At 30.5% G+C, this 57,671-nt stretch carries 54 protein-coding genes and 1 pseudogene (2 of these 55 cut by a window edge); 29 read left to right on the top strand and 26 right to left on the bottom strand.

What is annotated here, in order from left to right; all coding sequences use genetic code 11:
• From CW731_RS15865 to CW731_RS02795, 5 genes are all read right to left on the bottom strand, one after another.
• Window positions 1–451, bottom strand: the 5' portion of a protein-coding gene (locus CW731_RS15865) for a M23 family metallopeptidase (protein WP_100945302.1). The gene continues 362 nt to the left of window position 1, outside the view; only the first 451 of its 813 coding nucleotides appear in the window; it begins with the start codon at window positions 449–451; its stop codon lies beyond the left edge, outside the window.
• A 349-nt stretch (window positions 452–800) separates the two neighbouring features.
• Window positions 801–3,161 carry a DUF1566 domain-containing protein gene (locus CW731_RS02810; protein ID WP_157812175.1) on the bottom strand — a complete coding sequence of 787 codons (2,361 nt, stop codon included), beginning with the start codon at window positions 3,159–3,161 and terminating at the stop codon, window positions 801–803.
• Between the two features lie 4 nt (window positions 3,162–3,165).
• On the bottom strand, window positions 3,166–3,465 hold the full coding sequence (locus CW731_RS15940) for a T9SS type A sorting domain-containing protein (RefSeq protein WP_100945300.1): 300 nt from the start codon (window positions 3,463–3,465) through the stop codon (window positions 3,166–3,168).
• A gap of 53 nt (window positions 3,466–3,518) precedes the next feature.
• A complete protein-coding gene (locus tag CW731_RS15540; protein WP_157812174.1) occupies window positions 3,519–5,897 on the bottom strand; it encodes a DUF1566 domain-containing protein in 2,379 nt (792 codons plus the stop codon).
• Between the two features lie 4 nt (window positions 5,898–5,901).
• Entirely contained in the window at window positions 5,902–6,384 is a 483-nt protein-coding gene (locus tag CW731_RS02795) for a T9SS type A sorting domain-containing protein (RefSeq protein WP_100945299.1), read from the bottom strand.
• A gap of 438 nt (window positions 6,385–6,822) precedes the next feature.
• On the opposite strand from CW731_RS02795, the pseudogene CW731_RS02790 reads away from it, so the two are divergent.
• Window positions 6,823–7,793 (top strand): annotated as a pseudogene (locus tag CW731_RS02790) (IS110 family transposase).
• Between the two features lie 84 nt (window positions 7,794–7,877).
• On the opposite strand, the gene CW731_RS02785 reads toward CW731_RS02790, so the two are convergent.
• The 8 genes from CW731_RS02785 to CW731_RS02750 all read right to left on the bottom strand — a co-directional run bounded on the left by CW731_RS02785 (window position 7,878) and on the right by CW731_RS02750 (window position 16,012).
• The gene (locus tag CW731_RS02785; RefSeq protein WP_100945298.1) at window positions 7,878–8,816 is read right to left on the bottom strand and encodes a DMT family transporter; all 939 of its coding nucleotides are present in this window, start codon (window positions 8,814–8,816) and stop codon (window positions 7,878–7,880) included.
• Between the two features lie 607 nt (window positions 8,817–9,423).
• Window positions 9,424–10,029 (bottom strand): hypothetical protein, encoded by a 606-nt coding sequence (locus tag CW731_RS02780; RefSeq protein WP_100945297.1) that lies wholly within the window; start codon window positions 10,027–10,029, stop codon window positions 9,424–9,426.
• Window positions 10,030–10,828: 799 nt separating this feature from the next.
• Window positions 10,829–11,476 carry a hypothetical protein gene (locus tag CW731_RS02775; RefSeq protein ID WP_157812173.1) on the bottom strand — a complete coding sequence of 216 codons (648 nt, stop codon included), beginning with the start codon at window positions 11,474–11,476 and terminating at the stop codon, window positions 10,829–10,831.
• Window positions 11,477–11,541: 65 nt separating this feature from the next.
• Window positions 11,542–12,417, bottom strand: a complete 876-nt coding sequence (locus tag CW731_RS02770; RefSeq protein ID WP_157812244.1) for an IS3 family transposase — start codon at window positions 12,415–12,417, stop codon at window positions 11,542–11,544.
• Window positions 12,417–12,788 carry a transposase gene (locus tag CW731_RS02765; protein ID WP_100945294.1) on the bottom strand — a complete coding sequence of 124 codons (372 nt, stop codon included), beginning with the start codon at window positions 12,786–12,788 and terminating at the stop codon, window positions 12,417–12,419. Before CW731_RS02765 ends, CW731_RS02770 begins: the two co-directional genes overlap by 1 nt.
• 193 nt (window positions 12,789–12,981) lie before the next feature.
• Window positions 12,982–14,049 (bottom strand): TlpA disulfide reductase family protein, encoded by a 1,068-nt coding sequence (locus CW731_RS02760; RefSeq protein ID WP_100945293.1) that lies wholly within the window; start codon window positions 14,047–14,049, stop codon window positions 12,982–12,984.
• A gap of 251 nt (window positions 14,050–14,300) precedes the next feature.
• Window positions 14,301–15,005, bottom strand: coding sequence for a LytTR family DNA-binding domain-containing protein (locus CW731_RS02755; protein WP_100945292.1), 705 nt, complete (start codon window positions 15,003–15,005; stop codon window positions 14,301–14,303).
• On the bottom strand, window positions 15,005–16,012 hold the full coding sequence (locus CW731_RS02750; protein WP_100945291.1) for a sensor histidine kinase: 1,008 nt from the start codon (window positions 16,010–16,012) through the stop codon (window positions 15,005–15,007). Before CW731_RS02750 ends, CW731_RS02755 begins: the two co-directional genes overlap by 1 nt.
• Window positions 16,013–16,175: 163 nt before the next feature.
• Between CW731_RS02750 and CW731_RS02745 the strand changes: the two genes are divergently transcribed.
• Window positions 16,176–18,011, top strand: a complete 1,836-nt coding sequence (locus tag CW731_RS02745) for a S41 family peptidase (protein WP_100945290.1) — start codon at window positions 16,176–16,178, stop codon at window positions 18,009–18,011.
• 532 nt (window positions 18,012–18,543) lie between these two features.
• Here the strand turns inward: CW731_RS02745 and CW731_RS02740 are convergent.
• Window positions 18,544–18,918, bottom strand: coding sequence for a Fur family transcriptional regulator (locus CW731_RS02740; RefSeq protein WP_100945289.1), 375 nt, complete (start codon window positions 18,916–18,918; stop codon window positions 18,544–18,546).
• Window positions 18,919–19,127: 209 nt separating this feature from the next.
• On the opposite strand from CW731_RS02740, the gene CW731_RS02735 reads away from it, so the two are divergent.
• The 12 genes from CW731_RS02735 to CW731_RS02680 all read left to right on the top strand — a co-directional run bounded on the left by CW731_RS02735 (window position 19,128) and on the right by CW731_RS02680 (window position 30,362).
• A complete protein-coding gene (locus CW731_RS02735; RefSeq protein WP_157812172.1) occupies window positions 19,128–19,370 on the top strand; it encodes a hypothetical protein in 243 nt (80 codons plus the stop codon).
• A gap of 257 nt (window positions 19,371–19,627) precedes the next feature.
• A complete protein-coding gene (locus CW731_RS02730) occupies window positions 19,628–21,997 on the top strand; it encodes a TonB-dependent receptor (RefSeq protein ID WP_100945287.1) in 2,370 nt (789 codons plus the stop codon).
• 41 nt (window positions 21,998–22,038) lie between these two features.
• Window positions 22,039–22,824: a DUF4625 domain-containing protein gene (locus CW731_RS02725; RefSeq protein ID WP_100945286.1), complete on the top strand. Its 786-nt coding sequence runs from the start codon at window positions 22,039–22,041 to the stop codon at window positions 22,822–22,824.
• 58 nt (window positions 22,825–22,882) lie between these two features.
• The gene (locus CW731_RS02720; RefSeq protein ID WP_100945285.1) at window positions 22,883–23,362 is read left to right on the top strand and encodes a DUF4625 domain-containing protein; all 480 of its coding nucleotides are present in this window, start codon (window positions 22,883–22,885) and stop codon (window positions 23,360–23,362) included.
• Window positions 23,363–23,373: 11 nt separating this feature from the next.
• Entirely contained in the window at window positions 23,374–23,778 is a 405-nt protein-coding gene (locus CW731_RS02715; protein WP_100945284.1) for a MerC domain-containing protein, read from the top strand.
• Window positions 23,768–24,430: a GTP cyclohydrolase I FolE gene (gene folE / locus CW731_RS02710; RefSeq protein WP_100945283.1), complete on the top strand. Its 663-nt coding sequence runs from the start codon at window positions 23,768–23,770 to the stop codon at window positions 24,428–24,430. Before CW731_RS02715 ends, folE begins: the two co-directional genes overlap by 11 nt.
• 97 nt (window positions 24,431–24,527) lie before the next feature.
• Window positions 24,528–26,213 (top strand): PhoX family phosphatase, encoded by a 1,686-nt coding sequence (locus tag CW731_RS02705; protein WP_100945282.1) that lies wholly within the window; start codon window positions 24,528–24,530, stop codon window positions 26,211–26,213.
• A gap of 178 nt (window positions 26,214–26,391) precedes the next feature.
• Window positions 26,392–27,021: an ABC transporter ATP-binding protein gene (locus CW731_RS02700; protein ID WP_100945281.1), complete on the top strand. Its 630-nt coding sequence runs from the start codon at window positions 26,392–26,394 to the stop codon at window positions 27,019–27,021.
• On the top strand, window positions 26,994–28,229 hold the full coding sequence (locus tag CW731_RS02695) for an ABC transporter permease (protein WP_232734707.1): 1,236 nt from the start codon (window positions 26,994–26,996) through the stop codon (window positions 28,227–28,229). Before CW731_RS02700 ends, CW731_RS02695 begins: the two co-directional genes overlap by 28 nt.
• A complete protein-coding gene (locus CW731_RS02690) occupies window positions 28,219–28,656 on the top strand; it encodes a hypothetical protein (protein ID WP_100945280.1) in 438 nt (145 codons plus the stop codon). Before CW731_RS02695 ends, CW731_RS02690 begins: the two co-directional genes overlap by 11 nt.
• 45 nt (window positions 28,657–28,701) lie before the next feature.
• A complete protein-coding gene (locus tag CW731_RS02685; protein WP_100945279.1) occupies window positions 28,702–29,448 on the top strand; it encodes a 5'-nucleotidase C-terminal domain-containing protein in 747 nt (248 codons plus the stop codon).
• Window positions 29,448–30,362, top strand: coding sequence for a bifunctional UDP-sugar hydrolase/5'-nucleotidase (locus tag CW731_RS02680; protein WP_100945278.1), 915 nt, complete (start codon window positions 29,448–29,450; stop codon window positions 30,360–30,362). Before CW731_RS02685 ends, CW731_RS02680 begins: the two co-directional genes overlap by 1 nt.
• 328 nt (window positions 30,363–30,690) lie before the next feature.
• On the opposite strand, the gene CW731_RS02675 is transcribed toward CW731_RS02680, so the two are convergent.
• Entirely contained in the window at window positions 30,691–31,503 is an 813-nt protein-coding gene (locus CW731_RS02675) for an RDD family protein (RefSeq protein ID WP_100945277.1), read from the bottom strand.
• 22 nt (window positions 31,504–31,525) lie between these two features.
• Between CW731_RS02675 and CW731_RS02670 the strand changes: the two genes are divergently transcribed.
• The 7 genes from CW731_RS02670 to CW731_RS02640 all read left to right on the top strand — a co-directional run bounded on the left by CW731_RS02670 (window position 31,526) and on the right by CW731_RS02640 (window position 38,641).
• On the top strand, window positions 31,526–32,494 hold the full coding sequence (locus CW731_RS02670) for a stage II sporulation protein M (protein WP_100947603.1): 969 nt from the start codon (window positions 31,526–31,528) through the stop codon (window positions 32,492–32,494).
• A complete protein-coding gene (locus CW731_RS02665; protein ID WP_100945276.1) occupies window positions 32,491–33,210 on the top strand; it encodes a hypothetical protein in 720 nt (239 codons plus the stop codon). The genes CW731_RS02670 and CW731_RS02665 overlap by 4 nt, the downstream gene beginning before the upstream one ends.
• Entirely contained in the window at window positions 33,207–34,412 is a 1,206-nt protein-coding gene (locus CW731_RS02660) for a hypothetical protein (protein ID WP_100945275.1), read from the top strand. The genes CW731_RS02665 and CW731_RS02660 overlap by 4 nt, the downstream gene beginning before the upstream one ends.
• Window positions 34,413–34,414: 2 nt before the next feature.
• The gene (locus CW731_RS02655) at window positions 34,415–35,434 is read left to right on the top strand and encodes a MoxR family ATPase (RefSeq protein ID WP_100945274.1); all 1,020 of its coding nucleotides are present in this window, start codon (window positions 34,415–34,417) and stop codon (window positions 35,432–35,434) included.
• Between the two features lie 104 nt (window positions 35,435–35,538).
• Window positions 35,539–36,873 (top strand): DUF58 domain-containing protein, encoded by a 1,335-nt coding sequence (locus tag CW731_RS02650; RefSeq protein ID WP_232734706.1) that lies wholly within the window; start codon window positions 35,539–35,541, stop codon window positions 36,871–36,873.
• Window positions 36,874–36,926: 53 nt separating this feature from the next.
• Window positions 36,927–37,328 carry a DUF805 domain-containing protein gene (locus tag CW731_RS02645; RefSeq protein WP_100945273.1) on the top strand — a complete coding sequence of 134 codons (402 nt, stop codon included), beginning with the start codon at window positions 36,927–36,929 and terminating at the stop codon, window positions 37,326–37,328.
• 110 nt (window positions 37,329–37,438) lie between these two features.
• The gene (locus CW731_RS02640; RefSeq protein ID WP_100945272.1) at window positions 37,439–38,641 is read left to right on the top strand and encodes a multidrug effflux MFS transporter; all 1,203 of its coding nucleotides are present in this window, start codon (window positions 37,439–37,441) and stop codon (window positions 38,639–38,641) included.
• A gap of 18 nt (window positions 38,642–38,659) precedes the next feature.
• On the opposite strand, the gene CW731_RS02635 is transcribed toward CW731_RS02640, so the two are convergent.
• Window positions 38,660–39,154: a DUF4251 domain-containing protein gene (locus tag CW731_RS02635; RefSeq protein ID WP_157812171.1), complete on the bottom strand. Its 495-nt coding sequence runs from the start codon at window positions 39,152–39,154 to the stop codon at window positions 38,660–38,662.
• A gap of 158 nt (window positions 39,155–39,312) precedes the next feature.
• On the opposite strand from CW731_RS02635, the gene CW731_RS02630 reads away from it, so the two are divergent.
• Window positions 39,313–40,023 carry a pseudouridine synthase gene (locus tag CW731_RS02630; RefSeq protein ID WP_100945270.1) on the top strand — a complete coding sequence of 237 codons (711 nt, stop codon included), beginning with the start codon at window positions 39,313–39,315 and terminating at the stop codon, window positions 40,021–40,023.
• A gap of 157 nt (window positions 40,024–40,180) precedes the next feature.
• Here CW731_RS02630 and CW731_RS02625 read toward each other — a convergent pair whose 3' ends face one another.
• The 5 genes from CW731_RS02625 to CW731_RS02605 all read right to left on the bottom strand — a co-directional run bounded on the left by CW731_RS02625 (window position 40,181) and on the right by CW731_RS02605 (window position 45,302).
• A complete protein-coding gene (locus CW731_RS02625) occupies window positions 40,181–40,366 on the bottom strand; it encodes a CPXCG motif-containing cysteine-rich protein (RefSeq protein WP_232734705.1) in 186 nt (61 codons plus the stop codon).
• A complete protein-coding gene (locus CW731_RS02620; RefSeq protein WP_100945268.1) occupies window positions 40,366–41,370 on the bottom strand; it encodes an NADP-dependent oxidoreductase in 1,005 nt (334 codons plus the stop codon). Before CW731_RS02620 ends, CW731_RS02625 begins: the two co-directional genes overlap by 1 nt.
• 214 nt (window positions 41,371–41,584) lie before the next feature.
• Window positions 41,585–43,573 carry a thiamine pyrophosphate-dependent enzyme gene (locus CW731_RS02615; RefSeq protein WP_100945267.1) on the bottom strand — a complete coding sequence of 663 codons (1,989 nt, stop codon included), beginning with the start codon at window positions 43,571–43,573 and terminating at the stop codon, window positions 41,585–41,587.
• 114 nt (window positions 43,574–43,687) lie between these two features.
• A complete protein-coding gene (locus CW731_RS02610; protein ID WP_100945266.1) occupies window positions 43,688–44,167 on the bottom strand; it encodes an Lrp/AsnC family transcriptional regulator in 480 nt (159 codons plus the stop codon).
• Window positions 44,168–44,252: 85 nt separating this feature from the next.
• Window positions 44,253–45,302 (bottom strand): M14 family zinc carboxypeptidase, encoded by a 1,050-nt coding sequence (locus CW731_RS02605; protein WP_100945265.1) that lies wholly within the window; start codon window positions 45,300–45,302, stop codon window positions 44,253–44,255.
• 348 nt (window positions 45,303–45,650) lie between these two features.
• On the opposite strand from CW731_RS02605, the gene CW731_RS02600 reads away from it, so the two are divergent.
• The 4 genes from CW731_RS02600 (at window position 45,651) to CW731_RS02585 (ending at window position 48,223) form a co-directional block, all read left to right on the top strand.
• The gene (locus CW731_RS02600; protein ID WP_100945264.1) at window positions 45,651–46,010 is read left to right on the top strand and encodes a helix-turn-helix domain-containing protein; all 360 of its coding nucleotides are present in this window, start codon (window positions 45,651–45,653) and stop codon (window positions 46,008–46,010) included.
• 71 nt (window positions 46,011–46,081) lie between these two features.
• Window positions 46,082–46,861 carry a HipA family kinase gene (locus CW731_RS02595; RefSeq protein WP_100945263.1) on the top strand — a complete coding sequence of 260 codons (780 nt, stop codon included), beginning with the start codon at window positions 46,082–46,084 and terminating at the stop codon, window positions 46,859–46,861.
• Window positions 46,851–47,234, top strand: coding sequence for a DUF3037 domain-containing protein (locus tag CW731_RS02590; protein ID WP_100945262.1), 384 nt, complete (start codon window positions 46,851–46,853; stop codon window positions 47,232–47,234). Before CW731_RS02595 ends, CW731_RS02590 begins: the two co-directional genes overlap by 11 nt.
• Before the next feature lie 191 nt (window positions 47,235–47,425).
• Window positions 47,426–48,223 carry a hypothetical protein gene (locus CW731_RS02585; RefSeq protein ID WP_100945261.1) on the top strand — a complete coding sequence of 266 codons (798 nt, stop codon included), beginning with the start codon at window positions 47,426–47,428 and terminating at the stop codon, window positions 48,221–48,223.
• An 82-nt stretch (window positions 48,224–48,305) separates the two neighbouring features.
• On the opposite strand, the gene CW731_RS02580 is transcribed toward CW731_RS02585, so the two are convergent.
• On the bottom strand, window positions 48,306–50,165 hold the full coding sequence (locus CW731_RS02580) for a radical SAM protein (RefSeq protein ID WP_100945260.1): 1,860 nt from the start codon (window positions 50,163–50,165) through the stop codon (window positions 48,306–48,308).
• 214 nt (window positions 50,166–50,379) lie between these two features.
• Here CW731_RS02580 and CW731_RS02575 point away from each other — a divergent pair, with 214 nt between their 5' ends.
• From CW731_RS02575 to CW731_RS02565, 3 genes are read left to right on the top strand one after another with little or no spacing between them, the layout of a single operon-like run.
• Window positions 50,380–51,102, top strand: coding sequence for a YafY family protein (locus CW731_RS02575; RefSeq protein WP_100945259.1), 723 nt, complete (start codon window positions 50,380–50,382; stop codon window positions 51,100–51,102).
• Between the two features lie 46 nt (window positions 51,103–51,148).
• The gene (locus CW731_RS02570) at window positions 51,149–51,607 is read left to right on the top strand and encodes a GyrI-like domain-containing protein (protein ID WP_100945258.1); all 459 of its coding nucleotides are present in this window, start codon (window positions 51,149–51,151) and stop codon (window positions 51,605–51,607) included.
• Between the two features lie 12 nt (window positions 51,608–51,619).
• Window positions 51,620–51,988, top strand: coding sequence for a DUF1801 domain-containing protein (locus CW731_RS02565; RefSeq protein ID WP_232734704.1), 369 nt, complete (start codon window positions 51,620–51,622; stop codon window positions 51,986–51,988).
• A gap of 572 nt (window positions 51,989–52,560) precedes the next feature.
• Here CW731_RS02565 and CW731_RS02560 read toward each other — a convergent pair.
• From CW731_RS02560 to CW731_RS02545, 4 genes are all read right to left on the bottom strand, one after another.
• Window positions 52,561–53,418, bottom strand: coding sequence for a universal stress protein (locus CW731_RS02560; protein WP_100945257.1), 858 nt, complete (start codon window positions 53,416–53,418; stop codon window positions 52,561–52,563).
• 8 nt (window positions 53,419–53,426) lie between these two features.
• A complete protein-coding gene (locus CW731_RS02555; protein ID WP_100945256.1) occupies window positions 53,427–55,052 on the bottom strand; it encodes a BCCT family transporter in 1,626 nt (541 codons plus the stop codon).
• A gap of 71 nt (window positions 55,053–55,123) precedes the next feature.
• On the bottom strand, window positions 55,124–56,275 hold the full coding sequence (locus tag CW731_RS02550) for a hypothetical protein (protein WP_100945255.1): 1,152 nt from the start codon (window positions 56,273–56,275) through the stop codon (window positions 55,124–55,126).
• A 476-nt stretch (window positions 56,276–56,751) separates the two neighbouring features.
• A protein-coding gene (locus tag CW731_RS02545; protein WP_100945254.1) for an NAD(P)/FAD-dependent oxidoreductase crosses the window boundary here: on the bottom strand, window positions 56,752–57,671 show its 3' portion. The gene runs 334 nt beyond the window's last position; the window shows 920 of its 1,254 coding nt (coding positions 335–1,254); its start codon lies off the right edge, out of view; the stop codon is at window positions 56,752–56,754.

The following is a 57,671-nucleotide window of genomic DNA, read 5'->3' as shown; positions in this document are numbered from 1 at the left end:
TTTCTGTACCAATAGGCATTGTGAAATCTAAAGCGTTTTGATTTTTATGAGAAAAAGTTCCATTGTAGCCTTGATAAAGTTTAAACTTACTTGATATTTTAAATGGTAGATTGTACTCATAATTTTCATCATATTCATTGTCATTATGATTGCCATAATTTGTCCAATATTTAAATGAAAACTTATAAGCTCTACCTTTTTTGGAAACTTTAAGCGAAGTAAGTAGCTGTTTTTTTTGTTGAGAATTAACTATGTAAATATTATTATTGCCTCCATTTATATTTAGGTTTGTAACTGAAAAACTAATTTTTATACTTGAAGGACAAAAATCGTTATTATCAGCGTAAATATTAAATCCATTATCTGTCTTTTCGTAGTAAATCTTTATATTATTTTCAGCCTTAACAATTGTAGTTATTAGGAAAAATGTTAATAGTAAATAGTTTTTCATTTATATTCAATTTTTAATTGCTAGCAACGTTTTATATAAGATTAGTTGCGTGTTTAGGCAACTAATTTAGCAAATAAAAACCGAATAGAAAATCTGAAAAGATTTTCGTAAGTAGGCGAGTACAAGCAATTAATTTTATACGGCTTAACTAACTCAGAAAACTGTATAAGTCTATAGACAAAGTATGTGATAACGCCATAAGTGTAAAGATTTTTTTGAGTTGAGCTTTTAGCTCAACTCAAAAAAATTAAAATAGACTGTTAGGCAATATTATAAAATAATTGAATGGGTAAATTACTCATTGTTTTTTATATTTTATAAGGTATTCGTGAATCGCTACGCTTATTTGTTAAAAAGCTCTGACGGCTCGCACACCATGCTTTTCAAACTTATCTTCGGATACACTACCGGCACGGAAATGGTACAACAAAGCCCAATAATTATAGTCCTCAGTAGAACTCCAATAGTAACTTCCGAGACTAGTACCTAAATTACTTATTGCTGTAGCATTAATAGCTGCTCTATTATCAAATATAGCTTGCAGTTCGTCTATACTAGGTAAAAACCAATCGTTATAACCATTTAATGTAAGGTTGGCACAAAGATCTGCCGCTGTTGCGTATCTAGTACAACCAGCTTCTATATCTGCTGTATTTTGTGCCCCTGTACCAATAGCTTTACCTTCTGCTCCAGCAAGGTGTGTTCCGTGACATCCCCATTGTGCACGTGTGCTCTGGTCTACAATAGATACTACTAGTCCCCCGCCATTACCGTCTAACCAAAAAATAACACCACCTGCATAAAATTCACCTATTTGTATTTGTGGTTGATAGTTAAATAAACTAATACCAGGAATTAATACAGAGTTTCCTCCGTTTATAGTTAATGTATCGCCTGTTTGTGATGCTTTGAGGGTTTGTGCATCGGTATTTACGGTATGTACTCCTGGAATATAACCTAAGTTGGCAATTCCTGTAGAATCAATATGGGTATCGGTATCGGTATCTGTAGTTTGGTTTACCCAAGCATAGTTGCCACTACCATCAGTTTTTAGTACTTGTCCGTTAGTACCGCCCGTTGGTAATTCTATTTCGTTGGTAACAGAACCATCAACTTCTGTGGTTAAATAACCATTGTTGGCTACAAAGGCATCTACTTGTGTTTCGTTTAGTTGTGTGTCGGTATCAGTATCTGTAGTTTGGTTTACCCAAGCATAGTTGCCACTACCATCAGTTTTTAGTACTTGTCCGTTAGTACCGCCCGTTGGTAATTCTATTTCGTTGGTAACAGAACCATCAACTTCTGTGGTTAAATAACCATTGTTGGCTACAAAGGCATCTACTTGTGTTTCGTTTAGCTGCGTGTTTGTATCAGTATCTGTAGTTTGGTTTACCCAAGCATAGTTGCCACCACCATCAGTTTTTAGTACTTGTCCGTTAGTACCACCTGTTGGTAATTCTATTTCGTTGGTAACAGAACCATCAACTTCTGTGGTTAAATAACCATTGTTGGCTACAAAGGCATCTACTTGTGTTTCGTTTAGCTGCGTGTTTGTATCAGTATCTGTAGTTTGGTTTACCCAAGCATAGTTGCCACCACCATCAGTTTTTAGTACTTGTCCGTTAGTACCACCTGTTGGTAATTCTATTTCGTTGGTAACAGAACCATCAACTTCTGTGGTTAAATAACCATTGTTGGCTACAAAGGCATCTACTTGTGTTTCGTTTAGTTGTGTATTATCATCACCATCAGCAATGTAAGCAGGTATGTTTGTTAAATCGGCATAATTACCACTAAAAACTACAGCAGCTGCAGGTAGTTTTACAAGCCCTCCTTTGCTTAAAAAAAGTGTATCGTTGCTAATGGTTAAAACTTGTATTTCGTTTGTAACAGAGCCATCTATTTCGGTAGATAGTTTGTTATTCCAATTTACGGTATCAATTGCAGTAATACCATTAGTAATAGATGCTCTAAAAACAGGGTCGGTTTCGGTAATTATTCCTCCTGCATTAAAACCTAAGTTTGCTACTCCTGTAGAGTCAATATGGGTATCGGTATCAACGGTATGGTTATTCCAATTAGCTGTATCAATTGCAGTAATACCATTGGCAATAGATGCTCTAAAAATAGGGTCGGTTTCGGTAATTATTGCTCCTGTATTAAAGCCTAAGTTGGCTACTCCTGTAGAGTCAATGTGTGTATCTGTATCAACGGTATGGTTATTCCAATTAGTTGTATCAATTGCAGTAATAGTATTAGCAATAGAAGCTCTAAAAACAGAGTCGGTTTCGGTGTAGTTTATTGTTCCTGTTATGCTTTCTGCTGTTTTAGCGTGCAAGGCATAAGGTACACTCATTAGTTGTGTTGTAACGGTAATGGTATAGTTTGTTCCGCCTGTAGGGTCGGTTTCGGTTTTAATAAAATAAGCGTCGTTTGCCCAGTTAATGGTGGTAAAATCGCCACTTAGTAAAGTTCCTGTTCCTATTTCTAAACTTACTAAACCGTTAGCGTTGGTTGTAGGTGTTTGTGCCTCTACATAAACAGGGGTACTGCCTTGTAAAATGCTAATTTGCATTCCTACGGCTTGTGTGCTTACTAAGGTATTACTTGCATCTCTTACTACGGCTTGGTAGCTCATTTTTTTGGGCACTTGTGCAAATATGCTTGCTGTAAGCATAATCCCTGCTATTAAAGTATATATTTTTTTCATTGCCTTAATTTTTAATTATTTTAAATGATTGAACCTGTTTTTTTTCTTGGTTTAGAACATTTATAAAGTAAGTTAAAGAAAACGAAGATGATGTGTTTATTTGCGTTTTCTTTGTGTTTACTTGTCCGTTGCTTAATAATTTACCTTGCATGTCAAAAAGCTGATACGATAAATTTTCGTTGTTGTACTCGCTTATTTGCAGGGTTAAATTATGGGCAGTTGGGTTAGGAAAAACCGAAAGCGTAACATTCAGATCGGTATCTTTAAATTCCTCCTGTAAAAATTTCGTAGGCTTGTAGCACACCTTGACTTACTGTGCCGTTTGTCCCTGTATTGGTAACGTAAACGACTTGTTAGTTAAAAAGCTCTGACGGCTCTCACTCTACAAGTATAGTTATCGGGCTTAAGGTAAATTTTTGAGACGCCGTTATTGAAACTATGGGTCCAAGCATTATTACTATTGAACTCCGTAGAACTCCAATATCTATCTAGTGATAAACTAGTCCCTGAATTATTTGCTGCTGTAGCATCAATCGTTACTCTATTATCATATATAATTTGCAGGGCATCTTTGCTCGGTAAAAACCAATCGTTATAACTATTTAATGTAAGGTTGGCACAAATATCTGCAGCTGTTCCGGCTGTAGCACAACTAGCTTCTATATCTACTGTGTTTTGTGCCCCCGTACCAATAGCTGTACTATCAGATCCAGTAATTATTCCGTTACATCCCCATGTAGCACTTGTGCTTTGGTCTGCAACAGATACTACTAAACCTCCGCCATTACCGTCTAACCAAAAAACAACTCCACCTGCATAAAAGTCACCTATTTGTATTACTTGAGCGTGAGGATGATTTAATAAACTAATACCAGGAACTAATACATAGTTTCCTCCACTTATTGTTAAGGTATCGCCTGTTTGTGATACGGTAAGGGTTTGAGCATCTGTATTTACAGTATGCATTCCTGCCATATAACCTAAGTTGGCAATTCCTGTAGAATCAATATGGGTATCAGTATCTGTAGTTTGGTTTACCCAAGCATAGTTGCCACTACCATCAGTTTTTAGTACTTGTTCGTTAGTACCGCCCGTTGGTAATTCTATTTCGTTGGTAACAGAACCATCAACTTCTGTGGTTAAATAACCATTGTTGGCTACAAAGGCATCTACTTGTGTTTCGTTTAGTTGTGTGTCGGTATCAGTATCTGTAGTTTGGTTTACCCAAGCATAGTTGCCACTACCATTAGTTTTTAGTACTTGTCCGTTAGTACCACCTGTTGGTAATTCTATTTCGTTGGTAACAGAACCATCAACTTCTGTGGTTAAATAACCATTGTTGGCTACAAAGGCATCTACTTGTGTTTCGTTTAGTTGTGTGTCGGTATCAGTATCTGTAGTTTGGTTTACCCAAGCATAGTTGCCACTACCATTAGTTTTTAGTACTTGTCCGTTAGTACCACCTGTTGGTAATTCTATTTCGTTGGTAACAGAACCATCAACTTCTGTGGTTAAATAACCATTGTTGGCTACAAAGGCATCTACTTGTGTTTCGTTTAGCTGCGTGTTTGTATCAGTATCTGTAGTTTGGTTTACCCAAGCATAGTTGCCACCACCATCAGTTTTTAGTACTTGTCCGTTAGTACCACCTGTTGGTAATTCTATTTCGTTGGTAACAGAACCATCAACTTCTGTGGTTAAATAACCATTGTTGGCTACAAAGGCATCTACTTGTGTTTCGTTTAGTTGTGTATTATCATCACCATCAGCAATGTAAGCAGGTATGTTTGTTAAATCGGCATAATTACCACTAAAAACTACAGCAGCTGCAGGTAGTTTTACAAGCCCTCCTTTGCTTAAAAAAAGTGTGTCGTTGCTAATGGTTAAAACTTGTATTTCGTTGGTAACAGAGCCATCTATTTCGGTAGATAGTTTGTTGTTCCAATTTACGGTATCAATTGCAGTAATACCATTAGCAATAGATGCTCTAAAAACAGGGTCGATTTCGGTAATTATTGCTCCTGCATTAAAACCTAAGTTGGCTACTCCTGTAGAGTCAATATGGGTATCGGTATCAACGGTATGGTTATTCCAATTAGCTGTATCAATTACAGTAATACCATTAGCAATAGATGCTCTAAAAACAGGGTCGGTTTCGGTAATTATTCCTCCTGCATTAAAACCTAAGTTGGCTACTCCTGTAGAGTCAATGTGTGTATCGGTATCAACGGTATGGTTTCTCCAGTTAGCTGTATCAATTGCAGTAATAGTATTAGCAATAGATGCTCTAAAAATAGGGTCGGTTTCGGTGTAGTTTATTGTTCCTGTTATACTTTCTGCTGTTTTAGCGTGCAAGGCATAAGGTACACTCATTAGTTGTGTTGTACCAGTAATGGTATAGTTTGTTCCGCCTGTAGGGTCGGTTTCGGTTTTAATAAAATAAGTGTCGTTTGCCCAGTTAATGGTGGTGAAATCGCCGCTTAGTAAAGTTCCTGTTCCTATTTCTAAACTTAATAAACCGTTAGAATTGGTTGTAGGTGTTTGTGTCTCTACATAAACTGGTGTTCCTGTAGCACCACCTTGTAAAATGCTAATTTGCATTCCTACGGCTTGTGTGGTTACTAAGGCATTGCTTGCATCTCTTACTACTCCTTGGTAGCTCATTTTTTCGGGTGCTTGTGCAAATATGCTTGCTGTAAGCATAATCCCTGCTATTAAAGTATATATTTTTTTCATTGCCTTAATTTTTAATTATTTTAAATGATTGAACCTGTTTTTTTTCTTGGTTTAGAACATTTATAAAGTAAGTTGCAGAAGACAAAGTTGATGTGTTTATTTGCGTTTTCTTTGTGTTTACTTGTCCGTTGCTTAATAATTTACCTTGTATGTCAAAAAGCTGATACGACAACTTTTCGTTGTTGTACTCGCTTATTTGCAGGGTTAAATTATGGGCAGTTGGGTTAGGAAAAACCGAAAGCGTAACATTCAGATCGGTATCTTTAATTCCTACTGTAAAAATTTCGTAGGCTTGTTGCACACCTTGACTTATTGTGCCGTTTGTCCCTGTATTGGTAGTGTAAACGACTTGTCCTACCGAGTAACTGGCTGTTCCGCCTGTTCCTGTTGCCTCACCACCTGCGGCAGTTGAGCTTTCTTGTGCGTGTAATCCTCCTAAGCTTAATAGGAGAAACACAATGCTTGTTATTGTTTTTTTAAGTTTCATAAGCTGTTAATTTTTTATTGTTGGTAGTGTAAATATATTGTTATTATTATTATTACTATTATTATGCAGTTTTTTATTGGTTTTGGAATTACTGGAAACGTTTTTGTATATGGTTTGTTGCTTGTTTTAAGTACTAAAGTTAGCAAATAAATCACAGATAGAAAGTCCGCAAGGACTTTCGTAAATTGGCTAAAACCAGCAATAAAATTTATACGTCTTAAGTTAGCATTTTATAATAAAACACTAAATTTAAGTATATAAATTAGAAAGAATAAAAGAGAGAATTAAGGTTCTAATATACGGTGAAGCTTTGACATCGACAACATTGATAATTGGCTTTCTTTTCTACTAAAAATCACGTTCAGTTCTGTGATACCTAGATCTCGTTTTCAAGTTGTTGTGAGTAAAAGTAGGTTATTCTTTCTTAAATCATTTCTTATGAATATATATATAGAAACTTTTGGAATTGACATTAGTAAAGATGTTTTTGATTGTTATGGCAGTCTGAAAGGTCATTTACAGTTTAAAAATACAGAAAAAGGATTCGTTAAGTTTCTAAAAATTTTAGAAAATAATACACTGGTTGTTATGGAGGCAGCAGGTTATTATCACTACAGATTAGCACAATTTCTGTACAAGAAAGATCAAGTAGTATCCATTGTAAATCCATAATCAGTAAAGCGTTTCATCCAGATGAAATTAGCCAAAGTAAAAACAGATAAAAGTGATGCTAAAGCAATATGTGGCTATGGAATTATTAATGAAGTTCCATTATACAGTGCTTCAACAGACGTTAAAAGTGAGTGTTTGCAGCTCTTTCGATAGTTGGATAGTTTAATAAAGAAACGTACTGCTACTAAGAAAAAATTCATGGAGAAGAAGTGCTAGGTATTCTATAAAAATTTGTTTATCGTTCTTTAATCAAAATAAAAAAAATTTTGAATAAAGAGATTTTAGAGATGGAACAAAAGTTACTTTCTTTAGTGAAAGAAGATTAGCAAGTGCAACTTACCTTATTGCAAATTATCCCAAGAATAGGTGTAAAGACAGCATTATTTTTAATTGTTGTAACAGATGGTTTTAAGAAGTTTGAAAATGCAAAACAATTGTGTAGTTATGTAGGAATTACGCCAACAATTAGAGAATCTGGAAGCAGTGTAAGGGGGAGAAGTAGAATAAGTAAATTGGGAAACAGAAAGTTACGGAATTTATTACTTCTATGTTCTTTTAGTGCATGCAAGCAAAATAAAGGTTGTAGAGAAATTTACGAACGAATCACAAACAAAGGAAAAAGTAAAAAGTTAGCGTTAATTGCAGTGTCTAATAAGTTACTTAAACAAGCTTTTGCAATTGCAAAATCGGGAAATCCTTATGGTGCAAGTTTTGTATCTGTATTAAAAACGAAATAGGAAAAATATTTCATAAAATGAATAAAAAAAAGCTAGAATAAGGTTTTCAAGCTAGAATATTAATGCGCAAAATTAATGAAGAAATTAGTTGCTTTTTAACTCAGTTCTTTGTTGTGCGCAGTTTTTATTCCTTTCCAATGATTTATTTTTCTTTTCTCTAATGAGATATACACTAATCAAAATTAATAATCCACCGATTGCATACCAAACTGTAAATTTCTCTTTGTCCAAAATTCCCCAAATTACCGCAACGACTGGTAATAAAAGTGAAATGGTACTTACAAAAACTGCAGATGTATCTTGAACAAGCTTGAAAAACAAAAACATTACCAAAGTAGTGCTAATAACGGTTAGAAAGACTAAATAACCTAGAGCCGTTAAAGTTTCATTCTGGCTGTAATCAATGTCTGTAAAAAAACCTGAAAAACTTAAAATTAAAAGAGATGGCACCATCCAAATAGTGTAAATACCTGTTGATATATCTGTCGATTTTATGTGATGTAATTTTTTTTCAATAATAAGTGCGGCAACGGCATAAAGTGCCGAACCTATAACCAATAAAACCGTATAATAAAGATGATTTTCGCCATTTCCTGAATTGGAAGAGTAAACTAAAATGATAGCACCTATAAGTCCAATTATTGCTCCAGTATATTGAATAACTTTATTTCTGATTCCAAACAGAATTGCTCCTAAAACGAGTGTAAATATTGGGTCTAATGCATTTATGATGCCTGCCAATGAGCTACTTACGCCTTGTTGTGCAATAGGGAAAATAAAGACCACTAAAAAGTTACCAAATAATCCTGATAGAGCAATCCAAAAAACGTCCTTTTTTGACATTCTTTTCAAAGCTGGGAATCCAATAAATGACAAAAGCAAGCCTGACAATCCTGCCCTAAAAGCTCCGATTTGATATGGGTCAAATACTGGTAGTATTTTTTTTATGAGTATAAAAGAAGAACCCCAGATTATAGCAATAAAGATGAGTAGAAAATATTTATTTTGAATGAATTGCCTCATAAAATGTCTATATTTTTTAATTCGACAAATTTAATCTTTTGATTTGTATATAATCATTCAATCAAGTATTTTTTATTGACTTTCATCGATTTTTTTAATTGCGCCCAACGTCTCGTGTATGAGCAGTGCGTGGTTCTTTAAGGACATTTGTAAACAGGTACTTGCCAGAGGAAAACAAGCAGGATTTTTCAAGTATGTGAGGACAAGCCATTATTTATACACGTCTTAAGTTTGTATTTCATTAAATTAGAAATTAGACAAATAAACAGAAAGCACAAAAGAGAGGAATAAGGTTATTATATACGTAGAGACTTTAGATCTCGTTAACATTGAAAATCCCCTCTTTTTTCTACACAGATTTCGTACAGTTCTATGAGGCTTTTAGACCTCGATTTTAAGTCGTTGAAACTCGCGTAGATTGTAATTATAGAAGTATTTTAGTGAAAAATTAATGAGTTTTTACCACAGTACTTTGTTAGCATCCGTTTTCTAATTCAATATTATTAAGATTTTTAAACATTTGAAATTGTTTTATCTTAAATAAATGTAACATTCTATAATTCTTTGTAGTAATATATTTATTGGTAAATTATTTCAATAATTAACTTTATTTGTGGGGTAAAATAACATCCGTAATATCAAAGACTATTTTTTTTGTTTCTGTTGGAGTTTCTGAAAAGGATTGTTCTAATCTGTGTGCTTTTATAATAACTTCTAATTTTTTATCTCCATCATATTCTATTTTTTTTAAAATAATTCTATCTCCTAAAAATTTAGAGTCACTATGGTTAATATTATGTGTTTTTAAGTTTAGCTCAAATAAGCTAAGGTATTTGAATTTACCCGTTCCTGAACCTGATACAGTAAGTGGAGCAAGAAAGCGAAAAATATTCTTGCTGTTATTATGATTTACTGGAACAATGTTGTTGTAATCAAGAATGATAGTTGTTTTTTCTCCAGTGTTGGTATTAGTTGTTGTTCCTTTGGCATAGTTGAATGAATCAATTTGTACAAATTCATCAATGATACATTGATCTTTAAGAGTCTCAGGAATATCAATAATAAATTGATTTGTTGTTTTTATGTTGAATAACTTCAACATCACTTCTGAATTCTTTTTTGTATCAGATTTTGGTTTATTGTTGCAACTTAAAATAGTTGCTGCAAATATGAAAAGTAAGACCGTTTTGTAGATTGCTTTTATTGGTTTCATAATCTGTTCTTTAAATTGGCGGTAATGTATTTGTGTCTCTTTAGTGGCGTGTTTATACACCTAATTTATTGAGTAATTACTGAATAGAAAGTCTGCGAAGATAACTAGCAATAAATTTTATACGGCTTAAGTTAGCATTTTAATAAAAAAACCAAGTTATAGATATAAATTAGAAAGAACAAAAAAAATTAGACCTATTTACTAAATAAAAACTCCACCAATTCTTTTTGTAAGTCGTTAGATTTGTTTCAGTAAATAACGATTAGGTTTGTCCATAAATAGGACAATTCTTTCAGAACTATATGTTTTTAATATTCATGTTGTTGCTTAATCAGTAGAATTTGATTATTCACAAGGAGGTTTTAGATTACAAGGATAATCTACAGATCTAGTTTGATCAACCACCTGTCCACCATTCCATCCTTGCGACTCATATGTGCAAGTACATATTCCTTCATCATCAGTACAGGATGAAATTAGCAATAAATTGAGAACAAAAAATAGGAAAAAATACTTTTTCATAAAATAAATACTTTAAAATTTAGGTTCAAAGATAAAATAATTTTAAAATAGTAACTTTTTAAAAAGCTGAAAATCTAAACAGGGAAACATAAACAAACAGTTTGCTTTCTAAAATTTGAGTACGCAATGTTTGCTAACGTGTTTGTACAAGATTAGTTGCGTGTTTTAAGCACTAAATTTAGTAAATAAAAACGGAATAGAAAATCCGCGAGGATTTTCGTAAGTAGGCTAAAACAAGCAATTAATTTTACAAGGTGTTGTAAGTAGTTTTTATTTTTCATATTTCAGAAGTAATTCGGTTAACTCCTTTTTTATAATTACTAAATAAAAATATTGCTGAAGCAAGAAACCAAATTCCAAACCAATAATAAGGTATTGCAGAAAAATATTGAATGTACATTCCAAGAATTGCAAATAAAACACCAATAATTCCAACTATTTTCAGAAATATAATGGCAATTCCTTTTTGTTTAGGTATTATCATAGTTAAGATAAAAGAAGCTATCATTGGAAACCAAAAACTCAGATCTCTTATAATTGAATGTATAAACAAAATATTTTCAGCGCTCTTATTGTTTCCAACAAGTAATCCAAAACTTATAGAGTTTTCTGTAATATCTAATAATGCTCCTAAAAGACTCAATCCAAAACAAATTCCAATTAGCTTAATATTTAAAGATTTAAAATGCAAAAACAATCCAATCCAAGAGCCAATCCAAGAAAAAATAAAGATTGTATCTAAAGCATAATTTATTCCTATTGATTTAATAAAATTTCCTTTGTCAATTTCTGATAGTTTTATATTCCCAAGTATTACATCATTCAAAGAATAATCAGTTTGAGGCCAAGAATAATTCATAATTATCAGTAAAATGAATGCTATTAATGAAGCTAATCCTGTGTTCAGGTATATGTTTTTTGTCATTAATTTCGTCATTTTTTTTTAATTACTTGTCTTGTCCTGAAATATGGCTACAGGTTAAAATTGAATTAAGCTGATAATTTATATACCATATTTGGTGTTTTATAATCTAAAGATAAGTGTAATCTTATTTCGTTGTATAAATTAATTGCATTTTTTGCGGCTCTCTTAGCGTGAGCCACGTTATCAAAGGTTTGGTCGAGATAAAATTCATCTTTTAAAATACCATTTACACGTTCAGCCATGGCGTTTTCGTAACAATGATTTTCTTCAGTCATACTGATATCTATTTTCTTTCTTTTTAATATTTGAGTGTATAGATTACTGCAATATTGTATTCCTCTGTCTGAATGATGAATAAGCCCATTAATACTTCGACTAGGCTCAGTACAAGTTTTTTTAGCTTTATAAATCGCCTTATTTAATGCTCTCACACATCCTTTTAATTCCAGGCTATCACTAAGGTCGTAACCAACAATTTTTCTAGAATACATATCAGTTATTAAAGCTAAGTAACAAAAGCCTTTAATTGTTCTGATGTAAGTTATATCACTTACCCAAACTTGATTAGGTTTTGTAATTTCTAAGTCTTTTATAATATTATTATATTTATAAAATCGATGATATGAGTTTGTTGTTCTGGCACTAGTTTTCCTTCTAAGTGTTAGCATTTGGTGTTTTCTAAGGACATTAAATAAAGTATCTCTACCAACTTTAATATTTACTTTATTAAAATCTATATCTAAAGATTTAGTAAGCTTACGCACCCCTTCTCTAGGAAGAGATTTGCGTCTTTTTCTAACAATATTTATAATCTGTTGTTCTAGTATTAAACGTTTATCAGCTCTAGATTTGTATTTATAATACGCATCACGTTTAAGTCCAAAACAATGGGTTATAGTCGTTAAAGACGCAAATCTCTTAGATTTCTCTTTAGCTTTTATTAAGGCTTTATACTTAACTTTTTTTTTAGTTCAGCAATAGATTTATAGCCGAGGTCTTCTGCAGCTACTTCTAAATAGGATTCTTCTACCATAGCATCGAGATCCTTTTTAAGTAGTAGTTTTTTAAGCTGTTCAATCTCTTTTTGAAGCGCTTTAATTCTAGATATTTCGTCTTTTGTTTCCACTTTTACTCTGGTGTTCATTAAGTCTTTACGATTGTACTTTTTAATCCACACATTTACTGTTGTAGGTGCAATTGAGTAGAGTTTACAAAGTTCGCTCTTTGTGTGTTTTCCGATTGTAAGTTCGGCTAAAATTTTTAATTTAAAAGGTTCTGAATACCGTCTAATTACTTTGTCATTTCTATACATAATGTTTAAAATTATGTAGCCTTATTTCAGGACGGGTCAACTTACAACACAACGTTGTTGTATATGGTTTGTTGCGGTGGTTTAGTAGTAAATTTAGTAAATTTAGTAAATAATTACGGACAAAGAAAGTCCGCGAGGACTTTCGCAAGTAAGCAAGAAGCCAGCAATAAATTATATACGGTGTTACCACATGTTATTTTTTTAATTTTTCCGATAATAATTCACTCAATTCTTTAGGTTTAATATTTATCTTAATAATTACTCCACTTGAGTCAAGTAAAATATTATAAGGAACTCCTTTAAGTAGAAATTTTTCAGCACTTGTATTGAGAGAATCAACTACTTGAATCCAATCTAAATCATCATCATTAATTGCTTTTTTCCATTTTTTAATATCTTTATCAATGGAAATTCCTAATATTTCAAATTTTTCATTTTTAAATTCATTGTAGACTTTTTTTAATTCAGGGTTAGTTTGTCTGCAAGGAACGCACCAAGAAGCCCAAAATTCAAATAAAATATATTTTGCTTTTATAGATCTGTTGTCAATTAATTTATTGTTTTGATTTGGAAGAATAACTGTAGGTGGAATTTTTCCTATGTCTAATAATTTTCTTCTTTTTATAATATATTTAATAGTGGTTAAATCTTTTTTGGATTGATAATTTGTATCAATTAATTTATATAAATTCTCCATTTGATTACTGTCTAAATATCCGTAAAAGCTATTTAAAGAAGCAAGATTTTTTCCACTTAATATTGATTTTGGATTAGTTCTAATAAACTCTAACAGATTGCTATAAAGATGTTTTTTTCTAATACTTTCTTCTTTTACATTATAAAAAGTATTTTTCATTTTTGAATTAAACGCTATACTTAATTCCTGACTTTTTGAACCTGAAATACTATCTAGTTTTAAAAAATCAGTTAATTCTCCTCTAAAATCAGATTGCTCATACTTTAATGAAATAAAAATTTTATTATTTTCTAGCATAAATGATGCTATTCCCATCATTTTTTTTGATTTAGGAGAGGAAGGGTAAAGTGTAGCTTCAATAGGATTTTCGGTTTCTCCTTTAAATGAGAATTCGCTGTTTTTGACCAGTGTACTATCAATTTTGTTATTGAATTTTAAATAGATATATTTTTTAAAATTACCATCAATTTTTCCTTGTATTATAAAAAAATCATTTTCATTTTTTTTACAATTCGTTAAAAGTGTTAAAATTACTAAAATTGCTGTAAAATATGAAATTTTCATAGGTCTTATGATTTTTGTTAGTAATATGTGGTAACAATTATTATACAATCAAATATATTGCATTTTGTTATTATTTTTCTATATAAGATAACTTTTTACAGTTATTTGTAAGTCTGCATAAATTATACTACAATGTGCTGCGTTATGTAACTTTTCTTTAGTGAAAAGCGAAAGTACTTTTAACGTTTCTTCTACAATGTTAATGGAATTTTTTTTGGCCCAAGCGACGATAGGAGAGTAGTGGAATATAATCACAACTTATTATTTTCTAAATAGGTTTTCAATGTACTTCTATAACTATTGCCTACAGGAACCTCATGTGTGTTTATTAAAACAGATTTTCCATTATATTGTGTTATTTTTTGCAATGGCACTATAAAAGATTTATGGATTCTAAGGAATTGTTTGCTTTCTAATAATTTTTCAATCGATTTTAAAGTTTTCAGCGCCATACAAAAATTGTTACCCGTTACAATTTTTGCGTAATCTTTCATGCCTTCAATATAATCGATATCAGCAATCTTTATTTTTATAAACTCATCTCCTTCTTTAATAAAAAAAGAGGATTTATTTATTGATGAAGGAGATGATTCCTTTTTTGTTACACGTTCCTCAAACCGTTCAATGGCTTTATTAAAACGACTTAACGAAATAGGTTTTAGTAAATAATCAACAACATCTAAATCAAAACTTTCTACAGCATACTCACTATACGACGTTGTAAGTATAAATTTTGATTCGTGTTTTTTACACATAGTAACTAATTCTATTCCAGATATTTGAGGCATTGCTATATCCGTAAAAACCAAATCTATAGAATTGGAGTTTAAATACTTAAAAGCCTCTGTAGGGTTGGTGAAAGTATGTGCAACTTTATAGTTATTAAAACGTTTTAAATAATGAGTTAGCACATCAATAGCCAAAGGTTCATCATCTATAATTATAACGGTATACATTAGGCTAATTCTATTTTTAAGTTAATTTGAAAATTGTTTTCAGCATTCATTATTTTTAAATCGTGCTTTTTAGGATAGGTAATTTTTAATCTTTCTTTTACATTTTCTAAACCTTTCCCTTTTCTAGTTTCTTCCTGAAAATGTTGTTTTTGTTGAATACTATTTTTAACCTCAAATTCTAAAATAGTATCTGAAATTCGCATTAAAATAGCAACAAAACTATTAGAGTTGTTGGTATAAAACCCATGTTTAAATGCATTCTCTACAAAAGTAACTAATAATAAAGGTGCTATATAGACATTATTAGAATTTCCTTCTATATTGAAATTTATGTTTGATCCCTCACCAAAACGTATTTTTTCAATGGCAATATATTGCTCTATAAATTCAATTTCTTTAGACAGTCTAACTTTATTTATTATAGTATCATCTGTTAAATAACGCATCATTCCAGATAATTTTAAAATAGTATCGGGTGTTTTTGAATGATTCTTTAAAGACATGCTATACAATGAATTGAATGCATTAAATAAAAAATGTGGATTGAATTGTTGTCGTAATAATTGTGATTTAGCTTGGTTTAATTCTTTTTCTAACTTTTTATAGCGATTTAAATATTCTAAGCGATTTACAAAATAGATACTTAAATAAAATAGAAGTGTTAACCCTAAAAAGCTTTTAAAATATTCAAAAGTTTGTTGAGCTGCAATACTATTATGTATTCTATACTCTTTAAGTACTGCTAATGCTATTAATATTATAATAAAGAGGATAACAAAACCTGTTTTTTTCCAAATACCGTTTAATTTTAATACGAAATAATAAAAGAGATAAGCAATTAATGTGAATACAAAATTTTCTACTGCGCCACTTGTCAAAAAGAAAAGCCAATCATTTGGTAATGAGAAAAAAGCTTTACTTAAAAGCTGAAAAGTTATAGCAGTAATTAAAATGATATGAAAAGCGGTTTTAATTGTTTGTATCGTTTTATGTGATAATTGCAGCATATTGTTTATTAAAAGATTTTGTGTAAATATATAAAAATACTGTTTTGTTAAGTCGAGTATAAACTAGACGTTATCTATTAAGAACTAGTGTTTGTCGATTTTATTTTTTTCAACTCTAGAGCTAAACTATGTTTGCCTTCAATTATTTTAAAATAAAATTTATATGAAACTACAAAATCTATTTTTTATCCTTTTTTTAGGAATATCTACAACAATTTTTGCTCAAAAAATAAACATAGAAAGAGCATCTCCTTTTACAGCTGTTAAATGGGAAGCTGAAGAACCTATCGTAAAATTTGAAGAAGAATGGTATCATTTTGAAAAATTAGACCATTTTACAAAAGACGTATTATTACGTTTTTGCAAAGAGAATTTTGGCAACAAATGGAAAAAACGTTTTTCTGAAGATTTGGGTAGCGTATTGCATTCTATGAAAGACTACCAAGTCACTGAGAAAGTTTCTTTACAATTGTCTAAAAATGGTGTTTCTAAGAAATATACAGGGACTTTTACAGCAGAGAATAGAAAAAAAGTATTATTATATAATAAGAAAAATAAGGTTAAAAAAAAGATAGTAAAACACATTAGCAAAGAAGAAGCTATAGCAGATATCGATGAGTTTAAACAAATTTTAGAAACAAAATCTTCGTATACAAAATTATCAAATTATAATTATGATGCATCTATTAATAATTTAAAACAGGCTATTAATACGAAAATAGATTCTGTTAATATTAATTATTTAACGAATGAATTAGGAAAAATAATGTCTGAAATAGGGGATAGACACTCTTCAATAAAAAATGAAAGTTTCAATAAAAAAGAGCATACTACCTATTTATTGCAATTGCCATTTGGCGTCGTTTCTGTAGGAGATCATATTATAGCATTAAACCAAGAAGGTAATTCATTTTACGATAAAGAACATCCATATTTAGTATCTATTAATGACATAACAGTTGAAGATTATATAAATAAATATAATTATCGAGATAAAAAAGCACCAAAAGCTGCAAAAATAACAAGAGGAGCAAAAAGTATACAGCGCTTAGGCTCATTATTTTTTAATTATAATCTTGATTCCCCTGAAAAGGTTACAGTTACCCTTAAAAATAAACAAAATAAAGTAAAAAAAACAACAGTTACTTTAACAAAAAACAACAAATTCAGAACCTTTATAGAGAATAAATCACAGGAAAATAGTATTCATTTATATAAGAAAAACTTTAAAGAGCTGGATAAAAAATTAGAAGGAAATATTGGATATATCAGTATCCCAATGATGAGTCATTACAGTGATATTGAGGGATTAGAAAGTTATATCCACAGTACTATTAATAAATATAAAGACGCAAAAGCACTTATTATAGATGTTAGAAACAATCCTGGAGGAGGAAGGGAAATTTTACAAACATTTTCTAATTATTTGGTACAACCAGAACAATCGCCTTGGGTAGCCAATGTGGCTTATTTACGTACAGATGAAACTAATAATAAAGACGAAAAATCAATGACTGGGCGTTATTTATACAGTTATAATTCAAAAAATTTCACAAATGCAGACAGAAAAGCAATTGCTGATTTTAATAAAACGTTTAAAACAAAAAAGACATTTGATAAATCGAAGTTTTCTGAGCCTTACTATATGGTGTTAAAAAACGGAAAAGAAAGCTATAATAAACCTGTTTACATTTTAGTAAACGAACGCAGTTTTAGTGCAGCTACTGTATTTACTTCTGTATTTAAAGGCTTACCTAATGTTAAAATTGTTGGAGTTACCACAGATGGCTCAAGTGGGAATTCTAAAAAAGTATATTTATCAAATTCAGGAATTAGAGTAAAAATATCAACGATGCTATCGTTTCAAAAAAATGGAAAAACATTAGATGGTAATGGCACTGAACCAGATATTTATATTCCAATAGAAGAATCACAAATAATAATTGGTAAGGATATTCAATTAGAAAAATTGATAACAATAATAAAAAACAATAAATAAGGCTATAAAATATTATAGCAAAACAAAAGTTCTCTGCATAAATGATATCTATAAATATGATTCTAAATAATTGATTGAAATTCTATTGACCAAAGTTATTATGTAAATAGAGTTTCTAATAGGAACTAAAAATGTTATAAGAGTATAAAAAACATTTTTCTTAAATTTTATACTCTTGTGACAAATTAACAAGAATTTCCTTAAAAAATTACAACGAAGATTTTATAATCAAATAGCCCCAATAACGGCTATACAGAAATTACGATAAAACTGTACTATAGTGTGCTGCGTTATGTAAATTTGCTTTGGTAAAAAGCTTTTACAATACTAATTTTCTTTATTTTTTCTTTTTAAAAGTTTCTTAAAAAAAAGTAATGAAATCGAGTTTACGAGATTCACGAGTTCTTATTTCTCAAAATATAAGAGAACGAGTAAACACTCTTTTTACAAAGTAACAATAGGAGGGTAGGGAAATGTGTATGGCTAAAGATTATTAAATTAAAATCTATAGTATTGCACTTTTATAACTTAACTACGAACACTTTTTACATAGCCCTGTTAAAACACAGTTCATACCTTGCACCAGATACCCATCCGGAATAGATAAATTAACTTCAATATGTAAACATTCTATGGTTTCACAATTAGTACATCTAAAATGATAGTGATCCTTGGCTTGTTTTACTTCTTTAGAGTTACTATATAATGCAAAATATTGTTTTCCATTTTCAGCAACAATTCTGTGTATAATACCATCTTCACAAAACCTGTTTAAAATACGATATATGGTAGCTCTATTAATATCAATAGAAATTTTTTGTTCAATTTCATCTTGACTCATCGCTTTTCCTGTTTCTGTTAAAGTGTTTAAAACAGCCTCTTTACTAGGAGTATTTCTTCTCATCATCTCTAATGCGATTTGTTTGCAATAATTTATTGCGATTATATTGCAATAATAAAAATTAATATTATATTTGCAAAGTAAATAGACACAAATAAGTTTAAGAACAAACCTATTTTATTTGTTTATTTAAGTTATTATTTATTTTAATGAAAGTTAGTTACATAAAACATAGTATCACTTATTTGTTTCTTGCTCTTTTTCTATCAATGAAAATGGCAGGATTGCATGCTTTAACTCACACCGATGATAAAGAGCACGTACTACTTTGTGCTATTTGCGACGCCGCAGTTTTAGATAATTTAACGCCAACAATTGCGCTAGATTTAATTGATTATGAAATTAAGAATGTTGAGTTTAATTTACAGAATGAAATAACAAACAACTACAGAAGCGTTATTTCTAATAATAATATTCCAAGAGAAATATTTTCTCGCCCCCCTCCATTTCTAGTATAATTTTTTCTATACATTTTATTATTTACACGTTTAATTACTAGTTAATTGTGTGTTTGTATACCTGTTTTTTAGATGATGTTTTAAAACCATTTAAAAGAAATTATATAAACGGCTTTCAAATGCTTATCTGTATTGTTAGCAAGCTATTAGTCTTAACGTTGATGCAATAAATCTGTTTTAATCTTAAAATAGATGTATAGATTTTACATGGTTCTTTTTTAAGAACAATTGTTCTAACCTTATAGTATTATACAATTATGTTTAAAAATATATTAAGTATATGGCTGTTTTTCAGCTTGTGCTCCATTACGTATGCGCAAGATTCTTATCATATAAAAGGATTTGTGATAAATTCTAAGACTTTACAACCCATAGCGGGTGTAAATATTGTTGGTAATAATCTATTTGCTATTTCATCTAAAACAGGAGAATTTATTATAGAAAATGTTGCCAGAGGCACTTATAATTTTAGCATTTCTCATATAGGTTTCGAGACTAAAAAAGTTACTGTTATTGTAAAATCTCCAACAGTAATACGGTCTATTTATTTAAACGAATCTGCAACAGTACTAGAAAAGATTGAAGTTTCTAGTAAATCTAAAAGAAGAATAATTAAGGAAACACCGATTGTTTCTCATACTGTTTCTAAAGAATTTTTAGAGCATAATAGAGAAAATAGTTTGATGCAGACTTTGAGTAAAATACCAGGAGTAAGCACCATTAATATTGGTTCTGGGCAATCGAAACCTGTTATTAGAGGTCTAGGATTTAATAGGGTTGCAGTGGTGCAAAACGGTATAAAACACGAGGCGCAACAATGGGGCAATGACCATGGTTTAGAAATAGACCAACAAGGGATAGAAAATATACAAATTATAAAAGGACCAGCTTCTTTATTATATGGTTCTGATGCTATTGCGGGTGTTGTAGATATTCAGCCAAATAAAATTCCGTTAGAAAACACGTTTAAAGGAGAAGTGAATGTTTTAGGAGAATCTAATAATGATTTATTTGGAATTTCTACAGGAATTGAAGCTAGAAAAGAACATTGGTTTTATAGAGTACGTTTAACCTATAGAGATTATGGCGATTATAAAGTACCTACGGATAAAATTACGTACGATAATTATGTTTTTAATTTACATGACAATAATTTAAGAAACACAGCAGGTAAAGAAGCAGATGCAAGTGTAAGTATTGGTTTTGTTTCTGATAAAATAAAGTCTGAAACGGTATTTAGTAATGTAAATGCTAAGAACGGTTTTTTTGCAAATGCACATGGTTTAGAGGTAAGAACTTCTAGCATCGATTATGATAGATCTAACAGAGATATCGATTTGCCTTTTCATAAAGTAAATCACTTTAAAATTACCAACAATACAACTGTAAATACAGATAACCATACGTTGTATTTCGATTTTGGGTATCAAAATAATCATAGAGAAGAGCACTCAGAACCTGTTCCGCATGGTTATATGCCAAAACCTTCGGATACAAAAGAACGTATTTATAGTAAAAACACGTATTCATTAAACGTAAGAGATGCATTTAAACCGAATGACCAACACAATATGGTTTTAGGGTTAAATATGGAATATCAAGAGAATACTATTGCTGGTTGGGGCTTTTTAATACCAGCATATAATCGGTTTACAGCAGGTGTATTTGCATACGATCAATTTGAAATTAACACTAATTTACATGTTTTAGCAGGTGTACGTTATGATTCTGGATTGCTAAACACCAAAGCTTATAAAGATTGGTTTCCATCTATCATTAAAAATAACGATGGTTCTACATCTTCTATTTTTTTACAAAGGTCGAAGAACAAAATGTTAAATTTTGGTAGTTTAAGTACTTCTTTGGGTTTAAGTTACATTAATAATAATACAACGTATAAAGTAAATGTAGGTAGAAGTTTTAGAATGCCTTTAGCTAATGAATTGGCTTCGGATGGTGTTAATTATCACATGTATCGTTATGAAAGAGGAAACCTAGATTTAGCCCCAGAAATATCGTATCAATTAGATTTGGATATCGATCATACTGCAAAGTGGTTTCGAGTAGGTGTTAGTCCGTTTGTAAACTTTTTTGACAATTATATTTATTTAAATCCGACCTCTAATTATTACGAAACGCTTCAAATTTATGAATATACACAAGCCAAGGTTTTTAGAATAGGAGGAGAGTTTAGAGCAAATACTACCATCTCTAAAAATCTGCAATTAGACGCTTCTGTAGAGTATGTATATTCTAGACAAACAAGCGGACCAAAGGAAGGTTTTACTTTGCCCTTTTCGCCACCATTATCTGGGTTGATATCTGCCAATTATCATTTTAAAGAGCTGTTCTTTTTTAAAAAAACTCAATTAGTGGCAGATTATAGAATAACTGCATCACAAGATGAAATAGTACCTCCAGAAGAAAAAACGGCAGGTTATCAGGTTTTAAACATGTCTTTTTTAACAAAAATTAATGTGCTTAAAAACAATTTACCCATAGAAATGCGTGTAAAGTTGAATAATGTATTCGATACTAAATATTTTAATCACACTAGTTTTTACAGATTGATAGATGTGCCAGAATCGGGTAGAAATCTATCATTATCTGTAACAATACCTTTTTAACAATTATCAATAAAAATTAATCAATAATTAAATTAAAACAAATGAAAACAAAAATTATGAAATCAAACTTTAAACTTTTAGCAGTTATCGCTTTTGTCGGCATTACTTTACAATCATGTAATAATGAAGAAAACATCGAATTAAATGCACCACTTATCTCTAATTTTGAGTACGGAGAAGGGAGTACTCATACCACAGATAAAATAGCTTATAAAGGATCGGATATCCATTTAGAGGCAGAAATTAATGCAGAAGCAATCGTTAGTAAAATTACACTTTCTATTCATGCCCATGATTTAACTACTGAAGATGGAGAAGAAGAGTGGGAATTTGAAAAAGTATTTACAGATGCTAAATATTTAGTCATTAACCCTACTTTTCATGAGCATGTAGATGTTCCCGCAAATATTCCAGCAGGAGAATATCATGTAGAATTAACGGTAACTGATGAATTAGGAAATAGTACAGAAGTAGAAGGACATATTCAGGTTTTAGATGTAGTTACTTTAAGTGCTTTTTCTATTGACACCACAGTAGCTAGAGGAAAAGACTTTCATGCAGAATTTATGGTTGATGCTGTACATGGTATTCATAGTATTTCTGTGGACGTACATGCACACGGACTTACTGTTGGTGCTGGAGAGGTAGCATGGGATTTTGAAAAAGAATATTTAGGAAGTTACCACGAAAAAACATCCGTAGAATTTCATGAGCACATAGATGTACCTGCAACTGCTCCCGTTGGTGAATATCATATCATTTTTACAGTAAAAGATGAAGATGGAAACATGAAAGAGTATGAAACACATATTGATGTTACAGTTTAATTAAAAATAACGAAACCGTATAGTATCCTTATTTACTATGCGGTTTTAATTCTATAAAATGAAATTCACACTAAAATATTTTTGTTTTTTATCATTTATACTATTCATCGCTGCCTGTTCTGGTGATAATAGTATTGATAAAGATTTAGAAAAACCAACCATAAGCATAGATTATAACGAAGGATTTCCTCTGGGTTGTACGCAACTATTAAGAGGAGAAACGTATAATTTTAGAGCTCAGGTTACAGATAATAGAGAATTAGCTTCTTACAGTATCGATATTCATCACAATTTTGATCATCATACGCATGACGATCAAATAACGGAATGTGATTTAGGAGCACTAAAACAAGCCATAAACCCTTTAATTTTTATAGAAAACTACGCTATAACAGACGAGGTAATACGTTATGAAATTAATATAGCAATTACAATTCCTAAAGACATTGATACAGGAGATTACCACTGTGCGTATTCTGTAACAGATGCAACAGGTTGGCAATCTAGAACTTCTGTAGACATAAAAATAATAGACTAATTTTTACATAAATGATATTTACAAACCAAAAAGCAGACAGTTTAGGCGCTATGTCTAGTACACTTTGCCTACTACATTGTATTGCTACTCCTTTTATTTTTATAGCACAAAGTAGCACGTTAACTTGCTGTACTAAGGCACCAACTTGGTGGGGTTTTATTGATTATTTTTTCTTAGTAGTTTCCTTCTTAGCTATTCACAAAACTGCAAAAACAACGTCTAGTCATTGGATGAAACCTGCTTTATGGTTTAGTTGGTGTTTATTATTTGTAGTGATTATTAATGAAAAAGTAACATGGTTTTCTTTCAATGAAAACTTAATATATGTGCCAGCAGTAGCATTAATTGTATTACACATATACAATAGAAAATATTGCCAATGTAACACCAATAAATGCTGTATACATGAAAGATAAAGAGCAAATTACACTTATAGGTGATCATCATTTTTCAACAAATATTAAAACCGCTTTGCGTGCAGATGCTTTTGATAAAACAGATGAAGAGAAAATAAAAAACATTCAGCATCATTTTAAAATGATTATGGAAGAAATGGGACTAGATTTAACCGATGATAGTTTATCTGGCACCCCATATCGTGTTGCAAAAATGTATGTAAAAGAATTGTTTTATGGATTGAACCCTGCAAACAAGCCAAAATTATCCACTTTCGAAAATAAATATAGTTATCAGAAAATGTTGGTGGAACAAAATATTACGATTGACTCTGCTTGCGAACATCACTTTCTACCAATAATAGGGCATGCTAATGTAGCATACATTCCCAAAGACAAGGTAATTGGATTGTCTAAAATTAATCGTTTGGTAGATTATTATGCACGTCGCCCTCAGGTTCAAGAAAGACTCGTACTTCAAATTCTTAATGATTTACAACAAGTTTTAGACACAAAAGATGTTATTGTTTTGGTAACAGCAAAACATCTTTGTGTTTCTTCTAGAGGTATAAAAGACCAAAGTAGTTTTACAACAACTTTAGAATACGGTGGTTGTTTTTCAAAAACTTCAATTAGAAATGAATTTTTAAAAATAATAACAGATAAAAGATAACCAAACAATAATATACCATTAACAGGATATTTAAGAGTAAAAATTATTTTTGATTCGATACACTATTTTGTAAAACCAATAATTAGATTAATAATTTATGAAAAATAATTATAATAGAAGACAGTTTATTTCCTTTATAGGAAAAACTAGCTTAGGAGCTGTTATTATGCCACAATTTTTAATAAGTTGTGGTAATACAACGACACCAACAAATAATTTTAATAACATTTCTAAAGAAAGACTAGAAGCATTAAAAAAGCTTGTTTTACAGGGCCTAAACCCTTCAGATAAAGACGACTTATTATTGGCTAACGGATTAGATTATCACACCGTAATAAAATGGGGTGATAAAATTAACGATACAGATACTTTTGGTTTCAATAATGATTTTACCTGTTTTATTCCTTTTGATGATGATAACCCTAAAGATGGTCTTTTATGGGTAAACCACGAATATGTAAATCCGTTTTTTGTTTCTGATTTTGATGCTGATAAATATGAAAACCCATCCCAACATCGTACTATAGAACAAGTAGATAAAGAGATGTACAATGTTGGTGGAAGTATTGTAAGAATTAAAGAAGAAAACGGAATTTGGCAAGTTGTAAAAAACGATCCTTATAATAGACGTATTACTGCTAAAACTCCCATGAAATTAAATTGGGACAATCCAATTAAAGGAGCAACTACTGTTATTGGCACACATAGTAATTGCTCTGGCGGTATTACTCCTTGGAAAACATTTATTACTTGTGAAGAAAATTATGATAGTTTCTTTGGAGAAACGGAATATGATGAAAATAATATAGCCAGTCACAGACCAAGTAGCGAAGGTTGGGAAAGTTTTTATGAATATCCACCAGAACATTATGGTTGGGTAGTTGAAGTGAATCCGAAAGATGGAAGTGCACAAAAACATATAGCATTGGGTAGATTTGCTCATGAGTGTTGTACATTATATGAACTAGCAGATAAGCGAGTGGTTGCATATTCTGGAGACGATAGTAACAATGAGCATTTGTATAAGTTTATTTCTTCTAAGAAAGGTTCTTTAAAAGAAGGAACGTTATATGTAGCAGACACTATTAATGGAAAATGGCTTGCTTTAGATTGGGAAAATCAACCTGTTTTAAAAGATAAATTTAAAGATCAAACAGAAGTATTAATTAGAGCAAGAGAAGCTTCAAAATTATTAGGTGCTACACCATTAAATAGACCTGAGGATATTGAAATAGACCCAATAACAGGAAACATATTTGTTTCTCTAACCAATAATAAGCCTAAAAATGATTTTCATGGATCGATCCTTAAAATTGAAGAAACTAATGGAGAGTTTGATGCTTTAACTTTTAAAGCCTCTACCTATATAGCAGGCGGAGAAGAAAATGGTTTCTCTTGTCCAGATAATTTAGCTTTTGATTTATCAGGAAACCTTTGGATAACTTCAGACATGTCTGGAAGTGCTATGAATAAAGAGGATAAACCTTACATGGCTTTTAAAAATAATAGTCTATTTGTAATTCCTAGATATGGTAAAGATGCTGGAAAAGTTATTCGAGTTGCGTCAGCACCAAAAGATGCAGAACTTACAGGACCTTGGTTTTCACCAGACGGGAAAACTTTATTTTTAAGTGTGCAGCATCCAGGAGAGCAAACCAAAGATTTAAATAACCCTACAAGCAAATGGCCTTTTGATAAAGATAATATTCCAAAACCAGCAGTTGTTGCTATTACTGGAGATTTAATTGAAAAAATGAATCAACTACATAAAATAGAAATATAACTTTTATATGTTTCAAAAATAAAAAAACTACCTGTAACGGGGCATGTGTTGTACATTGAGAGAAGATTGTCTACTCACATTGCAACAGTTACAGGTATGTAAAAATAAATCATTTTCCAAAAAAGATCAATGGCCAATAGCAGTGTAAAATAGGAGCGTGGTTTCAATAAAATTTTGAATGATACAAACAGAGAATCTTACATATCAATATAAAAAAGGAACCACTATTTTCAGTTTTCCTAATATAACTTTAGATAAAGGAGAAAGTTTACTCATTTTAGGGGCGTCTGGTATTGGAAAAACAACATTTTTACATCTTTTGGCAGGTTTATTAAAACCTATAAAAGGAAATGTACATATTAATAACGTAGTTTTAAATAGATTAAAAAACAATAAATTAGATACATTTAGAGGTAAAAATATAGGACTTGTTTTTCAGAAAAAACACGCCATTCAATCTTTAAATGTATTTGATAATTTAAAAGCACGTCTTTTATTTAGTAATACAGCTATCAATAAAAATAAGATTGAAACCCTATTAGAAGAATTAGGTTTATCTAAACACAAAAAAAGTAAAATTAGCGAGCTTAGTGAAGGTGAGTTGCAACGATTAGGCATTGCATTATCGGTAATACATCATCCGCAAGTTATTTTAGCCGACGAACCTACTTCTAGTTTAGATGATAAAAACTGTAAAATTGTAATTGAATTATTAATACATAAGGCAAAACAAACCCATGCCAATTTAATTGTAATTACGCACGATCAAAGAATAAAATCATGCTTCCAAAATTCAATAGAATTATGAATCCTTGGAGTCTTAGTATACAAAACATAAAGTCTAAACCATTATACACTTTTTTAAGTGTTCTAATATTATCCTTAAGTATCGCATTACTTTTAGGAGTTCAACAATTAAAACAGTCTTTTAAAAATCAAATAGAAAATAATTTAGGCAACATAGATCTAGTGGTTGGCGCTAAAGGAAGTCCGTTACAATTGGTTTTGGCTTCGGTATTGCATTTAGACAATCCCACAGGGAATATTTCATACAAAGAAGCCCTAAAATTAAGTAAAAACCCTATGATTAAATCTGCCGTACCCATTTCTTATGGCGATAATTATAAAGGATTTAGAATTGTAGGAACAACAAATACTTTTACCAGTCTTTATAATGCTGAATTAGAAAAAGGGCATAACGTAAAAAAATCGATGCAAGTAGTTTTAGGAAATGCTGTCGCTCAAAAATTAAATCTTAAAATAGGGGATACCTTATTAAGCTCTCATGGACTCACAGAAAACAGCATCGAAGTACATGATGAAATGTTCACTGTAGTTGGTATTTTAAAACAAACAGAAAAGGTAATTGATCGTTTAATACTTAGCAATTTAGAAAGTATCTGGGAAGTGCATCATCATCATCATCATCATCATGAGGATGAAAAACACGATCATGAAGAGAGTTATGATGAAAAAGAAATAACATCGTTATTAATCAATTTTAAAAATCCTAGAGGTTTGTTAACGTTTCCTAGACGTATTAACAAGCAAACAAATATGCAAGCAGCTTTACCCAAATATGAGTTACATAAATTGTATGAATATACCAGTATTGGCTTTCAAACTATTTCTTTAATTGCCTATCTAATTCTTGTTATTTCTTGTATCACCATATTTATAAGTCTCTATAAAATGGTAAAAGAACGTGCTTTTGATTTGGCCATTTTACGAACTTATGGAGCTAGTAATTTTCAGTTGATAAAAATGGTTTTTTATGAAGGATTTATCGTTGTGTTTTCTTCATTTTTACTTGGTTTTTTATTGCTAAAAATAGGATTGTATTCTGTATTTTATTTTATGGAATCAATTCATCAACACTTACTTAAGGCATTGTCTTTTAATGATGTATTACAAACAGGCTTCCTTATTTTAGCAATGATTATTATGTCGGTTTCATTGGCTATTTATCCTATCATAAAAATGAACATATCATTAATTTTAAGCAATGAGAAATAAAGGTATATATGTATTATTTTTGTTCATTTGTTCTTTTAGTTTCAGTCAACAAAAAGTAACTTGGCAAGACTTATCTAAAATAACATTTACAGATACATATTTTTCTGAATACGACGATTATTTTCAATATCCTACATTTTCAGCTTCAGTTAAAGCGCTCGAAGGGAGGCAAATAATAATTACAGGTTATTTTTTAGATGTTGTAGCCAAAGAAAATGTATACATGTTATCTAAAGGTCCAATGGCATCGTGTTATTTTTGCGGTCAAGGAGGTCCTGAGTCTGCAATAGAACTTGAATTTATAAATAAACAAAACTTTAAAACAGATGATATTGTTCGTATAACAGGCATCTTAAAATTAAACAAAGATGATGTTGAACATTTTAATTACATTTTAAAAGAATGTAAAGGAGTAATTGTAAAATAAAACTCTCTTAATAGTAAATATAATTAACCTTAAAAAAATTAAACAATGAAGATATCCTATCTATACCTCTTTTTATTCGTAATTGTTTCTTGTAAAAAAACAGAAAAACAGCTTGTTAAAATTACAGCAAAAAATATTGCTATAGACAGTACTATTAAAGCCTCTGAACAAATTGATAGTATCATAAGTCCTTATAAAAACAAACTCACCTCAGAAATGGAGGAAGTCCTTTGTTTTTCTCCAAAAGAAATAGTTAAAAATGATGGAGAGATGCAAAGTTCTTTAGGAAATTTAATGGCAGATATGTGTTTTGAGGTAGCCAATCCAATTTTTAAAGAAAAGACAAATAAATCTATTGATTTTGTACTATTTAACAATGGAGGTATTAGAGCGAATATACCTGCTGGGGCTATAACAGCAGAGCATGCCTTTAAACTAATGCCTTTCGAAAATGAACTTGTAGTGGTAGCTCTTACAAGTAAAAAAGTTTCAGAGTTAATCGCTTTTTTTATAAAAAATAAAAAAGCCCATCCAGTATCTAAAAATATTGTGTTAACACTTTTTACAGATGATTATAATCTAAAAATTAATGGTAAAGCTTTTAATCAAAATAAAACCTATAACGTATTAACAAACGATTATTTACGAAGTGGTGGAGATAAAATGAATTTCTTTAAAAACGCAAATCAGTCTATAAATTTAGATTATAAAATGCGAGATGCTATTCTTGATTATTTCAAAAAAACAGATACATTAAAAGCTAGCATAGATAACCGTATAATACTTAAATAATGAAAAGAAGAAATTTTATAAAACAATTAGGTGCAGCTTCTACATTAACAATGGTTGGTGGGGTTGCTTTGGCTTCATTTACAGACAAAAACCAACGTCATATTACTATTTTACATACCAATGATACACACAGTCATATAGAGCCTTTTAAAGCCAATCATCCTAGAAATCCTAATAAAGGTGGTGTTGCTAGACGTGCTACTTTGATAGAACAGATTAGAAAAGAAAATAAAAATACCTTGCTTTTAGATGCTGGAGATATTTTTCAAGGTACACCTTACTTTAATTATTTTGGAGGCGAGCTTGAGTTTAAATTAATGAGCATGTTAAAATATGATGTAGCTACTATTGGAAATCATGATTTTGATAATTCTATTGATGGTTTGTATAAACAATTGCCAAATGCAAAATTCGATTTTGTTTCTGCTAATTACGATTTTAAAAACACCGTTTTAGATACACATGTAAAACCCTATAAGATTATTATTAAAGATGGAATTAAAATAGGAATCTTTGGCTTGGGTATAGAGTTAGAGGGCTTAGTTGATAAAAAAATGTACAAAGAAACAGGGTACTTAAACCCCGTTGAAATTACTCAGGATATAACAAGTGAACTAAAAAATAAAGAAAAATGTGATTTAATTATCTGTTTATCTCACTTAGGGTACTATTATAAAAATAATCGAGATAAAATATCTGATTTAAATTTAGCGAAAATCACAAAAGATATTGATTTAATTATTGGTGGACATACACATACATTTTTACCAAAACCTACAATTGTAAAAAATATAGAAGGAGAAAACACGCTTGTGAATCAAGTTGGAGCATATGGAATTAACCTAGGAAGAATAGATTTTTATTTTGATGAACAAAACAATAAAACATCAAAAGGCACAACTATTTTAGTTTGATTATAAATCTTTAACCTTCTAAATTAAATTTTATATGAAGTTTTTGTATAGAATTAATTGATGAAATTAATTCTATATTTTTGCACTAAAATAGTGCCTAATATAAAATAAGGTTGTTTTATACCTGTATTAGAATGTTCTGCGTTATGTTACTTTGCTTTGGTAAAAGCTTTCTAGGGTATTTTACATAATATAGAATTATAGCTATCACTATTTTTTTCCTTTAAATAGCTTTTAATTATGAATCATCCCATCCACAGGATAATCCATAATTAAAAATGTATTATAATTTATATTATGTTAAATAGAGTTTTTCAAAGCAAACTCCTTACATGCTTTGTGTGTAATAATTGTAATCTTTTAAAACAACATCAATAAATTCTTTATCACTTTTATGCACAGATTTAATCTCGGTTACTTCTAGTATTTTAGAACGGAGCGTCATTAAAGTTTTTAAATCATTAAATTTCTTAGCAGACTGAAATGTGTTTTTAATAATACGAGCATCATTGTCTGACAGTTTAATAACATTCGGATACGTTGGAATGTATTTGTTTGAGATGTTCTCTAAAATGGTTTCAGAAAACTGTACTTCATCTTTTAAAGAAATTACAACGGTATTTGCTATGATATCTCCAAAACGTTGACTCTTATTTGTGAAAATAATCAATAATAATCCAATCAATTTTCCAGCTAAAAAAGCCAAACCCATCAAAAAATCTTGATTATCTAAACCTACAGAATAAATATAAACACCTAATAAAACAAATAAATTAAAATCTACAATACGTAAAAACCAACGCATTACAAAATCTGTAATACTTGGTTTAAAACCGTCTTCATTAATAACCTTAATCTTTATAAGCTTCTTTCCTAAAGTTTGTCCGTCTAATAAAATCTCTGAATACAAAGAGTAAAAAGTAACCGGAATTAATACTAAAATACCAACGGCTTGTATGGTCCAATTATCACCAGAAAAAACACGTTCTACGGCCTGAAAATCAAAAACAGAATAGACAAAGTATAAATAAGTGAATTTAATGACGTTGTCTATCATAAATGCTAACAGACGCTGACCAACATTGGCTACCGTAAAATTAATATTTACATTTTGTGCTGTTTTTATTTGGAGTGTTTTCATGCAATGTTTAAATTCGCTCTTAATGAGAGAGGTCGCTTTTATAAAGCAAAATAAAGAAAAATGGCTCGAATTTGAACAAGTAATTTCAAATAAAAAGAAAAAAAGTCCAGACGACATAGCCAACCTGCATATAAAAATCATGAATGATTTGGTATATGCACAAACCTATTACCCTAAAAGTAAAGTAACTACCTATCTAAATAAGCTTGCTAAAAGTAGCTTCGACAAGGTATATCACGCTAAAAGAAGAGATCAAAATATTTTATTATATTTCTTTTTTGATAAAGTACCACTCCTCGCCTATCAATATAGAAAATACATTTATTTGTCGTTTGCCTTTTTCTTTATCTGCTTTTTTATAGGTTTATTATCAACTTTTAATGATGAAACTTTTGCAAGACAAATTCTAGGAAATGACTACGTAAATCAGACTTTAGAGAATATAGAAAGTGGCGATGCCATGGCTATTTATAAGGGTGGTAGTAATTGGGGAACCTTTATTGGAATCTATAATAACAACCAAAGAGTTGGTTTAAATATGTTTCTTTCTGGTTTATTTTTAGGAATTGGCACTGGCTTTTATGTAGTTGTTAACGGAATTATGGTGGCTGTTTTTCAAGCTTTCTTTTATCAGCAAAATAGTTTTTTCGATAGTATCAAAGGAATTTGGATTCATGGTACTTACGAGATTTTCGGAATTATTATTGAAGCTGCAACTGGTTATATTATTGGGGCAAGTATTTTGTTCCCAGGAACATTAAAACGTTTCGAATCGTTTAAAAAAGGAGTTAGAGATGCTTTTTACATATTTATTAGCACCATTCCGTTTACCATTGCAGCAGCATTTTTAGAAGGGTATGTTACTAGGTATTCGAATACAATGCCTACAATTATTTGCTTTGCAATTATTCTATTTAGTTTAGCTACTATTAGTTATTACTATTTAATTTTGCCTTATAAAGTGGCTAGAAAACACCAGTTGCGTTCATGAGAAAAATTATTTTGTTTTTTATAATCGCACAGTTTTCTTTGTTGATAAATGCTCAAGAGAAAGATCTTGACAGTCTTTCTGTGGTAAAAGACACCACTAAATATGTAAAAACGGTTGCATATACTTCTAAAAGGGAATTTAAAGAAGATTTAAAATCAAGGTATTCTGAGGAAGATTTTATTTATACAGAAGAAAAAGATGTTCCTAAAGAAAAAGAGAGTTCACCAACAGACTGGAGTTTCCTAAAAGGTTTTGCTTCCTTTATGCAAGCTATTTTTCCGTTTTTATTAGGTGGATTTGTTGTTTTTATTATTTTAAAACTGGTTTTAGGTGCTGAAATTGGCTTTTGGAACTTCAAAAAAGGAAAGAAGAAAGTTGCAGAAAAACTGGTCTATGAAGACGAAGATATTCATGAAGTAGATTTAGAAGCCTTATTACAACAAGCAATTTTAGAAAAGCAATACAGATTAGCGGTTCGATACAGTTATTTATCTATTTTAAAAGAATTATCGAATAAAAAGTTGATCGATTATCATAAGGATAAAACCAATGCAGCCTATAAATTTGAATTAGAGAAAGGAAATATTAGAGAGCGTTTCTCTTACCTTTCTTACGTTTACAATTATGTTTGGTATGGTGAATTCCCTATAAATAATAACGATTTTAGTAAAATTCAAGAGAAGTATGTATCATTTAAAAAATATTTAAATAAATGATGAAACTAGCAAGCATACTAAAAGCACTCTTTATAGTATCAACTGTAATCTTTACAAGTTGTAAAAAAACAGATTGGAAAGAAAATTATAGAGAGAAAGAAAAAAGTCCGTTTGGTAATTATATCATTTCAAACGAAGCCAACACACTTTTCGAGGGGCAAGAAATTACCGTTTTAAAAGATAATTTCTATGATTATTTATTGCTTGACAGTGATTCTACAAAAACAAGAAATTACATTCTACTAAAGAATGCTGCCTACAAACAGACTGCAGCAGGCACAACAGCTCTTTTAGAGTTTGTAAAACAAGGGAATTCTGCATTTATATCCTTAAATTTTTTCAAAGAAAATTTTAAAGAGCAGTTAGAATTTACTACAAATGATTTAGACAAAGATATTTTTTCAACGGCTGATTTCAAAAAATTAAAAGGAACTTTTTATTTAAAAAATAAAGATTTTCGAGATAAAACCTATCATTTTGAGAGAAACATCCGTAGAAATTATTTTTTACAATACAATAAAAATAAAACCATTGTTTTAGGAACTACCAAAATAGACGGAGAAGAAGTTCCGAATTTTATTAAGATATATCATGGAAAAGGTGCTTTTTACTTGCACACAAATCCTGTTGTTTTTACCAACTATTATTTACTAAATAACAAGGTTGAATATGTAGAGAACCTTCTCTCCTATCTATCAAAAGATGCTATTTTATGGGACGTTCATTTAAAAACAAGTAGATATTCAGATGCTGATGAAAAGAAACCAAGTATCTTTAAATTCTTTCTAAAACATAAAACTTTAACTTGGTTCTTAGTTGTTTCTTTGGCAGGTTTATTATTATTCATGCTTTTTAATGCACGTAGAAAACAACGCGCAATTCCTGTAATAGCACCTTTAAAAAACACAACAGTAGCCTTTACACAAACCATTTCAAATTTGTATTTAAGTGAAGGAGATCATAAAAATTTAGTAGATAAAAAGATTGCTTTTTTCTTAGAGAAAGTCCGTTCTAAGTATTTAATTGAAACGTCTAATTTAAGTGCAGGTTTCATTGAAAAATTGGCAGCAAAATCTGGAAACGAAATCCAGAAAACAAAATATTTAATACATACAATTATCACTTTAAATAAGAAGTTAGAATGCTCTGAAGAAGAGTTAATTGGACTGCATAAAATGATAGAAAATTTCTTAAAAAAATAACTATGGAAACACCAAATATAGAAAACTTAAATACCGAAGAAACTTCTAATAATATAGCGTTTAAGAACAGAATAGATGTTTCTGAATTGCAAGAAAATGTGTTTAAAATTAAAGAACAATTACAGAAAGTAATTGTTGGGCAAAAAGACATGTTAGATTTATTAATTGTTGCGCTACTCTCAGACGGCCATGTTTTAATTGAAGGTGTTCCTGGAGTTGCAAAAACCATTACTGCAAAACTATTATCTAAAACCATTGCTGCCGATTTTAGTAGAATTCAGTTTACACCAGATTTAATGCCGTCAGATATTTTAGGAACTTCTGTTTACAATCTACAAACGTCTGAATTTGAGTTTAAAAAAGGGCCTATTTTTTCGAACATGATTCTTATTGATGAAATTAACAGAGCACCAGCAAAAACACAAGCTGCTTTGTTTGAGGTAATGGAAGAAAAACAAGTAACAATAGATGGTAAAACCTATAAAATGGACGAACCTTTTATGGTTTTGGCAACTCAGAACCCGATTGAGCAAGAAGGAACATATCGTTTACCAGAAGCACAATTAGATCGTTTTTTATTCAAAATAAATGTAGAATACCCGAATGCTGATGAAGAGTTTGAGATTATATTTAGAGAACAAGCTTTAAAAAACACAACAAAATCTAGTAAAATTGAAACCGTAATTTCTGCGGCTAAAATTATGGAGTTTAGAAACTTGGTCAATCAGATTGCCATTGAAGAAAACCTACTAAAATACATTGCAAATATTGTTGTAAACACGCGTTCTAACTCGTTTTTATATTTAGGTGCTTCACCAAGAGCAAGTATTGCTATTTTAAATGCTTCAAAATCTTTTGCTGCAATTGACGGACGAGATTTTGTAACCCCAGAAGATATTAAGAAAGCAACAATACCTGTTTTACAACACAGGGTAATTGTAACCCCAGAAAGAGAAATGGAAGGTTTGGGAAGCAAACAAATAATAGAACAAATTATTGAAGCTGTTGAGATACCTAGATAGTTTTACTATTAAAAAAGGTTTCCTCGAGCGCAGTCGAGAGGTTTCTGTAATTTTCGACTGAGCTCAACCATACAAAATAAACAATTTATCAAATACACCTATTTTTGAAACAATTCTACAACACACTTTTTTTAAATAATCGTTTATTCTACTTTTTAGGAACTGTAGCTGTATTATTTGTGGTTGGTTTTTTTATTCCTATCTTTTTTGAAGTTTCTAAAGTATTGTTATTTATAGGTTCTGTATTGGTTTTTGTGGATATATTTCTGCTATACAATACAAAAAAAGGCATTTCTTTAGAGCGTATTTTACCTGAAAGATTATCTAACGGAGATCTGAATAAAGTCACGTTAAAAATAAAGAACAACTATCGTTTTACCAATCATTTATCAATTATTGAAGAATTGCCTTTTCAATTTCAAAAAAGAGATTTTATTTTTCCTTTGATAATTTCACCCAAACAAGAAAAAATCATTTATTACGATTTAAAACCATCAGAAAGAGGTGTTTATAATTTCGGAAACAGCAATGTGTATGTAAGTTCTAAGCTTCAGCTAGCAACTAGAAAATATATTTTAGGGGAAGAAAAAGAATTAAAATGTTACCCCTCTTTTTTAAGATTAAGAGAATTCGATTTTAAGGCTTTTACAAATGATGCTATTTCTTACGGAACAAAAAAAGTACGTAGAATAGGACACTCTTTAGAGTTTGAACAGATTAAAGAATACGTTTCTGGTGATGATATTAGAACATTAAATTGGAAAGCGACAGCAAAGAGAAACCAGTTAATGGTGAATCAATATATAGAAGAAAAATCGCAACCAGTCTATAGTATTATTGATAAAGGACGTGCGATGCAAATGCAATTTAATGAATTAAGTTTATTAGATTACGCCATAAATGCAACGTTGGCTATTAGCAATATTATTCTTAGAAAACAAGACAAAGCAGGTATGTTGTCTTTTTCTAAAAATTTAGAAGATTGGGTTGTTGCCGAAAAACGAAACTCGCAAATGAGTTTAATCTCCGAAGCTTTACATAACTTAAAAACAGATTTTTCTGAATCAGATTTTAGTACTTTATATTCGGTTATCAAAAGAAAAATTACGCATAGAAGTTTGCTAATTATTTACACAAATTTCGAAACTATGGACGGTTTAAATAGACAACTCTCCTACTTGCGTGCATTGGCTAAAAACCATTTAGTGCTGGTTGTTTTCTTTAAAAACACAGAATTACAGTCTTTAATAAATACAGAAGCAGACAATGTTCAAGATGTTTACGATAGTATTATTGCCGAAAAATTTATGTACGAAAAAATAAGTATTGTAAATGAATTAAAGAAATACGGAATTCAATCGGTATTAACTTCACCAGAAAATTTAACTGGCGATACCATTAATAAATATTTAAAATTAAAATCTAGAGGATTGTTTTAAATATTTCTATATTTTCGCGGCAATATTAACTAATTAACTAAACTAAATAAAAGATGAATTGGTATTTAAAAGTTTTAAAAGAACATTACGCAGATTTTAATGGAAGAGCAAGAAGAGAAGAGTATTGGATGTTTGTATTATTTAATGCTATAGTATCGATATTACTAGTAGCTGTATTTGGAGGAATCGCAGCTGTCTTAGAGAGCCCAGGTATTCTATTTATAAGTTACATTTATTTTTTAGGTACCTTCATTCCAAGTTTAGCACTTACTGTAAGAAGACTACACGATGTTGGTAAAAGTGGTTGGTTTCTTTTAATAGGTGTTATTCCGTTAATTGGTTCTATTTGGTTATTGGTTCTTTATTGTACAGACAGTGAAAATGGAACAAACCAATGGGGAGAAAACCCAAAAGCACGTGGTAATAGAGAAATAGATGCTATCGGAAAAGAATAAAACATCTTTCTAAAACATATAAAAAAAGGATTGCAATTTGCAATCCTTTTTTTATTATTAAAAGTGAAAAACACAAATAGATATCAGGTATAAAAAACTACTTTTACCCTATGGGAATTAAGCAAAAAACAGAGTTAGAGTTTATTATTATAATGGCATCTTTAATGTCTTTAGTAGCATTATCTATAGATGCACTTTTACCTGCAATTGCAGATATTAGCCAAACTGTAGGCATTATAAATCCTAAAAATAACCAGCTATTAATTACCATGATTTTTTTAGGTTTGGGTTTCGGACAATTAATTTCTGGGCCATTATCTGATAGTTTTGGTAGAAAGCCTGTTATTTACGTTGGTTTTGTTGTTTTTTCTCTAGCTAGTTTAGTCTGTGTTTTTGCAACTAGTTTAGAAATGATGATTGTGGGTAGAATTTTACAAGGAATTGGCCTTTCTGCTCCAAGAACCATAAGCATCGCAATGGTTAGAGATCGTTTTAGCGGAAACTACATGGCCAAAGTAATGTCTTTTATTGTAGTTATTTTCATTCTTGTACCCGTTGTAGCACCAGCAATAGGTAAGATAATGTTAGATTTGTATGGTTGGAAATCTATCTTTTACAGTCAGTTATTATTTGGTTTCTTTGTAATGATTTGGCTTTGGAAGAGACAACCAGAAACCTTGCAACCAGAAAAAAGAAAGAAGTTTAAAATCTCTCTTTTTGTTAGTGGTGTTAAAGAGTTTTTAAGGCATAAAGATGCTGTAATTTTCACCTTATTTTCTGGTTTTATTACAGGTTCTTTCATGGTGTATTTAAGTGCAAGTCAACAAATTTTTGAGCAACAATACAATCTAAAAGAAGAATTTCCTTTTATTTTTGCGGGTCTTGCCATTGGTATTGGTTTTGCAACCTTTTTAAACGGAACTTTAGTTGTAAAATTAGGAATGCTTAAATTAATAAAGATTTTTACTATTGTTTTTACATTAGTTCCTGTTGTTTATATTCTACTGTATTCCGGAGAAAGCAATCCGAGTATTTACATATTAGTAACCTTTTTTTGGTTGCAATTTTTTGCAATCGGATTTTTATTTGGTAATACAAGAGCATTAGCGATGCAGCCAATTGGTCATATTGCTGGTATTGGAGCAGCAATTAATGGTTTTGTTTCTACCATTATGGCAGTACCAATTGCAACTTATATTGGTAGCTTTATAAATAAAACAGCGCTACCGCTATTTATTGGCTTTTTCGTTTGTGGTGTTGCATCTTTATTATTGGTGCAATATTTAAATTTAACGAAAAAAAAAGCAGTGTAAGTAATTGAAAATAAACTTTTAATTAGAAGTTTTTTTTAATGCAGACCAACTCCCTGTGTAAGAAATATTTGATCTATGACTGCTACTCACATTCAAATTACTTTTATTATTGGCATAAAGTGTTAGTAATACTTCATAGTTTTCATTTTCAGCATTCAAAGAGTATTTCAATACATAGGCTCCTTTTTCGGCATTGTATATTTTTACGACTTTGGCTGCTGCTCCTTTGAATTTAATTCCGCCATCAGAAGTATATCCTCTAGACATTTGTTGTTGCCCATAATAAGGCAAATCTATATGAATACGATCATTTTTAATTCGGAAGAAATTAGAATTCCCAATTAAATTAATATTATTAGAAGAGCTTCCTTGTGGTAGTAACTTCTCTAAACCTCTTACATTATTATTTAAAGACATAGGTTGTGCCCAATTAAAAGTAGCTTCGATATTATTACTATGAACCTGTTCTTTTAAGTTATTTACTTCTGCCCAATGTAAAAGTATTTTTAGCACTTGCACAACTCATAATAATTATTAAAATACTTAAAATAGCTGTTCTCATAATATGATGTTTAACAAATTATTTACACCTATAATATACTAAATTCAATTTAAAAAATATTTAAAGATATCACAAATTAAATGGTATTTTTGAAGTCTAAAAAATAGAAATGAGTATAACAGTCGTTTTTGAAGATGAATATCTTTTATGTGTAAGCAAACCAAATAATATGTTGGTTCACCATGCACATCATTCTAGGAATGTTGCAGATGAAACTTCTCTTTTACAACTAATTCAAGAAGAAAAAGGGCTAAAAGTATATCCTATTCATAGGTTAGATAGAAAAACTTCAGGAATTATTTTATTAGCAAAAGAAACCACTTTTGTTTCTAAGTTTCAAGAATTATTCACAAATAATGAAATTGAAAAAACGTATTACGGAGTTGTAAGAGGTTTTTCACCAGAAGCAAAGACAATAGATTCTCCTGTAAAGGGACGTGATGCCAATGTGCATAAAGAAGCTTTAACACATTTAAAAACATTGGCACAAGTTACCTTAGATGTTCCTGTAAAACCTTACGATTCTTCTCGTTATAGTTTGATAGAGTTAAAACCAAAAACAGGTAGAATGCATCAATTAAGAGTGCATACAAGTAAAATTAGTCATCCTTTAATTGGTGATGCAAAGTATGGAGATAAAAATCACGATTTAATGTTTGATGAAAATTTTGGCTGGAAAAATATGTTTTTACATGCTGGAAAACTAGCGTTTAAACATCCTTTTACAAATGAAGAATTGGTTCTAAAAGCCACTTTTCCTGATGATTGGATTTCTTTATTTGAAGAGTTTTCTTGGGCAAACCCTTTAGTAGAAAAATAACTATTTTAGAGTTACTTATATAATTAGCTACTATTTTAGCCCTGATTGAAGCATTTGTTTGAGCTCTTTTTTATTCTTTTTCTGAATAAAAAAAGCGAGTGCGAAAAGCAGGAAATAGCTTCAAAAAAAAACACCACTAAAAAGTGATGTTCCATTTTTATTGTTCTATAGACAGAGATCTAAACTCGATTAACTCTCCATCTTCAAAAGTTGGTGAAACTTCTATAGGATTGCAACAAACCTCACAATCTTCTATATAAGTTTGTTGTCGAACGCTTGCGTCTAAAATCATAGAAATTTCTTCCCAACAGTGCGGACATTGAAAAAAATGTTCCTGTTCCACTATGCTATTACTTTTAAAACTAATTTGCCTTTCTTTTCTCCAGAAAAAAGTCTGTTGTACGTTTCTTGAAAGTTTTCTATCCCTTCATAAATATCTTCTTTAGACTTAAGTTTTCCTTCTTCTAGCCAAACGCCCATTTCTTTTGCAGCTTTTCCAAAATCTTTCGAATAATCCATCACAACCATACCCTGCATAGTAGAGCGGGTTACTAATAAAGATAAATAATTACTAGGACCGTTAATTTTATGTTTGTTATTGTATTGCGAAATTGCACCACAAATAACAACTTTTGCATGCATTCTTAATTTACTTAAAGCTGCGTCTAAAATTACACCCCCAACATTATCAAAAAATACGTCAATTCCTTTTGGACATTTCTTTTTTAAAGCTGAATAAATATTTTCGTTTTTGTAATCTATTGCATCATCAAAACCCAATTCATTTTTAAGATACTCACATTTTTCTGGTCCGCCAGCAATACCAATAACGGTACAACCTTTTAGTTTTGCAATTTGGCCGACAATAGAACCAACGGCTCCTGCAGCTCCAGAAACCAAAACAATGTCTCCTTCTTTTATTTTTCCAACTTCTAAAATACCGAAATAAGCCGTCATTCCCGGCATTCCTAAGGTCCCTAAATACATTGGCATCGAAGCCAATTTCTCATCAACCTTAAACCAACCATCTCCATTGGAAACAGAATATTGCTGCACTCCGCCCCAACTTGTAACACAATCTCCAATTTCAAATTTCGGATTGTTGTTATTTTTAATCACCTTTCCAATAGCGCCAGCACGCATTACATGCTCTAATTCTACGGGCGGAATGTAAGATTTTGTGTCGTTCATCCAACCACGCATTGCAGGGTCTAAAGAAACATAATGATGTTGAATCAAGATTTCCCCTTCTTCTAATTCAGGAATCGTTTCAGTTTCTAATTTCCAAGTAGTTGCGTCTGGATAACCTTTTGGTCTATTCTTTAAAATGATTTGTTTGTTCTTCATAAGATTGATAAAAGTTCTTAAAAATAAGAATATTTAGGAAATTTGTTATGTAATTTCAAACTTATTTTACAGCTTTCTTTTGAGTGATTCCTTTTTTAACGTAATTCTTGTTCCTTTCCAAAACTCCTAAAACAGATTCATTCCTTTTTTGTGAAATTTCAGAATATAAAATTCATTTGAGTTGATAGCAACACACAAAAAAACAACAATTATTTTAGTAATTTAAGAGTGATTGAATGCTTTCTTCTAACCTATTTTTTCCTAAATATTGTTTTTCTAAACTAGGTTCAAACGGAATTGGAGTTTCTAAACTCGCCACTCTTTTTACAGGTGCATCTAAAAATTCAAAACAATTTTCATTTATTAATGCGGAAATATCACTTGAAATTCCACCAAAAAGAGAATCTTCTTGTACAATTATTACCTTTCCTGTCTTTTTTACAGAAGCATAAATGGTATCTGTATCTAAAGGTTGTAAAGTTCTTAAGTCGACAACATCCGCAGAAATTGTAGTGTTGTTTTCTAAACATTCTAAAACCCAGTGAATTGGAGCGCCATAACTAATAATTGTAATCTCGTCTCCTTCTTTTATCAGTGCTGCCTTCCCAATTTCTGTCGTAAAATAATTCTCAGAAACATCAGTATACAGAGACCTATACAAAGCTTTGTGTTCAAAAAATAAAACAGGATTTGGATCATTAATTGCAGCAATTAACAAACCTTTTGCATCTTGAGGAAAAGCAGGATATACCACTTTTAAACCCGGTGTTTTTGTAAACCAAGCTTCATTTGTTTGACTATGAAAAGGACCTGCACCAACGCCAGCACCACAAGGCATTCTAACTACAATATCTGCATTTTGCTGCCATCTGTAATGAGATTTCGCTAATAAATTTACAACCGGATTAAAACCAGAAGAAACAAAATCTGCAAATTGCATTTCTACCACAGCTTTTATTCCGTTTACAGACAAACCATAGGCTGCAGAAACAATAGCAGATTCACAAATTGGAGTATTTCGAACACGTTCTTTACCAAATTTTTCTACAAAACCATCTGTAATTTTAAAAACGCCACCATATTCGGCAACATCTTGCCCCATAATTACCAAGTCATCATGTTTTTCCATAGATTGAAGTAATCCTTCAGAAACGGCATCTACAAAACGTATGTTTTTCTTTTCTATCGAAGGTTTTATGTCTTCAAATTCATATTCTTTAAAAACATCCTTTAATTCGGTTTCTAGATTAGGAACAATCTTGTCTTCGTTATAGGCTTTTTCTAAATGCTTATTTATTTCTTCGGTAATTTCATTTTTATACTCGTTTTCAATTACATCCGTTAAAATGTTTTCCTCTTTTAAAAAGTTTTTAAAGTTCTCTAAAGGATCTTTTTGTGCCCATAAATCTAACGTTTCTTGCGGAACGTATTTTGTACCACTTGCCTCTTCGTGCCCTCGCATTCTAAAAGTTTTAAACTCTAATAAAACAGGTCTTGGTTTTTTACGAATACTTTCTGCAATTTCAGAAACCTTAGAATAGACTTCTAAAATATTATTACCATCAATAATAAAGCTTTCCATTCCGTAACCAATCCCTTTGTCTGCAATATTTTTACAGTTAAATTGCTCTTCAGATGGTGTAGATAAACCATACCCATTATTTTCAACACAAAATAAAACAGGTAAATTCCAAACAGATGCTACGTTTAAAGCTTCATGAAAATCACCTTCACTGGTGCCACCTTCTCCTGTAAAAACAGCACACACTTTATTGTTGTTTTTTAATTTGTTTCCTAATGCGATTCCGTCTGCGATCCCTAATTGTGGGCCTAAATGAGAAATCATTCCTACTATATTGTATTCTTGTGTACCAAAGTGAAAACTTCGATCTCTACCTTTTGTAAAACCATTCATTTTTCCTTGCCATTGAGAAAATAGTCGATATAAAGGAATGTTTCTAGTTGTAAAAACACCTAAATTTCTGTGCATTGGCAAAATATACTCGTCATCATACAAAGCAGCGGTTACACCAACAGAAATAGCCTCTTGCCCAATACCCGAAAACCATTTAGAGATTTTTCCTTGGCGGAGAAGAATAAGCATTTTCTCTTCAATTAAACGAGGTTTTAGTATGTTTCTATAAAGAGATAATAATTGTTCTTTTGGGATAGAGTTTGCGATAAATTTAATTTTATTAGACATAAATTATAAATTTCATAATTATAACAAACTTAACCATTCCAAAGTATAATCCATAAAAAAAACCTTATCATTTTTTTTGATAAGGTTTTATATTAAATTGATGGCTTTTGAATGCTACAATTCTTTAAAAATTGCATGCATCATTCTTTTTTTATCATTAATGCTTTCCTCTAAAGCAATCATAGTTTCTGTTCTATTTACACCAGGAATATCATCTATTTCATAAATTATATCTTTTGCATCATTAGTTCCTTTTGCTCTTACTTTACAGAAAATATTATATTTCCCAGCAGTTACGTACGCTACAGTAACATTAGATATTTTTCTTAAGTTCTCTATAACGCTCTGTGTCATAGATGTTTTTTCTAAGTAAACACCAACATGTGCTATAAAAGAATAGCCCATTTTTTCGTAGTTTAATGTTAAAGTGGAACCTTGAATAATACCCTCATCTTCCATCTTTTTTACACGAACATGAATTGTTCCTGCAGACACTAATAATTGTTTTGCAATATCGGTAAAGGGTGTTCTTGCATTTTCTATTAAGATGTCTAAAATTTGATGATCGATTTCGTCTAAGATGAATTTTTTCATATTTTATATATTATTCAATTATATATGCAAATTTATGATTTTAATTTAATTAAACAATGAATAAAATGAGAAATATCTAATTTTTTTAGCTTTCGAAAACGATTTCGTGATGCCCAATTTTGCCATTTAAGCTATTTTCTTCAATTTTAATTAGTTTTGAAATTAATTTATTATCAATTATTTCATCTTTAAATTGATACCCAACATTCTGTTTAGAATTTGGAAATCTATGAATAACATCATAAAAAATTTTGTCGTTATTTGGGATTTTAAAATAATCTTTATAAGAGCTAAAATTAGTCGTTTTTGCGATGTGGTAGATTCCTTGAAAAATAGAGAAAAAAGTATATTTTCTAGAATCTTCTCTTATATAATCTTCTGGGTAATGACCAGATTCAATTAATATTGTATTATATCCTAGTTTCTGAAAATTATCTCCCGTTGCTGTTGGATAGAACTCGTCTGTATATCTACCAACATAATTAGGTATTGCATTTTGCAGCATCTCATTCATAGCAACAATAACGTTCATCGTTTCTTTTCTACCCGTTGTTAAGGCTCTAGTTTCTTCTTCTGAAGGAGCTAAAAAAGAGATGGTTGCAGGGTTTTTGGTGTGTTCTACATTAAAGATTGTTCTTTGGTCATGTAAATTGAAGCAAAATAGCGGATTAAACGCTTCTAAAATACCACGTAAAAGTTTGCTTTCCTTAGCTTTTCTGTCTACTGCATCTCTATTTAAATCAATATTATTGCCATTTACCCTCGTATATACTTCTGCTCCATCAGGATTTAGCATCGGTATAAAAAGAAGCGTACATGTCTCTAAGATAAATTTTATTTCTATTTCAGTTGAATTTAAGAAACAGTTAAAGAGGTCAAATAATGCTTTTGTACCTGTACTTTCGTTACCGTGCATTTGAGACCACAATAGAATCTTCTTTTCTCCCGCGCCAATTTTTAGTTTATAAATAGGTGTTTCTTGTTCCGAAGTTCCTAATTGAGTTACTTTAAAAGTGTCTTCATATTTTTGGAATAATTCTTTAATGTCATTATAACGAATCCATTTTCCAGAAAGAGTGCTTTCTTTTTCTTTGTTGAATATTGTTTCTAAAAAATCTATTGATAGTAAACTCATAACTAGCTGTTGTAATATCTACGACAAAAATAAACGAATCACATTTGTAATCAAACTAAAATGTTACAAATGTAAATTCTTAAAATGTTACAAATGTAAACAGGCTTTGTTTTAATTTTTATTACTTTTGTAAACAAATTTAAAAACGAGATTCACTTTAGTGCACAGGTAACATTCATTGTATAGATAATCGTTATAATTAAGTTATAAATATCTGTTATTTAGTAAATTACACTAATTAACTAAAGCTTTACTTCATATCGTTATTAACGTAATTCATTTTAAATAAGATTTAACATTGTAGTTAAAACGATAAGTTTTACATTTGTAAAACAGTAAGTTGTTACAATGATAAACAGTGAAGATTTTACAAACAGACTAAAAAAATTGATGGAACATCATCAACTTTCGGCATCTACCTTTGCAGACAAAGTGGGCGTGCAACGCTCTAGCATTTCTCATATTCTATCTGGAAGAAATAAACCAAGCTTAGATTTTATTCTTAAAGTGACTTCAGAATTTAAAGATGTAGATATCCATTGGTTGTTAAAAGGAAAAGGTATTTTTCCTAAAGTTGACGTTTCCAAAGAAAACAACACTACTTCTGCTCCTTCTTTATTTCAAACCAATTCTGAAAGTGGTGGAAAAAAAATACAACGTATTGTCGTCTTCTATTCTGATGGTACTTTTGACGAATACCAGAAGTAGGTAAAAAACTAGCCTTATAATAAAATTTTCTTTTTACCTTAAATTTCTTTAAATAGTATATTTTAGTAATTATGAATAAAATAGATATTAGAACCGTAAATGTTACTCAATATTTACAACCTTTACGAGAAGGTGGTTCTTTGCCTGCAATTGTAAAAGCAGACGATGGTTTTTTATACGTCTTAAAATTTAGAGGTGCAGGACAAGGAAAGAAAGCATTAATTGCCGAATTTATTGGAGGTGAATTGGCTAGAGCTATGAACTTAAATGTTCCGGAATTGGTCTTCATGAATTTAGACGACTCATTTAGTAAAACAGAACCCGATGAAGAAATTCAAGATTTACTAAAATTTAGTATCGGTTTAAATCTAGGTTTGCATTTTTTATCTAGCGCGATTACGTATGATCCTTTGGTTTCTGAAGTTGATGGTTTAACGGCTTCTAAAATTATAGTTCTAGACAGTCTAATTAGCAATATTGATAGAACGGCAAAAAACACCAACTTGTTAAATTGGAAAAATGAATTATGGGTAATTGATAATGGTGCAAGTTTGTATTTCCATCATAATTGGCAAACTTGGGAAAGCCATCTAACAAGAACTTTTCCTTTAGTAAAAGACCATGTACTTTTACCGAAAGCAACTTCTTTGCCAGAAGCTTCCGCAGCAATAAAACAAATTATAAATATGGATGTTATCACTGAAATTATTTCGAAGATTCCTGAAGATTGGTTGTTAAGTGAAGGCGATTCTATGAGTCCGAATGAAATGAGAGCTGCATATATTGCTTTTTTAAATGCAAAAATTGCTATGATTGATATTTTAGTTAAAGAAGCAGAAGATGCAAGATAAAGTTACATTCGAATATGCAATTGTTAGAGTTGTTCCAAAAGTAGAACGTGAAGAGTTTTTTAATGTTGGCGTGCTTCTTTTTTCAAAACGAAAGAAGTTCTTAGCTGTAAAATACCACATCAATCCTGATAAATTAAAAGCACTAGCGCCAGATTTAGAATTAACTGTTTTAAATGATTATTTAAATGCATGGAAATTAATTTGCGAAGGAGAAGCTTTTGGAGGAAAAATTGGTGGGTTAGAAATTTCTGACCGTTTTAGGTGGCTTGCAGCTTGTAGAAGTACTATTATACAAAGTTCTAAAACACATACTGGTTTGTGTGAAAACCCTGAAATAGAATTACAAGAGATCTTTGAAAAATTTGTCTTATAAGAAAAGTACTTTCTAAAACAGGGGCTTTTCCCCTATTCAATTCCCGAGTAAAAAAAGCTAATTTAGCAACCAGTTTAAAGAACAGATAAAAAAGAGTTTAAATATGTGTTCATTTTATCTAAAACTGAAATTCAATTTTAAAATTAAAATTGAATAATCAAGATAGTTGTTCTTTTAAAATAGTTATAATTATGAAAAAAAAGACCTTATTATTAGTGTTAACTTTAGTATCTACTTTTGCGTTTTCTCAAAATAAACAAGGAGGAAGTGATCCAATTTCGGGCATTGATATCATTATTAAGAAAAACCCAGGAAGTCAACCAATAGTTAACAAAGAAAATAATCCTCTAATTTCACAAATAAATAAATTGGAAACTGAGTATTTGAATTTAGAGTTAAGTGAGGTTCAAAAGAGTTTTGAAACAGAGTTTTACAGAATTGAAGGCCATTTAGGAAAGAATTTTAAAAGTGAAAATGAGATTTACACAGCATATGTTCAGCTTCTAAATGTTAGAAAAACACCCGGTGTTTATGTTGAAGAAACAACAAAACGCCCAACTACAGCAAATAAAAAAAGAACAAGCATAAGAGATGCTCATGATAGAGCGTTTGTAAATACAGAAAATGAAGTACGTAAAAAAAATGATTCTTTTTTAGCTGTTGTAAAAACGATAACAAATAGAAAAAATTCAAGAGAACCAATAAAAAATTTAAAACAGCATCGTTTAATTGATCAGGTTAATAAATCTGAATTTGAGTATTTGAATTTAAAAGCAAGGGAAATCCAAAATAATTTTTCAAAACAAGATTTATCTAAACTAAAAACAGAAGAAGAAGTTTTTAAGGGGTATATCAGTTACTTATCTATAAAAATAAAAGAATTACATATTAAAATAAATTGGAAGAATAATTCTGTAGAACAACAATCATTACGCAGAAGAAAAGCCAAACAACATATAATTTTACCAGATCCAAAAACTAAAAACTAAGAAATTTAATTTAGCTCTAAATTAAAATACCATGCACAGTTTTACAAAATCATTTCATTTAATTGAAATGATTTTTTAGTGATTATACCTTTAGAAAACCTTTTACTAAATTATTTTCTAATGTTATTTTTGGAACTTTAAAATCAAAATATTCATGCAAAGGAATTTCAAATCCTTTATAATTTAAATAATTATTTAGAGCTAAATTTAATCCCTCGCTATATAAATGGTGCTCTGCTCCTGTTGGATCTTCGTGATACAAATCATTTTCAGCAAAACCTTTAAATTCTGGCCCTGTTATATTAATTTCAAATGCATCCGGATTTTTACCAACTGGACTGTGGCTTGTACACGCAAATTGATGCCAGAAAGCAGATTGAATGCAATTATTCTGAAATAACTGACGTACAACTTCTAAAGAATCAATAGTTTCCTGCGCTGTTTCCGTAGGAAAACCAAACATTAAATAGGCATGTACCATAATATTTTCATCGGCAAAAGCTTTGGTAACTCTAGCTACTTGCCCGATATCTACTCCCTTTTTCATCTTTGCCAACAATCTATCTGAAGCAACTTCTAAACCACCAGTAATAGCAATACAACCAGACTTAGATAATAAAGCACATAGTTCTGGTGTAAACGTTTTTTCAAATCGAATGTTCGTCCACCAAGTAATATACACTTTTCTTTCTATGAGTTTGTTCGCCAATGCTCTCAACATTTTGGGTGGTGCAGCTTCATCTACAAAATGAAAACCTGTAATACTCGTTTCTGATATTATTTTTTCAATTTTATCAACCAAATCATCGGCTGTTGTATTTTGATAATTACTAATATAATCTAGATTAACATCACAAAAAGTACATTTTTTCCAATAGCAACCGTGAGAAATAGTGAGTTTATTCCATTTTCCATCAGACCACATTCTATGCATCGGATTCATTACATCTAAAAAAGACAGGTACTTTTCTGTTGGCAAGCCAATATAACTTGGTGCTGGTAAGTTTTTATGATGAAATATAGTGTTCGGTATCTTATTGGCATAAACCACTTTATTATCTCTACAGATATACGTTCTTTCTAAAGCGCCTTCTTCTATTGTACCTGCTAAAAATTCAGTTATTCTCAATAACGGACCTTCGCCGTCATCTAAAGTTATAAAATCTACAAAATCGAAAATTCTAGGATCCGACAAACGTCTTAATTCTGTGTTACAATAACCACCGCCCATTCCTATTTTAATTGTAGGGTATTTTTGTTTTATAAACTGTGCACATCGCAAAGCCGAAAATAAATTTCCGGGAAAAGGAATTGTAAAACAAACTAAATCATAATTATCTTGTTGTAATTTCTCGTCCAACAAATACAACATTTCATCTTCTACCAACGTTGTTTCGAACTGTAAACATTCATCAAGCGTATCAAAACTAGAAGCTGCTCTTGCTATTTGTTCTGCATAACGTGTAAACGAGAAAAACTCATCTACATTTAAATTTATAAAATCGCCCAACTCTTCTACAAACAAGGTTGCAATGTGTTTGGCTTTATCTAAAATGCCTAATTTACCAAACTCAGTTGTTAAATCTTTGTCTAATTTAATACGTCTATGTCCGTGTGGTAAATAATCTTTATGTACAATTTGGTACGCAGCGGTAACTTCTTGTACACGTAAATAACTCATTACAGAATCTACCTTATTTATATAGTCTTCCTTTTGGTTCCAAACCAAAGGCAATTCTTTATTACCAAGCATTTCTGCTTGTTTAAAAATAGCATCTATAAATTCTTTTGTAAATACCGCTGTAAACAATTCGATACTTAAATCTAATTGCGTTGCTTTTACATCTTTGGAATCTAAAAAACCTTTAATGTATGCGGTTGCAGGGTACGCCGTGTTTAATTGCGTAAATGGCGGAGTTATTAAAAGTGTGTTTACAGACATAGATTAAAATAAGATGCAAAGATACCATCTGATTTAAGAATATGACTTAAAATTGTGTTTCCTTTTTTATTGCTTTCTAAAACTTTATAAGACAGAGGTTTTAAATATTGATTTTCTAATAAAAAAATCTAGTTTTGCTAACCTACTGATTTCAATTATTTAAAGACGCTATAGTAGTGCTACTATTAAACACAAACAGTAAAAACTGCCCAATATGGACAAAAAACCACGACTTTCGAGACTAACCGCTATTCTAACCCAATTGCAATCAAAACGAATATTGACGGCACGAGAAATTGCTGAAAAACATAGTGTAAGTATTCGAACAATATATCGAGACATTAGAACCCTTGAAAACTCTGGTATTCCAATAATTACCGAAGAAGGAAAAGGATATTCCTTAATGGAGGGTTTTAATCTTCCACCAGTTATGTTTACAGAAAAAGAAGCAAATGCTTTAATTACAGCAGAACAACTTGTACTAAAAAATAAAGACAAATCTTTCGCAATAGAATACCAAAATGCAGTAGCTAAAATAAAATCAACTTTACAACATTCACAAAAAGAAAAAGTTGAATTCTTATCTGAAAAAATACATTTTAGAAATAACACAGACAATCAGAAAACTAGTAATTATTTAATGATTATTCAATCTGCTATTTCAGATTTTAATCTTATTGAAATTGAATATAAATCTTTACAAGGAGAAAGTACTAAACGAACCATAGAGCCTTTCGCTTTATACAGTACTCAGGAAAACTGGCTTTTGATTGCTGTATGTAAGCTAAGAAATGATTTTAGGGCTTTTCGTTTAGACCATATTCATAAATTAATTGTTCAAAATCAACATTTTGAACCTCAAAAAATATCCCTTCGAGAGTATTTTGAAATTTGTAGAGAAAAATACTTAACACCCCCTGACACACCTTTGTCATAACCTAGATTTACTTTTGCAATATTATAAATCATAGAAACATTAAAACATGAACAGAGTAACCGTTAAATCATTTAAAGTAATTGGTATTTCAATAAGAACTACTAATGAAAACGAACAAGCAGCAATAGACATTGCAGCGTTGTGGAATAAGTTTGTCTCGGAAGGCATTCTTGAAAAAATTCCTAATAAAGTTGATAATACTATTTATTCAATTTATACAGAATATGAAAGTGATTTCACAAAACCATACACAACGGTTTTAGGCTGTAAAGTTAAAAACCTAAATGAAATACCCAACGGAATGATTGGTAAGTCTTTTAAAGGAGGAAATTATAGTAAATTTTCTACTAAAGGAGATTTAACAAAAGGATTAATCATTAATAAATGGATGGAAATATGGAAAATGGATTTAGAGCGAGTTTATACGGCAGATTTTGAGGTTTTTGGAGAGAAAGCGCAAAACCCGAATGATGCAGAAATTGATATTTTAATTGCTGTAAAATAACTTTAAATAAAAATGATTCGAGAAACTGATCTTTATTATTTAAAAAAGGAAGAACCTAATAAAAGCTGCCTAATTACTTTAAGAAAAATTATTATTAGACAAGATGATAATATTTCGGAAACAAGAAAATGGGGAATGCCTTGTTTTTGTTATAAGGAAAAAGTACTCTGCTATCTTTGGACTGATAAAAAAACAGATGAACCTTATCTCTTAATGGTTGAAGGAAAATATTTAAAATATATAGAGTTAGAAGAAGGAGGCCGTTCTCGAATGAAAATTCTTAGAGTAAACCCAAATAAAGACTTACCAATTCATTTTATTAAATTGGTATTAAATGAGGCATTAGATTTGTATAGAAATGGAACTATAAAAACTAAATAAAAGCAAGTAAATGGTTTTGTAATAGCACAAGGTTTAATGCATTTAAAATGGCTTGCTAAACGGTTTATTTTGCTAACTATTTTTAAATAAAAAACTTTAAATTTAGATACTTATATGCTAAAAAATAAATATAATCAAATTATAAATCCCTGTATATAATTTGTTTAGACAAGATAAAAAATCATTAAAAAAAAGGAATGAAGCAAATCTTATGGAAATAAGAACTATTACTTGTATTACAACTTAATAGAGAACCTAATTGAGGTAATTAGAAAATACACCAAAAATAAACTTTCTTATCCAACAGATAACGTAGTGATGAAATCCGCCTAATTAGAGTTAAGAGAAAGTACTAAAAAATAGAAAATTTCAATTAGAAATTGTGGAATTATTCTAAACCATTTTTTTGCTACATATAAAAACAGGATTAAACTATAAAAAAGTTAATCCTGAATTTTAAACTTACACAGTTTTTAGGATAGTGTCATTTTTCTACCAATCCTCTAATGTATTTCCGATGTGTGCTACATTCCTTATTTTTTAGCATTTTTTAAGGTTCCTGTTTTTCTAAATTATTTTACAATCCATAAAGGTACTTCCATGTCCTGATTGAAAAGCTCTTCAGTAACGCTTCCTATAAGTAAGGAAGAAAAAGTGTTTCTCCCTTTATCTCCAACAATAATAAGATCTACCCCAGAGGCTTCTGCTTTCGATATTAATTTTTCTGCAATACCAATGTCTCTGCCTAAAATAATTTCTGAAGTTAATTCTCCATTAAATGCAATCTTTTTTATAAACTTCTCGTATTTTTCCTTCAAATGATTCTCTATCTTCGAGTCGAGATGTTCTTTTGGAATATAAGGAGAGAATTGTAACGGTACATTGTATACATGCATTGCCTTTACCTTCGCGGTAGTCGTTTTTTGTAATTTTTCAGCTACTTTAAAAACCTTTCTAGAAGCATTAGAAAAATCTGTTCCTACCCAAATACTAGTAATCGCAGGTGTAGTGTCTTTTGGGATGGATAGAATATTGCATTTGAGTAGACGTAATAACTTTCCGCTAACCACTCCAGTACCTCTAGATTTATTTTTATTTCCAATTAAAGCGAGGTGAATTACATATTTATCAACGATATAATTAATAAGAGATTCAGAATAAGGATCTTCTGAGATAAGTACTTCCCATGATACTGAAGATGTGAATTTTTCTGTTATCTTTTCATTCAACTCATCTCCAATTATTTCGTCAAGATTAATATCCTTTAATTGTTCTTCAAATAATTCTGAGATTTCATATTTTTTAATGTTATGTACAAAGTACACCTTTTCAACCTTAAGAGATTCGGCAATAAAGGACGCATACTCAATTAAGGTATTGTCAATATCAGAAAGGTCTAAAGCAACCAATATGTTTTTTATTTCAGTCATTATTCGAATTATTTAGTATTGTTTTCCTTATTTATATTTCGTTTTTTAACGATGGTAGAAACTATTTCCTCATAATTTTCTAATTCTTTTTGAGACTCTCGTTTCTTTAGTTTCCGTAGATCTTCGCTTAAACCTTTGTAAAGTGAAAAGCACATGACTATTAAAATTATAGCAAAGGGCAAACCTGTTACAATAGTTGCTGTTTGAAGTGCCTGTAACCCACCACCTATTAAAAGAACAGCAGCAACACCTCCTTCTGTAATTGCCCAAAATATTCTTTGTCCCACAGGAGCATCTATTTTACCTCCAGTGGTTAAACTATCAACTACCAAAGACCCAGAATCTGAAGAAGTAACAAAGAATCCTGCAATTAAAATTATAGCAATAATATTAAGAATAAATGCAAAAGGATAATCTTCTAAAAACACAAACAATGCAGTGGCAACATTATCATTCACGGCATTTACAATAGCATCATTTCCTAGAATCGCTTCATTTATTGCAGTACTTCCAAAAGCTGAAATCCATAAAAAAGTAACAATAGAAGGCACTAATAAAACACCCAAGATAAACTCTCGTATAGTACGTCCTTTGGATATACGAGCAATAAACATTCCAACAAAGGGAGACCACGCAATCCACCAACCCCAATAAAATATGGTCCAGGTATTTTGCCAATTGGAACCCGTGTAACTTTCTGTCCAGGTTGAAATTTCAATTAAACTAGATAAGTAATTCCCTGTATTTTGTACAAAAGATTTAAAGATAAAAATCGTTGGTCCTAATACAAGAACTATCAATAGAAACAGCACCGCTACTCTCATATTCCATTCACTCAAAACTCTCACTCCTTTATCAACTCCTAAAACTACTGAAATAGTAGCAATTAAGGTGATTCCTCCAATTAAAATAATTTGAGTTAATACACCGCTATCTATTCCAAAGAGGTGATTTAATCCTGCAGCAATTTGTTGCACTCCCATACCTAAGGAGGTTGCTAGACCAAATAAAGTGGCTAGTACAGCAAAGATATCTATAGCATCTCCAATTTTCCCATAAATTTTATCTCCTAAAAAAGGATAAAAAACAGATCTGATAGTAAGTGGGAGTCCACGTGAATATGTAAAATACGCCAAAGACAACCCTACTAGTGCATATACTGCCCAAGCATGCAAACCCCAGTGCAGAAATGTAAATTTCATAGCTTCTTTAGCAGCTTCAGCAGTTTCGCCTACTGCCATCGGTGGACTTAAAAAATGATAAATAGGTTCTGAAATGCTCCAAAACAACAACCCAATTCCCATTCCTGCGCTAAATAGCATCGCAAACCAAGAGAGGGTTTTAAATTCAGGTTTTGCAGTTTGTCCTCCTATCCTTAACTGACCAAATTTACTAAAGGCCAAATAAATCATAAATATTAGAAATACATTTACGCTTAATATAAAAAACCAACCTGCCTTATTTGCTACAAAATTTTGAATTGCTGTAAATTGTTGTTCAGCCTTGTCTTTAAACATCAAGGTTAATGTTATAATGATAATGATAGTAATTGCAGAGGTGAAAAAAACAGGCCCGTTCACTTCCAGTCCAAAAATGGATTTTTTTTCATCACTTCTTATAATTTTCTTGGCCATAATAATTTTGTTTTTAATTATAATTTAATTTTTATAAGAGTTTTAAATCTTCTTTAATTTCTATATAAATGCTAAAAATAGTACCCAATATTAATATTAAATCTAGCTTCCCATTTGGCATCAGAATTTCCTTTTGCAAAGTCGTCTACAAAATTGCCACCCAACCAAGAGTGATTATAACCAGCTGCATAGTCAAAATAGGTATATAAATTTCCGGCAGAGACTAAAACTCCTGTAACATTCATATAAGAGTCTGTAAATTCGGATATATTTTTCTCCATATAAGCAAAATCATTATAAAACTGCAAATTTGTGATAGGGCCAAATTTTACGGGCACGTTTCTAGAAACGCCTAAAGTATACATATTAAAATCGGCAGCAACTTGATAAGGAGCTCCATAAGCAGCCATAGAAATTACATCTCTAGTTTCTCCCGTGGCATTTTCCGGATTGTGAGCAGCAGTAATAAATTGTGTTTTTATATTCCATTTCTCTTTGTTTAATTCGTAATGAATGGCAAGAGCAGAGTGATCTCCTACTTCTTCGGTATCTATATTATACAAGCCCCCGTATTGAATAGAGATTCCTAGTCTGCTTGCATATTTTTCTCCAAATTTGTAAATAAACTTTCCGTTGAATTGATTTATTTCTTTATTTCTTCCTGCAACGTCGTACGAGTATCGGTTTGGAGAAACTTCAGAATTGTTACCAAATTTCAATTCTTCTGCATTTTTAAAGAATGCCAATTGATATTCAAAGGTGTCATCTATATGTATGTATTTTATCCCCATGTCGTGATCATCTTCCATTCCTACATAATACGTCAGGTTAAAAAACCAGTTATGAGAATTGTATTGTTGAATTCCAAAAGGAACTTGTGTTAGCCCCAACTGAACTTGATTTTTTTCACTAAAGTTGTAACCCAACCAACCTTGTTTTAGCATTCCACCTCCAAAACCCTCTGAATATAATCGATATTCAACATTTAGCTTGATTCCTTTGTAAGCTCCTTTTGCATTTATTCTGAACATATCATATCCAAAATCGCCTCCACGTTTTTTTTGACCGTCTTTCCAAGAGGATAAATTATAGTTAAAACGCAGTGCTCCGCCAATTTTGATCTCTGGCTTATCTTGCGCTTTTACAGAAAAAAGTAGCAGAAATGATAAGGTTAAAAGGTAAAAAGTTTTTGAAAATTGTAAGCACGTAATTATTTTTGTCATTATTTTAAATTCAACAAATTATAGGAAAATTCAGAGTGTATATTTTAGAAAAAAACAAGCTACATACATATATAGATTTTTTATATATAGCTAACTCACTGTAGATAAATACTTAGTAGTTGTATTCAGAAATGCAAAGGTATGGTGCTTTTAATAAGTAAACAACTAAAAATTGGGTTTAATCAGATACCGATAGTAGTATCTTAAACGATAAAAATATCGTATTACAAGGTAAGAAGTTGTTGAAGCAGACACTAATTATGTGCTAATAGTTGAAATTTAGTTACTTAACATTCTTCTGAAAATGAATAAAAACCCAGCTTCTGTTGCAGAAAGTCTCAAAACTAAGAAATTAATTTGATTATGGTATAATAATTAATTCAATCATAATTGATGATATTATTAAAATCTTGTAATAATATCATCATTGCTTCTTTTAAAATATTCTGCTCTTTATTAACATAGGTACTTTTATTTTAAGAAATAGTATTCGATATTGTTTCGATAACACCAAGTGCAGCTCTTTCACCAGAAATCATAGCAGCGTTTAAAGAACCATTTAACTGAGCATCTCCTGCTAAAAACACATTGGTTGTTAAACGAGTTTCAGATGGCAACATTTCATATTGCAAATGATTAAGTTTTGGCAATGCCATTGGTATTTTATACCGTTTTATAAACGTACAAGAATCAATATTGCAATATTCCTGTAGCTCTTTTTTTACTTCTGCTACAAGTTTTTCTTCAGAAAGGTTTTTAGAATTTATAACGGTTACAGACAATAATTCTTTTTCCGTTTTGGTAACCGTTTTTAAGCTTGTGTGGTAAAAAATATTATTTATTAGTGTATTTTCTTTAGGAATAAGACCAATCAACTTCTTTTGAATGACTCTTTTTTCTGTTTCGAAATACAACGTGTCGCAAGATTTCCAATTAGTAGCTTGATTTTTTAAGTTTGATATTAAATTACTTGCATCTGCGGTAACTATAGAAAAATGACTTTCTAATTTTTCTCCATTATTAAGCGTTATTATTCCGTCTTTTATATCTGCAACTTTTGTATTAAATAGAAAAGTTGTATTTTTTAAGTTTTGTTGCAACTGATTAGGAATTGCCTGAATTCCTGCTTTCGGAATGGCAGCATCTCCTTCACCAAACATTTTATAAACAAACTCAAACATTCTACTCGATGTTTCTAATTCTGATTCTAGAAAAATACCACTAAAAAAAGGTTTGAAAAAGTCTACAATCATTTCATCTGAAAAACCATAACCTTTTAAATATGAACGTGTAGATTGTTCCTTATCAGCAAAAATGGCTGCAATCTCTTTTTTCTTTAAGTAACTATTCAGTTTTAATATTTTAAGCTTGTCGGAAAAGTTTCCAATTCCAGAAA

It is taken from the genome of Polaribacter sp. ALD11 (genome assembly GCF_002831685.1).
Taxonomy (GTDB): Bacteria; Bacteroidota; Bacteroidia; order Flavobacteriales; family Flavobacteriaceae; genus Polaribacter.
This window is presented reverse-complemented; position numbering and strand designations above follow the sequence as displayed.

What these genes read in the sequence shown, in the direction of transcription:
- CW731_RS02810 (WP_157812175.1), bottom strand. Translation starts at nt 3,161, where the DNA reads ATGAAAAAAATATATACTTTAATAGCAGGGATTATGCTTACAGCAAGC.
- CW731_RS15540 (WP_157812174.1), bottom strand. Translation starts at nt 5,897, where the DNA reads ATGAAAAAAATATATACTTTAATAGCAGGGATTATGCTTACAGCAAGC.
- CW731_RS02795 (WP_100945299.1), bottom strand. Translation starts at nt 6,384, where the DNA reads ATGAAACTTAAAAAAACAATAACAAGCATTGTGTTTCTCCTATTAAGC.
- CW731_RS02785 (WP_100945298.1), bottom strand. Translation starts at nt 8,816, where the DNA reads ATGAGGCAATTCATTCAAAATAAATATTTTCTACTCATCTTTATTGCT.
- CW731_RS02780 (WP_100945297.1), bottom strand. Translation starts at nt 10,029, where the DNA reads ATGAAACCAATAAAAGCAATCTACAAAACGGTCTTACTTTTCATATTT.
- CW731_RS02775 (WP_157812173.1), bottom strand. Translation starts at nt 11,476, where the DNA reads ATGACAAAAAACATATACCTGAACACAGGATTAGCTTCATTAATAGCA.
- CW731_RS02765 (WP_100945294.1), bottom strand. Translation starts at nt 12,788, where the DNA reads ATGTATAGAAATGACAAAGTAATTAGACGGTATTCAGAACCTTTTAAA.
- CW731_RS02760 (WP_100945293.1), bottom strand. Translation starts at nt 14,049, where the DNA reads ATGAAAATTTCATATTTTACAGCAATTTTAGTAATTTTAACACTTTTA.
- CW731_RS02755 (WP_100945292.1), bottom strand. Translation starts at nt 15,005, where the DNA reads ATGTATACCGTTATAATTATAGATGATGAACCTTTGGCTATTGATGTG.
- CW731_RS02750 (WP_100945291.1), bottom strand. Translation starts at nt 16,012, where the DNA reads ATGCTGCAATTATCACATAAAACGATACAAACAATTAAAACCGCTTTT.
- CW731_RS02745 (WP_100945290.1), top strand. Translation starts at nt 16,176, where the DNA reads ATGAAACTACAAAATCTATTTTTTATCCTTTTTTTAGGAATATCTACA.
- CW731_RS02740 (WP_100945289.1), bottom strand. Translation starts at nt 18,918, where the DNA reads ATGATGAGAAGAAATACTCCTAGTAAAGAGGCTGTTTTAAACACTTTA.
- CW731_RS02735 (WP_157812172.1), top strand. Translation starts at nt 19,128, where the DNA reads ATGGCAGGATTGCATGCTTTAACTCACACCGATGATAAAGAGCACGTA.
- CW731_RS02730 (WP_100945287.1), top strand. Translation starts at nt 19,628, where the DNA reads ATGTTTAAAAATATATTAAGTATATGGCTGTTTTTCAGCTTGTGCTCC.
- CW731_RS02725 (WP_100945286.1), top strand. Translation starts at nt 22,039, where the DNA reads ATGAAAACAAAAATTATGAAATCAAACTTTAAACTTTTAGCAGTTATC.
- CW731_RS02720 (WP_100945285.1), top strand. Translation starts at nt 22,883, where the DNA reads ATGAAATTCACACTAAAATATTTTTGTTTTTTATCATTTATACTATTC.
- CW731_RS02715 (WP_100945284.1), top strand. Translation starts at nt 23,374, where the DNA reads ATGATATTTACAAACCAAAAAGCAGACAGTTTAGGCGCTATGTCTAGT.
- folE (WP_100945283.1), top strand. Translation starts at nt 23,768, where the DNA reads ATGAAAGATAAAGAGCAAATTACACTTATAGGTGATCATCATTTTTCA.
- CW731_RS02705 (WP_100945282.1), top strand. Translation starts at nt 24,528, where the DNA reads ATGAAAAATAATTATAATAGAAGACAGTTTATTTCCTTTATAGGAAAA.
- CW731_RS02700 (WP_100945281.1), top strand. Translation starts at nt 26,392, where the DNA reads ATGATACAAACAGAGAATCTTACATATCAATATAAAAAAGGAACCACT.
- CW731_RS02695 (WP_232734707.1), top strand. Translation starts at nt 26,994, where the DNA reads ATGCTTCCAAAATTCAATAGAATTATGAATCCTTGGAGTCTTAGTATA.
- CW731_RS02690 (WP_100945280.1), top strand. Translation starts at nt 28,219, where the DNA reads ATGAGAAATAAAGGTATATATGTATTATTTTTGTTCATTTGTTCTTTT.
- CW731_RS02685 (WP_100945279.1), top strand. Translation starts at nt 28,702, where the DNA reads ATGAAGATATCCTATCTATACCTCTTTTTATTCGTAATTGTTTCTTGT.
- CW731_RS02680 (WP_100945278.1), top strand. Translation starts at nt 29,448, where the DNA reads ATGAAAAGAAGAAATTTTATAAAACAATTAGGTGCAGCTTCTACATTA.
- CW731_RS02675 (WP_100945277.1), bottom strand. Translation starts at nt 31,503, where the DNA reads ATGAAAACACTCCAAATAAAAACAGCACAAAATGTAAATATTAATTTT.
- CW731_RS02670 (WP_100947603.1), top strand. Translation starts at nt 31,526, where the DNA reads ATGAGAGAGGTCGCTTTTATAAAGCAAAATAAAGAAAAATGGCTCGAA.
- CW731_RS02665 (WP_100945276.1), top strand. Translation starts at nt 32,491, where the DNA reads ATGAGAAAAATTATTTTGTTTTTTATAATCGCACAGTTTTCTTTGTTG.
- CW731_RS02660 (WP_100945275.1), top strand. Translation starts at nt 33,207, where the DNA reads ATGATGAAACTAGCAAGCATACTAAAAGCACTCTTTATAGTATCAACT.
- CW731_RS02655 (WP_100945274.1), top strand. Translation starts at nt 34,415, where the DNA reads ATGGAAACACCAAATATAGAAAACTTAAATACCGAAGAAACTTCTAAT.
- CW731_RS02645 (WP_100945273.1), top strand. Translation starts at nt 36,927, where the DNA reads ATGAATTGGTATTTAAAAGTTTTAAAAGAACATTACGCAGATTTTAAT.
- CW731_RS02640 (WP_100945272.1), top strand. Translation starts at nt 37,439, where the DNA reads ATGGGAATTAAGCAAAAAACAGAGTTAGAGTTTATTATTATAATGGCA.
- CW731_RS02630 (WP_100945270.1), top strand. Translation starts at nt 39,313, where the DNA reads ATGAGTATAACAGTCGTTTTTGAAGATGAATATCTTTTATGTGTAAGC.
- CW731_RS02620 (WP_100945268.1), bottom strand. Translation starts at nt 41,370, where the DNA reads ATGAAGAACAAACAAATCATTTTAAAGAATAGACCAAAAGGTTATCCA.
- CW731_RS02615 (WP_100945267.1), bottom strand. Translation starts at nt 43,573, where the DNA reads ATGTCTAATAAAATTAAATTTATCGCAAACTCTATCCCAAAAGAACAA.
- CW731_RS02610 (WP_100945266.1), bottom strand. Translation starts at nt 44,167, where the DNA reads ATGAAAAAATTCATCTTAGACGAAATCGATCATCAAATTTTAGACATC.
- CW731_RS02605 (WP_100945265.1), bottom strand. Translation starts at nt 45,302, where the DNA reads ATGAGTTTACTATCAATAGATTTTTTAGAAACAATATTCAACAAAGAA.
- CW731_RS02600 (WP_100945264.1), top strand. Translation starts at nt 45,651, where the DNA reads ATGATAAACAGTGAAGATTTTACAAACAGACTAAAAAAATTGATGGAA.
- CW731_RS02595 (WP_100945263.1), top strand. Translation starts at nt 46,082, where the DNA reads ATGAATAAAATAGATATTAGAACCGTAAATGTTACTCAATATTTACAA.
- CW731_RS02590 (WP_100945262.1), top strand. Translation starts at nt 46,851, where the DNA reads ATGCAAGATAAAGTTACATTCGAATATGCAATTGTTAGAGTTGTTCCA.
- CW731_RS02585 (WP_100945261.1), top strand. Translation starts at nt 47,426, where the DNA reads ATGAAAAAAAAGACCTTATTATTAGTGTTAACTTTAGTATCTACTTTT.
- CW731_RS02580 (WP_100945260.1), bottom strand. Translation starts at nt 50,165, where the DNA reads ATGTCTGTAAACACACTTTTAATAACTCCGCCATTTACGCAATTAAAC.
- CW731_RS02575 (WP_100945259.1), top strand. Translation starts at nt 50,380, where the DNA reads ATGGACAAAAAACCACGACTTTCGAGACTAACCGCTATTCTAACCCAA.
- CW731_RS02570 (WP_100945258.1), top strand. Translation starts at nt 51,149, where the DNA reads ATGAACAGAGTAACCGTTAAATCATTTAAAGTAATTGGTATTTCAATA.
- CW731_RS02565 (WP_232734704.1), top strand. Translation starts at nt 51,620, where the DNA reads ATGATTCGAGAAACTGATCTTTATTATTTAAAAAAGGAAGAACCTAAT.
- CW731_RS02560 (WP_100945257.1), bottom strand. Translation starts at nt 53,418, where the DNA reads ATGACTGAAATAAAAAACATATTGGTTGCTTTAGACCTTTCTGATATT.
- CW731_RS02555 (WP_100945256.1), bottom strand. Translation starts at nt 55,052, where the DNA reads ATGGCCAAGAAAATTATAAGAAGTGATGAAAAAAAATCCATTTTTGGA.
- CW731_RS02550 (WP_100945255.1), bottom strand. Translation starts at nt 56,275, where the DNA reads ATGACAAAAATAATTACGTGCTTACAATTTTCAAAAACTTTTTACCTT.